At 63.1% G+C, this 57528-nt stretch carries 49 protein-coding genes and 1 riboswitch (2 of these 50 running past the window's edge); of the genes, 23 read left to right on the plus strand and 26 right to left on the minus strand.

Annotated elements, in window-relative coordinates; genetic code table 11:
• Together mfd and X756_RS151885 are read right to left on the minus strand one after the other, a co-directional pair.
• Positions 1-3308 carry the 5' portion of a transcription-repair coupling factor gene (mfd, locus tag X756_RS151890; protein WP_023729846.1) on the minus strand. 190 nt of this gene lie to the left of the window's left edge, so only the first 3308 of its 3498 coding nucleotides appear in the window; it begins with the start codon at positions 3306-3308; its stop codon lies off the left edge, out of view.
• Between the two features lie 10 nt (positions 3309-3318).
• Complete coding sequence (locus X756_RS151885) at positions 3319-3606, minus strand: succinate dehydrogenase assembly factor 2 (RefSeq protein ID WP_023681561.1); 288 nt, start codon at positions 3604-3606, stop codon at positions 3319-3321.
• A gap of 314 nt (positions 3607-3920) precedes the next feature.
• On the opposite strand from X756_RS151885, the gene recG reads away from it, so the two are divergent.
• Positions 3921-6029 (plus strand): ATP-dependent DNA helicase RecG, encoded by a 2109-nt coding sequence (gene recG, locus X756_RS151880; protein WP_023688323.1) that lies wholly within the window; start codon positions 3921-3923, stop codon positions 6027-6029.
• Here recG and X756_RS151875 read toward each other — a convergent pair.
• From X756_RS151875 to X756_RS151860, 4 genes are all read right to left on the minus strand, one after another.
• Positions 5981-6751, minus strand: coding sequence for a DUF502 domain-containing protein (locus X756_RS151875; protein WP_031193123.1), 771 nt, complete (start codon positions 6749-6751; stop codon positions 5981-5983). The genes recG and X756_RS151875 overlap by 49 nt on opposite strands.
• A 92-nt stretch (positions 6752-6843) precedes the next feature.
• Entirely contained in the window at positions 6844-8667 is a 1824-nt protein-coding gene (glmS, locus tag X756_RS151870; RefSeq protein WP_023729847.1) for a glutamine--fructose-6-phosphate transaminase (isomerizing), read from the minus strand.
• A gap of 195 nt (positions 8668-8862) precedes the next feature.
• Positions 8863-10236, minus strand: a complete 1374-nt coding sequence (gene glmU / locus X756_RS151865; RefSeq protein ID WP_023729848.1) for a bifunctional UDP-N-acetylglucosamine diphosphorylase/glucosamine-1-phosphate N-acetyltransferase GlmU — start codon at positions 10234-10236, stop codon at positions 8863-8865.
• A gap of 791 nt (positions 10237-11027) precedes the next feature.
• Positions 11028-11777: a cytochrome c biogenesis CcdA family protein gene (locus X756_RS151860; RefSeq protein ID WP_023688319.1), complete on the minus strand. Its 750-nt coding sequence runs from the start codon at positions 11775-11777 to the stop codon at positions 11028-11030.
• Positions 11778-11995: 218 nt separating this feature from the next.
• On the opposite strand from X756_RS151860, the gene X756_RS151855 reads away from it, so the two are divergent.
• From X756_RS151855 to rpmG, 8 genes are all read left to right on the plus strand, one after another.
• Positions 11996-12373: a hypothetical protein gene (locus X756_RS151855; RefSeq protein WP_023688318.1), complete on the plus strand. Its 378-nt coding sequence runs from the start codon at positions 11996-11998 to the stop codon at positions 12371-12373.
• A 316-nt stretch (positions 12374-12689) separates the two neighbouring features.
• Positions 12690-15398, plus strand: coding sequence for a type I DNA topoisomerase (gene topA / locus X756_RS151850; protein WP_023729849.1), 2709 nt, complete (start codon positions 12690-12692; stop codon positions 15396-15398).
• 4 nt (positions 15399-15402) lie between these two features.
• Positions 15403-17709 carry a ribonuclease R gene (rnr, locus tag X756_RS151845; RefSeq protein ID WP_023729850.1) on the plus strand — a complete coding sequence of 769 codons (2307 nt, stop codon included), beginning with the start codon at positions 15403-15405 and terminating at the stop codon, positions 17707-17709.
• Positions 17709-18161 (plus strand): DUF983 domain-containing protein, encoded by a 453-nt coding sequence (locus X756_RS151840; RefSeq protein WP_027050375.1) that lies wholly within the window; start codon positions 17709-17711, stop codon positions 18159-18161. Before rnr ends, X756_RS151840 begins: the two co-directional genes overlap by 1 nt.
• 87 nt (positions 18162-18248) lie before the next feature.
• The gene (locus X756_RS151835) at positions 18249-18989 is read left to right on the plus strand and encodes an NUDIX hydrolase (RefSeq protein WP_023729851.1); all 741 of its coding nucleotides are present in this window, start codon (positions 18249-18251) and stop codon (positions 18987-18989) included.
• 79 nt (positions 18990-19068) lie between these two features.
• Positions 19069-20244, plus strand: a complete 1176-nt coding sequence (locus tag X756_RS151830; RefSeq protein ID WP_023681570.1) for an MFS transporter — start codon at positions 19069-19071, stop codon at positions 20242-20244.
• A 116-nt stretch (positions 20245-20360) separates the two neighbouring features.
• Positions 20361-20816, plus strand: coding sequence for a hypothetical protein (locus X756_RS151825; protein ID WP_023710625.1), 456 nt, complete (start codon positions 20361-20363; stop codon positions 20814-20816).
• A gap of 323 nt (positions 20817-21139) precedes the next feature.
• Positions 21140-21307 carry a 50S ribosomal protein L33 gene (gene rpmG, locus X756_RS151820; protein WP_006201775.1) on the plus strand — a complete coding sequence of 56 codons (168 nt, stop codon included), beginning with the start codon at positions 21140-21142 and terminating at the stop codon, positions 21305-21307.
• A gap of 408 nt (positions 21308-21715) precedes the next feature.
• Here rpmG and X756_RS151815 read toward each other — a convergent pair whose 3' ends face one another.
• Both X756_RS151815 and X756_RS151810 read right to left on the minus strand, forming a co-directional pair.
• Positions 21716-23089 carry a PleD family two-component system response regulator gene (locus X756_RS151815; RefSeq protein WP_023710626.1) on the minus strand — a complete coding sequence of 458 codons (1374 nt, stop codon included), beginning with the start codon at positions 23087-23089 and terminating at the stop codon, positions 21716-21718.
• 24 nt (positions 23090-23113) lie between these two features.
• Positions 23114-23485 (minus strand): response regulator, encoded by a 372-nt coding sequence (locus X756_RS151810; RefSeq protein WP_023667574.1) that lies wholly within the window; start codon positions 23483-23485, stop codon positions 23114-23116.
• 239 nt (positions 23486-23724) lie between these two features.
• On the opposite strand from X756_RS151810, the gene X756_RS151805 reads away from it, so the two are divergent.
• Both X756_RS151805 and X756_RS151800 read left to right on the plus strand, forming a co-directional pair.
• On the plus strand, positions 23725-24024 hold the full coding sequence (locus X756_RS151805; protein ID WP_023729852.1) for a DUF3572 domain-containing protein: 300 nt from the start codon (positions 23725-23727) through the stop codon (positions 24022-24024).
• Entirely contained in the window at positions 24021-24674 is a 654-nt protein-coding gene (locus tag X756_RS151800; protein WP_023710628.1) for a hypothetical protein, read from the plus strand. Before X756_RS151805 ends, X756_RS151800 begins: the two co-directional genes overlap by 4 nt.
• A 24-nt stretch (positions 24675-24698) precedes the next feature.
• On the opposite strand, the gene X756_RS151795 is transcribed toward X756_RS151800, so the two are convergent.
• Positions 24699-26186 (minus strand): hypothetical protein, encoded by a 1488-nt coding sequence (locus X756_RS151795; protein ID WP_023729853.1) that lies wholly within the window; start codon positions 26184-26186, stop codon positions 24699-24701.
• A gap of 100 nt (positions 26187-26286) precedes the next feature.
• Positions 26287-26862, minus strand: coding sequence for a GNAT family N-acetyltransferase (locus X756_RS151790; RefSeq protein ID WP_023729854.1), 576 nt, complete (start codon positions 26860-26862; stop codon positions 26287-26289).
• A gap of 67 nt (positions 26863-26929) precedes the next feature.
• Here X756_RS151790 and X756_RS151785 point away from each other — a divergent pair, with 67 nt between their 5' ends.
• Positions 26930-28258 carry a DNA polymerase IV gene (locus X756_RS151785; protein WP_023729855.1) on the plus strand — a complete coding sequence of 443 codons (1329 nt, stop codon included), beginning with the start codon at positions 26930-26932 and terminating at the stop codon, positions 28256-28258.
• 6 nt (positions 28259-28264) lie between these two features.
• Here X756_RS151785 and X756_RS151780 read toward each other — a convergent pair whose 3' ends face one another.
• Positions 28265-28771, minus strand: a complete 507-nt coding sequence (locus X756_RS151780; protein WP_023729856.1) for a hypothetical protein — start codon at positions 28769-28771, stop codon at positions 28265-28267.
• 183 nt (positions 28772-28954) lie between these two features.
• On the opposite strand from X756_RS151780, the gene X756_RS151775 reads away from it, so the two are divergent.
• A complete protein-coding gene (locus X756_RS151775) occupies positions 28955-29836 on the plus strand; it encodes a DMT family transporter (protein ID WP_023729857.1) in 882 nt (293 codons plus the stop codon).
• Positions 29837-29843: 7 nt separating this feature from the next.
• Here X756_RS151775 and X756_RS151770 read toward each other — a convergent pair whose 3' ends face one another.
• The 4 genes from X756_RS151770 to X756_RS151755 all read right to left on the minus strand — a co-directional run bounded on the left by X756_RS151770 (position 29844) and on the right by X756_RS151755 (position 37169).
• Positions 29844-30647, minus strand: a complete 804-nt coding sequence (locus X756_RS151770; RefSeq protein WP_023688306.1) for a potassium channel family protein — start codon at positions 30645-30647, stop codon at positions 29844-29846.
• Positions 30648-30800: 153 nt separating this feature from the next.
• Entirely contained in the window at positions 30801-31199 is a 399-nt protein-coding gene (locus X756_RS151765) for a nuclear transport factor 2 family protein (protein WP_023667583.1), read from the minus strand.
• Positions 31200-31368: 169 nt separating this feature from the next.
• Positions 31369-34896 carry a DNA polymerase III subunit alpha gene (gene dnaE / locus X756_RS151760; protein ID WP_023729858.1) on the minus strand — a complete coding sequence of 1176 codons (3528 nt, stop codon included), beginning with the start codon at positions 34894-34896 and terminating at the stop codon, positions 31369-31371.
• Between the two features lie 260 nt (positions 34897-35156).
• Complete coding sequence (locus tag X756_RS151755; protein ID WP_023729859.1) at positions 35157-37169, minus strand: acetyl/propionyl/methylcrotonyl-CoA carboxylase subunit alpha; 2013 nt, start codon at positions 37167-37169, stop codon at positions 35157-35159.
• A gap of 237 nt (positions 37170-37406) precedes the next feature.
• Here X756_RS151755 and X756_RS151750 point away from each other — a divergent pair, with 237 nt between their 5' ends.
• From X756_RS151750 to X756_RS151725, 6 genes are all read left to right on the plus strand, one after another.
• Positions 37407-38534 carry an S-(hydroxymethyl)glutathione dehydrogenase/class III alcohol dehydrogenase gene (locus X756_RS151750; RefSeq protein ID WP_023681583.1) on the plus strand — a complete coding sequence of 376 codons (1128 nt, stop codon included), beginning with the start codon at positions 37407-37409 and terminating at the stop codon, positions 38532-38534.
• 67 nt (positions 38535-38601) lie between these two features.
• Positions 38602-39171 carry an S-(hydroxymethyl)glutathione synthase gene (gfa, locus tag X756_RS151745; protein ID WP_023729860.1) on the plus strand — a complete coding sequence of 190 codons (570 nt, stop codon included), beginning with the start codon at positions 38602-38604 and terminating at the stop codon, positions 39169-39171.
• 64 nt (positions 39172-39235) lie between these two features.
• Entirely contained in the window at positions 39236-39709 is a 474-nt protein-coding gene (locus tag X756_RS151740; protein WP_023695438.1) for a YaiI/YqxD family protein, read from the plus strand.
• A 21-nt stretch (positions 39710-39730) separates the two neighbouring features.
• The gene (locus X756_RS151735) at positions 39731-40423 is read left to right on the plus strand and encodes a DUF1345 domain-containing protein (RefSeq protein WP_023729861.1); all 693 of its coding nucleotides are present in this window, start codon (positions 39731-39733) and stop codon (positions 40421-40423) included.
• Between the two features lie 152 nt (positions 40424-40575).
• Positions 40576-41436: a cytochrome b/b6 domain-containing protein gene (locus tag X756_RS151730; protein WP_198020019.1), complete on the plus strand. Its 861-nt coding sequence runs from the start codon at positions 40576-40578 to the stop codon at positions 41434-41436.
• Between the two features lies 1 nt (position 41437).
• Entirely contained in the window at positions 41438-42229 is a 792-nt protein-coding gene (locus X756_RS151725; protein ID WP_023729863.1) for a molybdopterin-binding protein, read from the plus strand.
• Positions 42230-42380: 151 nt separating this feature from the next.
• On the opposite strand, the gene X756_RS151720 is transcribed toward X756_RS151725, so the two are convergent.
• Positions 42381-43382, minus strand: coding sequence for a hypothetical protein (locus X756_RS151720; RefSeq protein WP_023729864.1), 1002 nt, complete (start codon positions 43380-43382; stop codon positions 42381-42383).
• 199 nt (positions 43383-43581) lie between these two features.
• Positions 43582-43668: riboswitch (glycine riboswitch) on the plus strand.
• 149 nt (positions 43669-43817) lie between these two features.
• Here X756_RS151720 and gcvT point away from each other — a divergent pair.
• Genes gcvT through gcvP form a run of 3 tightly spaced genes read left to right on the plus strand, consistent with a single transcriptional unit; the run spans position 43818 to position 48120 of the window.
• The gene (gene gcvT, locus X756_RS151715) at positions 43818-44918 is read left to right on the plus strand and encodes a glycine cleavage system aminomethyltransferase GcvT (RefSeq protein ID WP_023729865.1); all 1101 of its coding nucleotides are present in this window, start codon (positions 43818-43820) and stop codon (positions 44916-44918) included.
• A 5-nt stretch (positions 44919-44923) separates the two neighbouring features.
• Positions 44924-45292: a glycine cleavage system protein GcvH gene (gene gcvH / locus X756_RS151710; protein WP_023729866.1), complete on the plus strand. Its 369-nt coding sequence runs from the start codon at positions 44924-44926 to the stop codon at positions 45290-45292.
• A 17-nt stretch (positions 45293-45309) separates the two neighbouring features.
• Positions 45310-48120 carry an aminomethyl-transferring glycine dehydrogenase gene (gcvP, locus tag X756_RS151705; protein ID WP_023729867.1) on the plus strand — a complete coding sequence of 937 codons (2811 nt, stop codon included), beginning with the start codon at positions 45310-45312 and terminating at the stop codon, positions 48118-48120.
• A gap of 12 nt (positions 48121-48132) precedes the next feature.
• Here the strand turns inward: gcvP and X756_RS1000000169845 are convergent, their stop codons facing one another.
• Positions 48133-48615: a GGDEF domain-containing protein gene (locus X756_RS1000000169845; protein WP_245264508.1), complete on the minus strand. Its 483-nt coding sequence runs from the start codon at positions 48613-48615 to the stop codon at positions 48133-48135.
• Between the two features lie 557 nt (positions 48616-49172).
• Between X756_RS1000000169845 and X756_RS1000000169850 the strand changes: the two genes are divergently transcribed.
• A complete protein-coding gene (locus X756_RS1000000169850) occupies positions 49173-49343 on the plus strand; it encodes a hypothetical protein (RefSeq protein WP_245264503.1) in 171 nt (56 codons plus the stop codon).
• Between the two features lie 115 nt (positions 49344-49458).
• Here X756_RS1000000169850 and X756_RS151700 read toward each other — a convergent pair whose 3' ends face one another.
• The 9 genes from X756_RS151700 to cpaB all read right to left on the minus strand — a co-directional run.
• On the minus strand, positions 49459-49905 hold the full coding sequence (locus tag X756_RS151700; protein WP_245264504.1) for a hypothetical protein: 447 nt from the start codon (positions 49903-49905) through the stop codon (positions 49459-49461).
• A gap of 157 nt (positions 49906-50062) precedes the next feature.
• Complete coding sequence (locus tag X756_RS151695) at positions 50063-50899, minus strand: hypothetical protein (protein WP_023710645.1); 837 nt, start codon at positions 50897-50899, stop codon at positions 50063-50065.
• A gap of 146 nt (positions 50900-51045) precedes the next feature.
• A complete protein-coding gene (locus X756_RS151690) occupies positions 51046-52011 on the minus strand; it encodes a type II secretion system F family protein (RefSeq protein WP_023667598.1) in 966 nt (321 codons plus the stop codon).
• Between the two features lies 1 nt (position 52012).
• A complete protein-coding gene (locus tag X756_RS151685) occupies positions 52013-52978 on the minus strand; it encodes a type II secretion system F family protein (protein WP_023688292.1) in 966 nt (321 codons plus the stop codon).
• Between the two features lie 4 nt (positions 52979-52982).
• Complete coding sequence (locus tag X756_RS151680) at positions 52983-54404, minus strand: CpaF family protein (protein ID WP_023667600.1); 1422 nt, start codon at positions 54402-54404, stop codon at positions 52983-52985.
• Entirely contained in the window at positions 54401-55615 is a 1215-nt protein-coding gene (locus tag X756_RS151675) for a response regulator (RefSeq protein WP_023729869.1), read from the minus strand. The genes X756_RS151680 and X756_RS151675 overlap by 4 nt, the downstream gene beginning before the upstream one ends.
• 44 nt (positions 55616-55659) lie before the next feature.
• Entirely contained in the window at positions 55660-55926 is a 267-nt protein-coding gene (locus X756_RS151670; RefSeq protein ID WP_023667602.1) for a hypothetical protein, read from the minus strand.
• Between the two features lie 4 nt (positions 55927-55930).
• Positions 55931-57331, minus strand: coding sequence for a type II and III secretion system protein family protein (locus X756_RS151665; RefSeq protein WP_031238560.1), 1401 nt, complete (start codon positions 57329-57331; stop codon positions 55931-55933).
• 78 nt (positions 57332-57409) lie between these two features.
• On the minus strand, positions 57410-57528 hold the 3' portion of the coding sequence (gene cpaB, locus X756_RS151660) for a Flp pilus assembly protein CpaB (protein ID WP_023681601.1). It continues 787 nt past the right edge of the window; the window shows 119 of its 906 coding nt (coding positions 788-906); its start codon lies beyond the right edge, outside the window; its stop codon occupies positions 57410-57412.

A 57528-nucleotide genomic window follows, 5' to 3' on the forward strand; every position in this document is an offset into this window, starting at 1 on the left:
TGGATGACGACGCCCTTGGGGCCGGCATCCAGCTTTTCGACATTGGCCCTGCGGCATAGCGCCTTGATGAAGACAATCTTCAAGAGATGCTTCACCTCTTCCGGCAGCGGGCCGAAGCGGTCGATCAGTTCGGTGCCGAAAGCGTCGATTTCCTCGGTGTTTTCGAGGTCACCGAGGCGGCGGTAGAGCGCCAGCCTGAGCTGCAGGTCCGGCACATAGCTCTCCGGGATCATGACAGCCGTGCCGACGGCGATCTGCGGCGACCAGCCGCCATCCTGAACCTCGCCGGAATCCTTCACCTCGGCCACCGCCTCTTCCAGCATCTGCTGGTAAAGCTCGAAGCCGACCTCCTTGATGTGTCCGGATTGTTCTTCGCCGAGTAGATTGCCGGCGCCCCTGATGTCGAGGTCGTGGCTGGCGAGCTGGAACCCGGCGCCAAGCGTGTCCAGCGACTGCAGCACCTTCAGCCGGCGCTCGGCCGTGTCGGTGAGCTTGCGGTTGGCCGGCAGCGTGAACAACGCATATGCCCGCACCTTGGAACGGCCGACGCGGCCGCGCAGCTGGTAGAGCTGCGACAGGCCGAACATATCGGCGCGATGGATGATCAGCGTGTTGGCGGTCGGAATGTCGAGCCCGGATTCGACGATGGTGGTCGACAACAGCACGTCGTACTGGCCGTCATAGAAGGCGTTCATGATGTCGTCGAGTTCGCCCGGCGGCATCTGGCCATGGGCCACCGCCACCTTCAGCTCGGGGACGGATTCGCGCAGGAAATCATGGATTTCGGCGAGATCGCTGATGCGCGGAACGACATAGAAGGAATGGCCGCCGCGGTAGCGTTCGCGCAGCAGCGTCTCGCGGATGACCAGCGGGTCGAAAGGCGAGATGAAGGTGCGCACCGCCATGCGGTCGACCGGCGGCGTGGCGATCAGCGACAGTTCGCGCACGCCGGTCAAGGCAAGCTGCAGCGTGCGCGGGATCGGCGTCGCCGACAGCGTCAGCACGTGGACGTCGGTCTTGAGGTCCTTCAGCCGCTCCTTGTGCTTGACTCCAAAATGCTGCTCCTCGTCGATGATCAGCAGGCCGAGATTCTTGAACGAGATCGCCGACCCGAGCAGTGCATGGGTGCCGATGACGATGTCGACCTGCCCCTCGGCGATGGCTTTCTTGGTTTCCGCCAGTTCCTTGGCGCCGACCAGCCGCGAGGCCTGGCCGACGCGGATCGGCAGGCCGGAGAAGCGCTGCGAAAAAGTCTTGAAATGCTGGCGCGACAACAGCGTCGTCGGCACCACGACCGCGACCTGGAACCCTTCCATCGCCGCGATGAAGGCGGCGCGCAACGCCACTTCGGTCTTGCCGAAGCCGACATCGCCGCAGATCAGCCGGTCCATCGGCTTGCCGGCGCCGAGATCGTCCACGACGGCATCGATCGCGCCCTGCTGGTCGTCGGTCTCCTCGTAGGGAAAGCGCGCCGAGAATTCGCCGTAAAGCCCTTCCGCCGGCATCATGGGCGGCGCGGTACGCATCTGGCGCTCGGCGGCAATGCGGATCAACTGTCCGGCCATGTCGAGCAGGCGCTTCTTCAGCCGCGCCTTGCGCGACTGCCAGGCGCCGCCGCCGAGCTTGTCCAGCGTCGCCTCGGCTGTGTCAGAGCCGTAGCGCGACAGAAGCTCGATGTTTTCCACCGGCAGGAACAGCCGGTCGTCGCCGGCATAGTGGATTTCCAGGCAATCATGCGGCGCGCCGACCGCCTCGATGGTGCGCAGGCCGATGAAACGGCCAATGCCGTGATCAGCATGGACGACGATGTCGCCCGCCGACAACGACGACGCCTCGGCAATGAAATCCGACGCGCGCTTCTTGCGCTTCGAGCGCCGGATCAGCCGGTCGCCCAGAATATCCTGTTCGGCGACGACGACCAGTTGTTCGGTCTCGAAGCCGGATTCCAGCGGCAGCACCGCAAGCGCCGCCTGGCCCGGCTCGAGTTTTTCCGCCTCGGCCAACGTCGCCACCGGCACCAGATTGCCGAGATGATGCTCGGCCAGGATCTGGCCGAGCCGATCGAGCGATCCTTCGGTCCAACCGGCGACGATGACCCGCCGGCGTGCCGCGCGCTCGTCGGCAATATGCTTCACCACGACGTCGAAGACGTTGGCGTTGGGGTCGGCACGTTCCTCGGCGAAGCTGCGGCCGTGGCGCGAACCGCCATGGAACACCTTTTTGGCCCCGACATCGGGCGCGTCGAAGGCGGTGAAGTCGATGGCTTCGCGCGGTCCGAGGGACGCTACGAGGTTTTCCGGTGAGAGATAGAGCAGGTCCGGCGCCACCGGCTTGTAGGGCACGGCGTCCTTCAAGGCGGCGTCGGCCTGTTTGCGGCGCGCTTCGTAGTGGTCGAGGATCAGCGTGTGACGCTCAGCCAGCGCTTCGTGCGCCAGATGGTCGAAGATGACAGGCGCATCCGGCAGATAATCAAACACTGTCTCCAGCCGCTCGTAGAACAGCGGCAGCCAGTGCTCCATGCCGGCAAAGCGCCGCCCTTCGCTCACCGCCGCATAAAGGCCGTCGTCGCGCTGCGGCGCGCCAAAGGCTTCGATATAGAAGCGGCGGAAGCGGCTGATGGTTTCGGGGGTCAGCGCCACTTCACTCATCGCCTGCAGCGCCATCGACTTGCGCTGGCCGGTGGTGCGCTGCGTGGCGGCGTCGAAGACGCGGATCGATTCCAGCGTGTCGCCGAAGAAATCGAGCCGCAGTGCTTCCGTCCAGCCGGGTGCGTAGAGGTCGAGGATGCCGCCGCGCACGGCGAATTCGCCGATACCGCGCACCGTCGGCACCCGCTCGAAGCCGGAAATCTCCAGCCGGGACACCAGCGCGTTCATGTCGATCTGGTTGCCGGGCTTTGCGTGGAAAGTCTGCGCTTCGACCAGATCGGCCGGCGGAATGCGCTGCAGCAGCGCATTGGCAGTGGTCAGGATGACCGCGCGATGCGGCTTTTTTGCCAGCGCGATCATCGCCGTCAGGGCGTCGAGCCGCTTGGCAGCGGCATCGGAGCCTGGCGAAACGCGGTCATAGGGCAGGCAATCCCAGGCCGGCAACTCCAGCACCGGCAGGCCGGGGGCGGCAAAGGTCAGCGCCTCGATGATCGACGGCAGGCGCTGGCCGTCGCGCGCCACGAACAGCACCGGTTTGTCAGGCGCAATCTCATGGATCGCCTGCACCAGCGCAAAGGCTTCGTAGCCATCGGCAACGCCGTCGACGATGAACTGGCCGGCACGGCCTTTCGGCAGACCGATTTTGGGAATGAGGCTCATGGTTGCACGTTTAAAATGTCATGGTCCGGCGCGATGCCAGGATCTTTTGCAGGACGGCACAGTCGATATTCCTGGGAACCGGGCGTTCGCCGGTGACCATGGGCAGGAATTCGGTGTCGGGAATGTCGAGCAGCCTTTCATATTGGTCGATTTCATCGCCGGTCAAGGCGCCGATCTCGTTGTCGGCAAACGTACCGAGGATAAGGTCCATCTCGCGCATCCCGCGATGCCAGGAGCGGAACAACAGCTTGCGGCGCCTGATATCCAGCCCCTCGCTTGATCGTTTCGTCCCGGTCATCGTGCCGCATCCTTGCTTGGTGCGGCGCATATAGCGTGGATAGAGGGCGGTGTCAGCCTTGCAACGCACGGGTGGGCGGCTAAACATCCCGGGTGTGAAGAACACTCCTGACAACGCTGGTGCCGGACACCGCCCGCACTTCACCCTCCCCCTTGTGGGGAGGGTCGGCGAGCACGCTTCGCAAAGCGAAGCGGGTGAGACGGGGTGGGGGTGCGGCGCTGACCTACCGACTTCCTCGAAAGTTAGACGCGCACCTACCCCCACCCCGCTCCGCTTCGCGGATCGACCCTCCCCACAGGGGGGAGGGTAAAGGCATGCGCCCCTCCCTCCTCGACCCTCTCTTCGTCCCCATCACTTCGCTTGCCGGCGTCGGCCCCAAGGTTGGCGCTCTGATCGAGAAGGTGGTGGCGGCCGATCTCGGCGAACGGCCGGCGCGCGCGGGCGACCTGTTGTTCGTGCTGCCGCACACCGTCATCGACCGTCGCAATCGTCCCGGCATCGCGCTTGCGCCGGCCGGCGCCATCGTCACGCTCGACGTGCGCATCGACCGCCACCAGCCGCCGCCGCGCGGCAACCGGTCGGTGCCTTACCGCGTCTATGCCCATGACGACACCGGCGAGATCGGCCTGATCTTCTTCCACGCCCATGCCGCCTATCTCGAAAAGGCGATGCCGGTGGGCGAGCATGTCGTCGTCTCCGGCCGCATGGAGTGGTTCAACGGCCGCCCGACCATGGTCCATCCCGACCATATCGCCCTGGTGAGCGAGGCGGAAACACTGCCGCTGGTCGAACCGGTCTATCCGCTGACCGCCGGCCTGTCGGGCAAGGTGCTGCGCCGCGCCATCGGCCAGGCGCTCGGCCGGCTGCCGGAATTGCCGGAATGGCAGGACGGCGCCTTCATGCGCAAGCAGACTTTCCCCGCCTTCGCCGACGCGCTCGCCCGCATCCACTATCCCGCGGACCCGATCGATGTCGCCATCGAGGGGGTGGCATGGCGCCGCCTTGCCTATGACGAGCTTCTCGCCGGCCAGGTCTCGCTGGCATTGGTGCGGGCAAAAGTGCGCCGGCTGTCGGGCCGGCCGCTCATCGGCGACGGTCGCATCGTCGAGAAACTGCGCGCAGCCCTGCCGTATTCATTGACCGGCAGCCAGGAATTCGCGCTTGCCGAAATCAATGCCGATCTGGCCGACCCCGAGCGCATGCTGCGCCTGCTGCAAGGCGATGTCGGCTCCGGCAAGACGGTAGTGGCGCTGCTGGCCATGGGGCGCGCAGTCGAGGCCGGCGGCCAGGCGGCCTTGATGGCGCCGACCGAAATCCTGGCGCGCCAGCATCTGGCTACAATCACGCCGCTGGCCGAACAGGCCGGCCTGCGCGTCGCTATCCTGACCGGCCGCGAAAAGGGCCGCGAACGCACTGAAACGCTATCAGGTCTCGCCAGCGGCGAGATCGACATCGTCGTCGGCACCCATGCGCTGTTCCAGGAAACGGTGACCTATCACGACCTCGTCTTTGCCGTGGTCGACGAGCAACACCGCTTCGGCGTCCACCAGCGGCTTGCCATCACCGCCAAGGGCGACGCCCCCGACATGCTGGTGATGACGGCGACGCCGATCCCGCGCACTCTGGTGCTGACCGCCTTCGGCGACATGGACGTCTCCAAGCTGACGGAAAAACCGATCGGCCGCCAGCCGATCCGCACCGTCACGCTGCCACTGGAACGGCTGGACGAGTTGGTCGGTCGCATGCTGGACGCGGTTGCCGACGGCCAGAAGATCTACTGGATCTGCCCGCTGGTCGAGGAATCCGAAGAGATCAAGCTGATGTCGGCCGAGGACCGTTTTGCCTCGCTGCAGCCCTTGTTCGGCGATCGCATCGGCCTCGTCCATGGCCGCATGAAGGGCGCCGAAAAGGACGAGGCGATGCGCGCCTTCAAGGCCGGCGAAACCCGCATCCTGATCGCCACCACCGTTATCGAGGTCGGCGTCGACGTGCCGGACGCCACGATCATGGTCATCGAGCATGCCGAGCGTTTTGGCCTGGCGCAACTGCACCAGTTGCGCGGCCGCGTCGGGCGCGGCGACAAGCCTTCTTCCTGCGTGCTGCTTTACAAGGACCCGCTCGGCGAGACGGCAAAGCGCCGGCTGTCGGTGATGCGCGAGACCGAGGACGGTTTCCTGATCGCCGAAGAGGATCTGAAGCTGCGCGGCGAAGGCGAATTGCTCGGCACCCGCCAGTCCGGCACGCCGGGCTTCCAGGTGGCGCGCATCGAGGTGCACGCCGACTTGCTCGAAGCAGCCCGCGACGATGCAAGGCTGATCCTGTCGCGCGACCCGGAACTACAGTCTGAGCGCGGCGAGGCGCTGCGCCTGCTGCTCTATTTGTTCGGCCGCGACGAGGCCGTACGGCTCTTGCGCGCCGGCTGAGCGCCCTCGGCGATCAGCCCGCCAAGCGGCGGGTTGGCGAGATCTCCGTCGATCGGCTGGCCGTTCATAGTCACCATTTTCGGCTTGACTTCGGGCGCCACCAGCCCGGCCGAGACGATCAGCCTGGCGCCGTCCTCGATCGTCATGTCGAGCAGCACGATGTCGGATTTCGGCACGTACATCAGGAAACCGGTGGTAGGGTTCGGCGTGCACGGCATGAACACGGCGATCATCGGGTCGCCTGCATGGTCGAGCTTCTGGTTGATCTCGGTTTCCTTCTCGCTGGCGACGAAGACCAGCGACCAGACGCCTTTTCGCGGATATTCGACCAGCCCGACCTGGCGGAACATATCGCCCTTGTTCGACAGCACCGTCTGGAATATCTGCTTCAGCGAACCGTAGATGCCGCGCACCAGCGGCATACGGCCAAGCAGCCGTTCGCCGAAATTGACGATCGCGCGGCCGACGATGTTGGCGGTCATGAAGCCGATCAGCGTGATCAGCACGAGCGCCACGATCAGGCCGAAGCCGGGCACCGGAAACGGCAAATAGGTGTCGGGGCTGTAGCGCGCCGGAATGTACGGCTTCACCCAGGAATCGACCCAGCCGACGAACGACCAGGCGATATAGGCGGTGATCGCCAGCGGCGCGCAGACGATAAAGCCTGTGAGGAAATAGTTCCTCAGCCGGGTCATGCCGGAAGTTCTGGGAGCATCAGACATGGTTCACCGGGGACGCGGGTTGCAGGGCCACACTAGTGAAGCGAACGGCGCTTTGGAACCGCGAAGTTTTTAAGACCGCCGATGAGCGCCGACTACTCCACGGTCACCGATTTCGCTAGATTGCGCGGCTGGTCGACGTCTGTCCCCATAAAGACGGCGGCGTAGTAGGCCAGCATCTGGATCGGCAGCGCATAGATAATCGGCGAGATGATTTCCGGCACGTCGGGCAGGATGATCGTCTCCATCGTCTTGACGCTGACCTGCGCCGCGCCCTTGGCGTCGGTGATCAGGATGATCTTGCCGCCGCGCGCCGCCACTTCCTGCATGTTCGACACGGTCTTTTCGAAGATACGGTCATGCGGCGCGATGACGATGACCGGCATGTTCTCGTCGATCAGCGCGATAGGCCCATGCTTCAGCTCGCCCGCGGCGTAGCCCTCGGCGTGGATGTAGGAGATTTCCTTGAGTTTCAGTGCGCCTTCCATGGCCAGCGGGAAATTGGTGTCGCGGCCGAGATAGAGCACGTCCTTGTAGCGCGAGATTTCGCGCGCGATGCGCTCGATCTGCTCCTCGAGCTTGAGCACCTGGTTGGCGTAGCGAGGCGCCTCCGAAAGAGCGCGTACCAGCGTCTTTTCCTCGTCCTTCGAGATCGTGCCGCGGGCCACGCCGGCGCGCACCGCCAGCGAGGCCAGCACCGAAAGCTGGCAGGTGAAAGCCTTGGTCGAGGCTACACCGATCTCCGGGCCGGCCAAGGTCGGCAGCACGACATCGGATTCGCGCGCCATGGTCGATTCGCGCACATTGACGATGGCGCCGATCTTCATGCCCGCCTTGCGGCAATAGCGCAGCGAGGCCAGCGTGTCGGCGGTTTCGCCGGACTGCGAAATGAAGAAGGCCGCGTCATCAGCCGACAGCGGCATTTCGCGGTAGCGGAACTCCGAGGCGACATCGATGTCGACCGGCAGCCGCGCATAGCGCTCGAACCAGTATTTGCTGATCAACCCCGCGAGATAGGCGGTGCCGCAGGCCGAGATCGCCAGCCGGCCGATCTTGGCGAAGTCGAACGGCAGCTCCAGCGGCTTCGACACGCCGGAGACGAAATCGACATAATGCGCCAGCGTGTGCGAGATCACTTCCGGCTGTTCATGGATTTCCTTTTCCATGAAATGGCGGCGGTTGCCCTTGTCGACCATGAAGCTGGTCGACAGCGATTGCTGGCGCTTGCGGGCAACCTCTTTGCCGTCGATGTCGAAGATGGTGACGCCATCGCGGCGCACCACCGCCCAGTCGCCGTCTTCGAGATAGGTGATGGAATTGGTGAACGGCGCCAGCGCGATGGCGTCGGAGCCCAGAAACATCTCGCCATCGCCATGGCCGACGGCCAGCGGCGGGCCATTGCGGGCGCCGACGATGAGGTCCTCGTCGCCGGTGAACATGATGGCCAGAGCAAAGGCGCCTTCCAGCCGCTTCAGCGCCTGATGCGCCGCCTCGATCGGCTTCAACCCCTTGGCGAGTTCGCGCGCCACCAGGTGCGCCACGACCTCGGTGTCGGTCTGTGACGAGAAGGAATAGCCGTCGCGGATCAGTTCGTCGCGCAGTTCGGCGAAATTCTCGATGATGCCGTTGTGGACGATGGCGACGCCGTCGGAAAAATGTGGATGGGCGTTGGTCTCGTTGGGCACGCCATGCGTGGCCCAGCGCGTGTGGCCGATGCCGATCGTGCCATTGAGCGGCTCGTCCTTCAGCCGGCGTTCGAGGTTGATCAGCTTGCCTTCGGCGCGGCGGCGGCCAAGCCGGCCATGCTCGACCGTGGCGACACCGGCCGAGTCATAGCCGCGATATTCCAGCCGCTTCAGCGCATCGACGATCAGCGGCGCGACCTGGCTCTGGCCGACAATTCCGACGATACCGCACATATGCCTGCCCCCAATTCCCGCTGGAAAACCAGTCCCGATGGAAAACCAGCGCTATCTAGGGATTGCCGGCCCGCCGCGAAAGTCACTTTGCGTTTCGTCTGCTGTAACGGAACGCTTCTCAACCCGATGCACTATGACACACCGCTCTTGCAATCCGGTTACCGCAATTCCTCGGTTGTTCAATTGCTTCGGCGGTTAATGGTCGGTGCCGGCCTTTTTATTCGCCGCTGCGGCAGACGCGAAGCGCTCGCGCAATTCCTTGCCCTTGCCGGGAATGGTCTTCTGGCGGGCGCGGCCGAAGGCCAGCGCATCGTCCGGCACGCTTTCGGTTATGACGCTACCCGAGGCGATGTAGCCGCCCTTGCCGATCGTAACCGGCGCCACCAGCGACGAGTTCGAACCGATGAAGGCGCCCTCGCCGATGTCGGTGAAAAACTTCGAGTAGCCGTCATAGTTGCAGGTAATGGTGCCGGCGCCGATATTGGCCCCAGCGCCCACACGGGCATCGCCGATATAGGTCAGATGATTGACCTTGGCGCCCTCCTCGATGACCGCCTGCTTGACCTCGCAGAAATTGCCGACCTTGGCCTTGTTGCGAAGATCGGCACCCGGCCGCAGCCGCGCGAACGGCCCGACATCGCAGTTGGAGGCAATGGTGGCGCCTTCGATGTGGCTGAAAGCGTGGATCTTGGCGCCGGTTGCAATTTTCACGCCCGGTCCGAACCAGACATTGGGCTCGACGATCGTATCGGCGCCGATTTCGGTGTCATGCGAGAAATACACGGTTTCCGGCGCGATCAGCGTTACGCCTGACAGCATGGCCTCGTAGCGCCGGCGCACCTGCCAGATGCCTTCGGCCTGCGCCAGTTCGGCTCGGTTGTTGATGCCGAGCGCACTCTCGAAGCTGGTTTCGGTGGCAACGACATCGAGCCCTTTCGCACTGGCGATCTCGACGATGTCGGTGAGATAGAACTCGCCCTTGGCGTTCTTGTTGCCAACCTGGTCGAGCAGGTCGAGCGCATGCTTGCCCGCCACCGCCATCATGCCGGCATTACAGAAGCCGATCTTCTTTTCCTCGGCGGAGCAGTCCTTCTCCTCGCGGATGGCGGTGAGCTTGCCGCCCTTTTCGATCAGCCGGCCATAGCCGGTCGGGCTGGGCGGGCGGAAGCCGATCACCACAACAGCCGCGCCATCGGCAAGCTTTCGCCGCGCGGTCACCAGGGCTTCAGCATCGATCAGCGGCGTATCGCCGAACATCACGAGAATATCATCATAACCCTTTGATATCGCATCGCGCGCAGCCCGCACGGCATGCGCAGTGCCGAGCCGCTTCTCCTGCACGAAGGTCTCGGCCTTGGGCGCGAATTTCGCCGCCGCCTTGCGCATATCATCGGCGCCATGGCCGATCACCAGCGCCTGGCTGCGGGCGCCGGCGGCCTCGGCCGCTTTCACCACATGGGCGACCATCGGCAGTCCGGCGATCTGGTGCAGCACCTTCGGCATCGCGCTCTTCATGCGCGTGCCTTCACCGGCGGCGAGGATAACGGACAGGCAGGATCTGGTTTGCATGTTGGGAGTTTCCGAGGACCGAGATTCGTTGCAGTCTTAGCACCGGAGGCATCGCGGTCCAATGCGGCTGAATTTCGGTAGAAACCTAACAAAGACCCTTGGCGGTCGTCAGGTAAGTATGGTCATCCGCAGGAGACAGAAAGTGCTTTGGGGATGAATACCCAGATTTCGTTCCCGCGAGCTGTCAGTTGGGCCTTTCGGTCCGATTTCGACAAACGGCGGCGATTTGAGTTGGAGAATTCGCCTGCTTTGACGAGATTGTAGAGCGAATATGCAAGGAAGCCGCTTCAAGAAAGATAGATGCGTCTGTAAGGCCCGGGAACCGAGCCGAATTATTCGGGTGTCATCGCGCTGGGTTTTGTTTGCGGGTTAAGCCAACGACCTTTGACATTTTCTTTAATAGCCCCACGGGTTTGCGAGCTCAGTATCTAGTTCATCCTGATCTTGGACAGGCGGCAAACTGCGTGTTGATCGCGGCTCTCAGATTGCAGTTGCTTGATGCCTATAAGAAGGAATCGCTACCGATTGCGCATAAAAATTGGTCAATCGACAACTCCATCGACGCAACATCGGCAAGGATATGGCGATACGAGTTGGTCTCTACCGCACCCAAACACGATCTTAACATCCCAGGGTGGGACGGACATGGATCGTCCGCCCCAATGGGAGAATGCTTAGTTGTAAATGGTGCGTGGATCGACTCGGATGGCCAGGAGGTAGTCATTCCGGAGAAGATCGGACGGCGATTTGAAGTGCACAGAAGCGGATATTCCTAGGGTCAAGCCCAGCACCTACCCCAGCCGGCCCAGCACCGGAAAATTCTCCAACAGCCAGTAGGACACCGTCTGCACGCCGCCGGTGAGAAAGAACACCCCGGCGACGACCAGCAGCGCGCCGATCGCCTTTTCGACGCGACCGAGATGGACGCGGAACCTGCCGAGGAAGCGCATGAAGGCGCCGGAGAACAGGGCAGCGATCAGGAACGGAATGCCGAGGCCAAGCGAATAGGCGGCGAGCAGCAGCGCCCCCTCGCCCACCGTCTCGCGGCCGCCGGCCAAGGTCAGGATCGGCCCCAGCACCGGGCCGATGCACGGCGTCCAGCCAAAGGCGAAGGCCAGCCCCATGACATAGGCGGCGACCATGCTGGCGGGCTTGCCCTGCGACTGGAAGCGCGCCTCGCGCGACAAAAGTGGTATGCGCAGGATGCCGAGGAAATTCAGCCCCATCAGGATGATCAGCACCCCGGCAGCCATCGCCAGCGGCTCCTGCCACACGCGCAGCCAATGGCCGATGGTCGAGGCGCCGGCGCCGAGCGCCACGAATACCGTGGAGAAACCGAGTACGAAGGCGAGCGAGGAATAGATGAGCGCGCCGCGGGCGCCGGCCTTGGCCGCGACGCCGGCACCGCCACCGCGAAAGTCGTCGACCGACACGCCGGCCATGTAGCAGAGATAGGGCGGCACCAGCGGCAGCACGCAAGGCGACAGGAACGAGATCGCCCCCGCTCCGACCGCGCTGACATAGCCGATGTCCAATGGCATTCCAGAACTCCAGATTCCTTGGCGCCGATATAGCGACGCAAAATCGTGTTCGCCAATCACCATCGTGTGGAATTTGGCTACAGATACGATCCGGCCGGACGAATTGTTGTCGGCCAATCCCAAGTTGACCAAGCCGGGGAAGAAATGTCCCTCGCCGAACGTTCACAGAGCGAAGCCGCGATTTCTGCGCGCTTCGTCGGATCACCAGGGAGATTTCCATGAAAACGATCACCGTCGGCCTGGCCGCCCTTCTGCTCAGCACCGCCGCATCCTTCGCCGCCGAAGCGTGGAAGGAAGCGGAAGTCGCTGGCACCAAGATCTACACCGATGCCAACGGCATGACGCTCTATACCTATGACAAGGACGAGAAGGGCAAGACCAACTGCTATGACAAATGCGCCACCAACTGGCCGCCGCTGAAGGCCGAGGATGGCGCCAAGGCGGACGACGAATGGACCATCGTCGAACGCACCGACGGCACCAAGATGTGGGCCTATGACGGCAAGCCGGTATACACCTTCATCAAGGACAAGAAGGCCGGTGATGTCACCGGCGACGGCGTTGGCGAGGTCTGGCACATCGTCAAGGCCGACTGATCGTCCGAACCTCTATCCCGCGCGCCATCGGCGGGACTCGGCTGGCCGCCGGCTCCAAGCGACCCGGCGGCCAGTTCGGCATTTACGGGCAGCGCGACGCGGTCGCGGCGCCTTTCCCGGTGGCTCGAAACACGAACCCTCCCAGAAAAAAATTTTGTGATCTTCTCCATACACTCTAAGAGTGTATTGCGGCACACGCCTCCGCATTTTGGCCGCTTGCCCTTGACCGATCGCAAAAGCGCGGCCATGTGAGCGACCAATTGAATGCGTCACGCAGCGGAATTCTTCTGCCGCCCCACAGCTGATATGAGACCTCATGGACGTCGTCGTCGTCGAATCGCCGGCCAAGGCAAAGACAATCAACAAGTATCTCGGCAAGAACTTCAAGGTTCTGGCCTCGTTCGGCCATGTCCGCGATCTGCCGGCCAAGGATGGTTCGGTGCGTCCCGACGAGGATTTCGCCATGTCCTGGGCGGTCGACACCGCGTCCGGAAAGCGTCTCACCGACATCGCCAACGCGGTCAAGGATGCCGATGGCCTGATCCTCGCCACGGATCCGGATCGCGAGGGCGAAGCCATTTCCTGGCACGTGCTGGAGGTGCTCAAGCAGAAGCGCGTGTTGAAGGACAAGCCGGTCAGCCGCGTCGTCTTCAATGCCATAACCAAGTCGTCGGTGCTGGAAGCGATGGCCAATCCGCGCCAGATCGATGCGCCATTGGTCGATGCCTATCTGGCTCGCCGCGCACTCGATTATCTCGTCGGCTTCACGCTGTCGCCGGTGCTGTGGCGCAAATTGCCGGGCGCCCGTTCGGCCGGCCGCGTCCAGTCGGTGGCGCTGCGCCTGGTCTGCGACCGCGAATCCGAGATCGAGCACTTCATCCGCGAGGAATACTGGCAGATCGCTGCCCTCCTCGGCACGCCACGTAACGACAGCTTCGAGGCGCGGCTGACCGCGTTCGAGCGCAAGAAGCTGCAGAAGCTCGACATCGCCAGCAAGGCGCAGGCCGACGATATCAAGGGCATGCTCGAAGGCGCGACCTTCAAGGCTCTGTCGGTGGAAGCCAAGCCGACGCGGCGCAATCCTGGCCCGCCCTTCACCACTTCGACGCTGCAGCAGGCGGCATCGTCGGGCCTCGGCTTTTCGGCGACGCGCACCATGCAAGTGGCGCAGCGCCTCTATGAAGGCATGGAGATCGGCGGCGAGACCACCGGCCTGATCACCTATATGCGAACCGACGGCGTGCAGATGGCGCCGGAGGCGATCGACGCCGCCCGCGACACCATCGCCAAGGAATTCGGCCCAAGATACCTCCCGGAAAAGCCGCGCCAGTACACAGCCAAGGCTAAGAATGCCCAGGAAGCGCACGAGGCGGTCCGCCCGACCGATTTCATGCGCACGCCGGCTTCGGTCAGGCAGTATCTCGATTCCGACCAGCTGCGGCTTTACGAATTGATCTGGAAGCGCGCCATCGCCAGCCAGATGCAGTCGGCCGAGATCGAGCGTACCACGGTCGAAATCGAGGCGGTCAATGGCGCTCGCACCGCGGAGCTTCGCGCCGTCGGTTCCGTCGTTCGCTTCGACGGCTTCATCGCCGCCTACACCGACCAGAAGGACGACGACGCCGAAGACGAGGAAAACCGTCGTCTGCCCGAGATCCGTGCCGGCGAGCAGCTGGCCCGTCAGGCGATCAATGCCACCCAGCACACCACCGAGCCGCCGCCGCGCTACTCCGAGGCGTCGCTGATCAAGAAGCTGGAAGAGCTCGGCATCGGCCGTCCGTCGACCTACACCGCGATCCTGAAGACGTTGGAAGACCGTGACTACGTCACCATCGACAAGCGCCGGCTGGTGCCGCAGGCCAAGGGCCGGCTGCTGTCGGCTTTCCTCGAAAGCTTCTTCGAGCGCTATGTCGAATATGACTTCACGGCCTCACTCGAGGAAAAGCTTGACGAGATTTCCGACGGCAAGCTCGCCTGGAAGGACGTGCTGCGCGACTTCTGGAAAGATTTTTCCGGCGCCGTCGCCGACATCAAGGAACTGCGCGTCACCGACGTGCTCGACGCGCTGAACGAGGAACTGGCGCCGCTGGTGTTCCCCGCGCGGGAGGATGGCTCGAACCCCCGCATCTGCCCAAAATGCGGCTCCGGCAATCTGTCGCTGAAACTCGGCAAGTTCGGCGCCTTCGTCGGCTGCTCCAACTATCCGGAATGTTCCTTTACCCGCCAACTCGGCGATGCCGCCAACCCGAATGGCGAGAATGGCGGCGGCGAGGACGGCACCAAGGTGCTCGGCAAGGACCCCTACACGGCAGAGGAAATCACGCTGCGCTCAGGCCGCTTCGGTCCTTATATCCAGCGCGGCGACGGCAAGGAAGCCAAGCGCTCCAGCCTGCCCAAGGGCTGGACGCCTGATTCCATCGACCATGAGAAGGCCTTGGCGCTGCTGTCGCTGCCGCGCGACATCGGCAAGCATCCCGAGTCCGGCAAGATGATCTCCGCCGGGCTTGGCCGCTATGGTCCGTTCGTTTTGCACGATGGCACCTACGCCAATGTCGACAGCATCGAGGATGTGTTCTCGATCGGCCTCAACCGCGCTGTCACCGTGATCGCCGAGAAGCAGCTGAAGGGTAAGGGCGGCCGCAATGGCGGCACCGCGGCGGCGCTGAAGGAACTCGGCGACCATCCCGATGGCGGCGGCAAGATCGTCGTGCGCGATGGCAAATACGGGCCCTATGTCAACTACGGCAAGGTCAACGCGACGCTGCCCAAGGGCAAGGATCCGCAGTCGGTGACGGTCGAAGACGCGCTGGCGCTGATCGCCGAGAAGGAAGCCAAGGGCGGCGGCAAGAAGCCGTTCCGCAAGGCGGCAGCCGCCAAGGTCCCCGCAGCCAAGACAACCACTGGCAAGACAACCACTGGCAAGACAACCACTGGCAAGACAACCACTGGCAAGACAACCACCGGCAAGAAAACCACAGCCAAGAAGTCGGCGACCAAGAAGCCGGCGGCGAAGAAAAAGGGATAGCAGCGTGGCGCGCAGGATCACCGGTAGAAGCCACGGCGATCCGCGCACCGCCGACACGAGGGCCAAGGTCAAGGACGACTACAGGCCCTCGCGTGACGAAATCCTGCGCTACATCGCCGAGAACCCCGACCGCGCGGGAAAACGCGACATCGCCAAGGCGTTTGCCTTGCGCGGCGACGACCGCATCTGGCTGAAGGACATTCTTCGCGACCTGCAGGACGAAGGCATCCTGACCAAGGAGCGCAAGCGGCTGGCCCGTGTCGGCGCCCTGCCCCATGTCGCCGTGCTCGACATTTTCGGCCGCGACGGCGACGGTATTCTGCTGGCGCATCCGGCGGAGGCCGTCGGCACCGGCGAACCGCCGGTGATCTCGATCCGCGTCTCCCGCGGCGGCAATGGCCCGCAGCCGGGCATTGGCGACCGTGTGCTGGCCAGGACCTTCCCGACCGACGAGGCGACCGGGCCTGCCTATACGGGCCGCGTAATGAAGATTTTCGAGAAGCGGACAGATGCCGTGCTGGGCGTCTTCCGTATCCTGAGGGACGGCACCTTCCGAATCGAGCCGGTCGAACGTCGCCAGCCCGAACTGATCGTCGACAAGGAATTCCAGAACGGCGCCAGGAACGGCGACCTTGTCGAGGTCGAGCCGGCGCGGGCCTCCCGGTATGGTTTGCCGCGCGCAAAAGTGCTGGCTGTGCTGGGCTCGCTGACCAGCGAAAAGGCGGTCTCGATGATCGCCATCCACGCGCACGACATTCCGCATATCTTCCCGGCCGACGTCATCGCCGAATCCGAGGCGGTAAAACCGGCGACGCTTGCTCACCGCGAGGACTGGCGCGACCTGCCGCTGGTGACCATCGACCCGGCCGACGCCAAGGACCATGACGACGCCGTCTTCGCCACGCCCGACCTCGACGAGAAGAACCCCGGCGGCGTGATCGCCACGGTGGCGATCGCCGATGTTGCAGCCTATGTCCGCTATGGCACCGCACTCGATCGCGAGGCGCTGAAACGCGGCAATTCTGTCTATTTCCCCGACCGCGTCGTGCCGATGCTGCCAGAGCGCATCTCCAACGACCTGTGCTCGCTGCGCGAAGGCCAGGACCGTCCCGCGCTTGCCGTGCGCATGATTTTTGCCGCCGATGGCCGCAAGCTGCGTCACACCTTCCACCGCGTCATGATGAAATCGGCGGCAAAGCTCGCCTATCCGCAGGCCCAGGCCGCGATAGACGGCCTTCCTGACGACAAGACCGGCCCGATCCTCGATACGGTGCTGAAGCCGCTGTGGGACGCCTACGCCATCCTCAAGCGCGGCCGCGATGGCCGCCAGCCGCTCGAGCTTGATCTGCCCGAGCGCAAGATCCTGCTCAAGCCGGACGGCACCGTCGACCGCGTCGTCGTCCCGGAGCGGCTCGACGCCCACAAGCTGATCGAAGAATTCATGATCCAGGCCAATGTCGCCGCCGCCGAAACGCTGGAAGCGAAGAAGCAGGCGCTGGTCTACCGCGTCCACGATGCGCCGTCGCTGGCCAAGCAGGAATCGCTGCGCGAGTTCCTGCAGACGCTCGGCCTGTCGCTGGCGCGTGGCGCGCAGATGCGGCCCGCCCAGTTCAACGGCATTCTCGAGCGCGTGCGTGGCGCCGACAATGAGGGGCTAGTCAACGAAGTGGTGCTGCGCTCGCAGAGTCAGGCCGAATATTCGCCCAAGAACATCGGCCATTTCGGCCTCAACCTGAAGCGCTACGCGCATTTCACCTCCCCGATCCGTCGCTATGCCGATCTGATCGTGCATCGCGGGCTGATTGCCGCACTTGAGCTCGGCCCCGGCGGGCTGACGCAGGACGAAGAGACGCGGCTGGAAGACGTCGCGGTGCTGATCTCGGGCACCGAGCGCCGCGCCATGGCGGCCGAGCGCGACACCGTCGACCGGCTGATCGCCGCCTACCTCGCCGAGCGCATCGACGACCGCTTCGACGCCCGCATTTCGGGCGTCACCAAATCGGGACTATTTGTCCAATTGCCGCAGTTTGGCGCAGATGGCTTCATCCCGGTGTCAAGTCTGGATGGCGATTACTATATATATGACGAAACCGCGCGATCGCTGTTCGGAGAACGCACCGGCAAGGGCTATCAGCTTGCCGACCGCGTCGAGGTTCGCCTGATCGAGGTGGCGCCTATGGCCGGCGCGATGCGTTTCGAGATGCTGACCGACCCGAAGCCCCTGCCCGGCTCCAAACGGTCGTTTCACAAGGCAAAAGGCCGCGCCCGCGCGTCGCAATCGCGCCCGGGGTCGCGCGGCAGGAGACGATAATGGCAAGCGAAATGGGAATCCAGAAGCAGGTTTTCGGCGGCGAACATCATTCGGGCCGAGTCGCCCGCCCGCTGTGGACGGCGATGAAGCGCGGCGCCCTTGGCCGCTGCCCGCATTGCGGCGAAGGCAGGTTGTTCGCCGGGTTCACCAAAAGCGTCGACAAATGCGCCGCGTGCGGTGAGGAGTTCCACCACCACCGCGCCGACGACCTGCCCGCTTATCTCGTCATCGTCATCGTCGGCCACATCGTTCTCGGCGCCTTCATGGGCGTCGAGGCGACGTCGACGCTCTCCATGTGGCAGCACATCGCCATTTGGGTGCCGTTGACCATCGTGCTGTCGGTCGCTCTGCTGCAACCGGTCAAGGGCGCCGTCATCGGACTGCAATGGGCGCTCTATATGCACGGCTTCGGCGGCGAAAAAGACGGCACCGAGCCGCATCCCGGAACCTAGTTTGCGTCAGGGCAATGTCGCCTGGCGCAACATGCCGACCGTGAAAGGCCACTTTCGTTTGCCAGAAGTTTCCGCTAGGTCCTGCGCATGGAAGGTATGACCAAGGCGGAAGTCAGCAGGATGGACCGTGGCGCAGCCGCCCATAGCGGCCTGCCCATACGCCCGCGCGATGCCGCCACCCTGATCCTGCTCGACCGCGAGGGCGACGAGATTCTGGTGCTGATGGGCCGGCGCCATGCAGGCCACGCCTTCATGCCCGGCAAGTTCGTCTTTCCCGGCGGCCGCACCGATTCGGCCGACAGCCGCATTGCCGTTGCCACCCCATTGCTTCCGGAGGAAGAAGCCAGGCTGACCGCCGGCGTCGGCCGCATCAGCCCGTCGCGGGCCCGTGCCATCGCGCTCTCGGCCATCCGCGAGACTTATGAGGAAGCCGGCCTGCTCATCGGCCGCAAAGGCTCGTTCGCAACCGACAAACGCGACTGGCAGGGCTTTGTCGAGCACGGCGTCCAGCCTTCGCTGGCGCCGCTGCGCTTCATTGCCCGCGCCATCACCCCGCCCAATCGCGTGCGTCGTTTCGACACCCGCTTCTTCAACGCCTGGCGCAGCGATGTCGCCGTGGAACTGCCGGGTGGCGGCCCGACCAATGAGCTGGAAGAACTGGTCTGGCTGCCGCTCGCCAAGGCCAGAGAGGCCGATATCCCCGACATCACCCGAACGATCTTGCAGGAGCTGGAGACGCGGCTTGCCGGCGATCCGCGCCTGCGACCCGGTGGGTCCGTGCCGTTCTACCGGCTTGTCCGCAACCGCTTCGTTCGCGAAATTCTTTAGAGCAATTCCAGGAAAAGTGTGACGCGGTTTTCCGTCCGGAATTACGCAATATCAAACAGACAGAGTATTCAGGCATCACATGACGGTCGATACCCAGCAAGAGGGCGACGAGCGCGTACATTGGCTACCGATGATCGCCGCGATCTCGTCGATCAGCGTCGTCGGCATCGCCATAGGCCTCGGCATGCCGCTGCTCAGCGTTATTCTCGAGAGCCGCGGCCACTCGGCATCGATGATCGGCCTCAACACCGCGGTCGCCGGCCTTGCCTCGATCGCCGGCGCCCCGCTGGCCACGCCGCTGGCGATGCGCTTCGGCGTCGCCTGGACGATGATCGCCATGATCGCCGCCGGCGCGCTCGCCTTTGTCGGCTTCCACTTCGCGCCGGACTTCTGGATGTGGTTCCCACTACGCGTCGTGCTGCACATCGCGCTGACGGTGCTGTTCATCCTGTCGGAATTCTGGATCAGCACCTCGGCGCCGCCGCGCCGGCGCGGCCTGGTGCTCGGCATCTACGCCACAGTGCTGTCGCTCGGCTTCGCCGCCGGGCCATGGATCTTCGCCCATATCGGCAGCACCGGCTTCTTGCCGTTTGGCGTCATCATCGTCCTGGTCGCGCTGGCCGCAATCCCGGTGCTGGCCGCACGGAATGAAAGTCCCACAATCGTGGTTGACGGCGAAACCAGCAACTTCCTGCGCTACATCTGGCTGGTGCCGACAGCGACCGCCGCCGTGCTGGTGTTCGGCGCCGTCGAGACCGGCGGCTTTGCGCTGTTCCCCGTCTATGGCAACCGCATCGGCTATTCCGAGGCGGATGCAGCCCTCCTGCTCACCATGATCGGCCTCGGCAACGTGCTGTTGCAGATCCCTATCGGCATGATCAGCGACCGCGTCTCAGACCGCCGCTATCTGCTTTTGGCCTGTGCCACGGTCGGACTTGCCGGCACCATCTTCATGCCGTTCTTCGCCGGCAATTGGCACCTTATGGCGGCGCTTCTGTTTGTCTGGGGCGGCGTGGTGGCCGCCATGTACACGATCGGCCTTGCCCATCTGGGCTCGCAGCTCTCCGGCCATGAACTGGCCTCGGCCAATGCCGCCTTCGTGCTCTGCTACGGCGTCGGCATGGTGCTTGGCCCGCAGGCGATCGGCATCGGCATGGATGCCTTCGGGCCCTCCGGCTTCGGCTGGTCGCTCGGCCTGTTCTTTGCCGCCTATATCGCCTTGGTCAGCGCCAGGCTGGTCCGCAAGATCTGGTAGCCTGTCCGTCGCCAGCCTGCGCAATCCTGACGGGATGTCGCCGCTGCTGACAGAACCGTGTCAGGAGACCTCAGCTAAAAGGGTGTCCCAAAAAACCCGAGTTTGAGGATACGGTGATGATCGACAGCGGCTTTGAAACCACATCTCTGCGCATGACGCTTCTGCTGCTTGTCAGCTTCCAGGCCCCGGCAACCGATGTCGACCGCATCATGGACGCCGTGGTCGCGATCGCGCCGCTGGCAATGGGCAAATACGACCGCAACGCCTATCAAACGGCGCACGGCATCGAACGCTACCGACCGCTGGAAGGTGCAGCCGCCGGCGTCGAAACCGAACTGCGCCGCCGCCCCGGCACCGTCGAGGTCTCGTTCGAGTTGCCCGACGACCAGGTGCTCGCCGCACGCGTCGTCGAGGCGATTTTCCAGGCGCATTCCTACCAGGAGCCGGTGATCCGCATCCAGCCGATCCTCGCCAGCCGCTCCAAGGGCCTGGACGACCGCGCCAATCCGAATCGCTGGTGGAACACCACCGGGGACTGGAAAAAAGCGCTTCCAGTTAAGGAAGAAGCCTAGAAATCCGGCCCCGCTGAGGGCGAGCAACAGCGACCTTACCTTCTCTCCTTGTGGGGTGAGAAGCGGCCTCGTAGCGGACGAAAAGCCAATTGCTTGGTTTTCGAGATTCGAACGCCCTGAGCCTCAGCCTCCATCGAGCCGGTGATAAAACCGGACAACTCATGTGCTACCTAATCCGGACAACTCATGTGCTTACGACACGGCGGCCGCGCCGGGCTTGACTTTCCGGGCACGTTCTTTATGTGTCGCGCCAAGTTTCCCGCGTCCGGGTGTTTTCCCCCGCTCCAGCGGCCAAAACCCCACGAACATAACGGACTGATACAATGGCCAAAGCCGCAAACATCAAGATCAAGCTTCTGTCGACCGCCGACACCGGTTTCTTCTACGTGACCAGCAAGAACAGCCGTACCAAGACCGACAAGCTGTCGTTCCGCAAATACGACCCGGTCGCCAAGAAGCATGTCGAGTTCAAGGAAACCAAGATCAAGTAATCTGGTTTTCATACGCTCTGTCAAAAACGCCGCCCCTTCGGGCGGCGTTTTTGATTCAAGGCCCCGAAAGCCAGAACCCTCCGCTGTTTGGCGCGAAGTGCTCATCTCATTTTTTGGCAAAAAAGGGGGCCGGTCGGCGTATGGCAGCGGTACGAGGAGGCCACTATGTGCCAGCGCCGGCCGGCCGACCCCACGGACCCAGGAGATGCGGCGGACCTGAGCATCATGGGGTATTCGGCGAAGCGATGCGGCTGTCTACCCTCGTGCCCGCATCGCCCTTGTTCTTGCACCGCACATTTGCGCAACAATGTTTGAAAATCAATAGTTTCTTAACCAAGCCTGCCGAATCGCTTGGATTAAGGTAAATTCCTAACCCTGTCCGATTGACTGCATAATCGGTGGTCTAGCCTACGCTGCCTTGGCGACGACCCGGTTGCGGCCGCCACTTTTGGCTTCGTAGAGCGCCACGTCGGCACGTTTCATCAACGCCGCGACCGTGTCCGCGCCCTTCAGAACCGATGACACGCCGACGCTGACCGTGACTTCGATCGCCTTGCCTTCAGGGCCGATGGCAAACGGCAGCTGGGCGATTTCAGCGCGAATGCGCTCGGCAACTTTCTCCGCCACCGCGCCGTCCGTGTCCGGCATCACAACGACGAATTCCTCGCCGCCGAAGCGGCAGGCAAGGTCGATACCCCTGACGTTCTTGCGCAGCCGCCTTGCGAACTCGCGCAGCACATCGTCGCCGCCATCATGGCCATGCGAGTCATTGACGGTCTTGAAGCGGTCCAGATCGGTGATCATCACCGACAGAGGCCGCCGCCGCGCCACGGCGCGGTCGAACAGCGTCTGCAAATGGCTGTCGAGGTAGCGGCGGTTGTGCAGGCCGGTCAATGCGTCGGTCACCGCCATCTCGATGGTCTGGGTGACGCTGGCGCGCAGCTGGTCGTTGTAGCGCTTGCGGCGCACCTGCGTGCGCAGCCGCGCCGTCAGCTCCTGCTGGTCGATCGGCCGCATCAGATAGTCGTTGATGCCGAGCTCGAGCCCGCGAATGATGCGCCCCTCCTCGCCTCCATCGGCAATCAGGATGATCGGCAGGAAGCGGGTGCGGTCGAGCGAACGAAATTGCGAACACAACCGCAGCGGATCGAAATCGGCAAAACCGGTCGAGATCAGCACGCACTCATAGGGCGCCTCGGCGGCTTGGAAGAAGCCGGCATGCGGATCGGTCGCAATGTCGAGCTCGGCGCTGCCGCGCAGCATTTTCTGGATGCGCTCGAACGACGATTTGCGCTCGTCGATCAACAGCACCTTCGGCGTGGCGTCCTCCGACGCGAAGCTGCGGCTCAACAGCGCCTCGATGCCGATGTTGCGGGTGGTCGATGCGCGCAGCCGCAGCTCGTCGGTCAGCGACTTCAGCCTGACCAGGCTCTTCACCCGCGTCATCAGCTGCAGATCGTTGACCGGCTTGGTGAGAAAGTCGTCGGCGCCTGCCTCGAGGCCGCGCACCCGGTCGGCAACGTGGCCCAGCGCGGTCACCATGACCACCGGTATATGCGCGGTCGCCGGATCGCTTTTCAGCCGCTTGCAGACCTCGAACCCGTCCATGCCGGGCATCATCACGTCGAGCAGCACGACATCGACCTTGCCGTTTTCGCAGGTCTCGATCGCGTCCGGCCCGTTGAAGGCCGTCAACACCTCGAAATATTCGGCCAGCAGCCGAACCTCGAGAAGTTTGACATTGGCAGGGATGTCGTCGACGACGAGGATCCGCGCGGTCATGTCACAAGGCTCCGGCTGAAGGCATCAGGCATCACCGAGATAGGATTTGATGGTCTCGATGAAACGCGGCACCGAGATCGGCTTGGAGATGTAGGCCTCGCAACCGCCCTGGCGAATGCGTTCCTCGTCGCCCTTCATGGCGAAGGCGGTGACGGCGATGACCGGAATGGAATGGAGGTCGTCGTCCTCCTTCAGCCATTTCGTCACTTCCAGCCCCGACACTTCGGGCAGCTGGATGTCCATCAGGATCAGGTCGGGCCTGTGCTGGCGCGCCAGATCGAGCGCCTCGAGCCCGTTGCGCGTGCGCACCGTTTCATAACCGCTGGCTTCGATGAGGTCGCGAAAGAGCTTCATATTGAGCTCGTTGTCCTCGACGATCATGACCTTCTTAGGCATCGATTTCCCGTCCCGGCCAGGCTTCTGCCCGAAGCCCTGCCGCTATGCGCCCTTGTCGAAGCACACCAAACCCTCGCTCACTCTTAAGGCAATATGATTGACGAAATGGAAACCCGAAGCGGCAAAAGCCATTCGGATTCCACCTCGAAAACCACATTGGATCGGGGCTGTGGCTTGCCGCAGGCGACGCTTGCGATTACTGCGGAAAAGAGACTCATTTCCGCAACGAGAAAGTAGTGATGGCAAACGCAGCGTCAATGCGCGAGGAAGCGGAAACCATTGCCGTGAAGGCACTGGGCTTCGTCGCCGCCGACCCCGAACTCCTGCCGCGCTTCCTGGCCATCACCGGCATCGAGGCGTCCGCCATCCGCCGCGCCGCGGCCGAACCGGGATTCCTTGCCGGCGTGCTGCAGTTCATCCTCGCCCACGAGCCGACCTTGCTGCGCTTTGCCGAGGAAACCGGCACCCCGCCTGCCTCAGTCGGCAAGGCGTTGCGCGCGCTGCCTCTTGGCGGCGAGGACCATGAGCATTCGATATGAGCGACGATCCCGAGACGGCACGCCAGATCGCCGAACTTGCAGCCGACGACCGGCCTCTGCTGATCCTCGATGTCGACGATGTCGTGCTCGAATTCATCCGGCCGTTTCCGCATTTCCTGAAATCGCGCGGCTTCGGCCTGACGCTGGCCTCGTTCCGTCTCACCGGCAACATTGCCGAAACGGCGAGCGGCCGGCTGATCGAACAGCCGGAGGTGACGGCACTTCTCGGAGATTTCTTCGATACGCAGGCCGACTGGCAGAGCGTCACCGACGGTGCCGAACAAGCGCTTGCCAGCCTCGGCGACCGCGCCGAGATCGTCCTTTTGACCGCCATGCCGCATCGGCATCGCGCGGCGCGCCGCGCTCATCTCGATGCGCTCGGGCTGCCCTATCCGCTGTTGACCACCGAGATGGCCAAGGGACCGGCGGTGGCCAAGTTGCGTGGTAGCAAGGGCCGGCCGGTGGTCTTTGTCGACGACCAGCCCGCCAACCTCATCTCGGCACGCAACTCGGTTGCCGACGCCCATCTCTTCCACCTGATGGCCGACAATTCGCTGCGCGCCTTCCTGCCGCCGGTGCCGGACGACGTCATCTCCGTCGAGGACTGGCACGAGGCCGCGCCGAAGATCGCAAGCGCGCTCGGGCTCTGAGTTAGTCGCCTCTGAGTCCAGCGCTCAGGGCTTCGTTGCTGTCCCAGGGCTCGCATCCTGATCGGTGTTGTCTTCCACGACCGGATCAGGCCCCTTCAGCATGGCGCCGTTGACCGTCACCGACCCGTCGTGCCTGGCGTTGATCACCCATTCGATACGACCGCCCGGCAGCGTCTTGGCGAATCCCTTGATGGCCAGCGCGCCGGTAAAAGCCTGCGAGGCCTGCGGGTCCGTCTTCGCCGCCTCCTGCAGGCTTGCCACGATCTTGTCGTAGCCGGTCACGTCGATCGTCACGTTGGCATCGGGCTTCTTGTCGGGGAAGGTCATTTCGCCTTCCATGGCGACCTCAATGTCACCATTCTTGACCGTGCTGTGTCCAAGCACGAACTTTGGTGTCTTGGCCAAGAAATCGGCGGAAATCTCATCGCCGAAATCTGCCGGAAGCGGTGGATCCTTACTGAAATCGAGGGTTTCTATGGTTTTCCGAGCCATACTGTCGAGATCGATGTTGGCGCCGCCGAAATTCAGGTCGAGATCCGTCGGCAGCAACGCAACGGTCCAACTGGGCAGCATCTGCTGCGGTATTGTCAGGCCGGAAACCTTGAATGCGTAGCTGATCTTGCCGTCCTTGGTGATGCCGGCCATGCCGACAACGGTGTTCAGCTGCGCCGCGCCGAAATTGCCGGCATATGTTTCAATGGCAAGGTTTTTGAATGCGTAGGTCCCATCGATCCGTTCCCATAGCGGCAGCGCACCGAGCAGAAGCGTTTTGAACTCTGCTTGATCGGCCTTCAGCCGGGCCTCGTCCTCATGGGCGACGGCGAACGCCAAAAGATCCAGAAGCGGCTTGGTCTGAATGGCCTTAGCGGTCACGTTCACAGCGAGCTCCGGTGCCCGGAGCGCTGCGATTGACCGGTCATCGATTTTGACCGTTTCGACGAAGTCCGCCATCGCCTGTGTGAAATTAAGATCGACGCCGCCGTTAGCCGACTTGCTGGCGTCAAATTTGGAAGAGCCCAGCCCCACGCTCAAATTGGTCAATTGACTGACTTGGCGCGACGTCATCGTCATGCCCGCAATCGAACTGGTGCCACTGGTAAATGCCGCCAGTTTCGGGTCATAGACGCCCGTGAACTTGCCATCCTTGACAACGATTTGCCCGGTGTTCAGGCCATTTGGGCCATTTACCTCGATGGACCCAGTCGTAGAGAAATCCGAGGCGACATCCCAGCCTCCGTCGCTGCGCGGTTTGACCCGCAGCGTGACGGGCGGGAAATCGAACCGCTTCAGATCCTGCTTCGGCATCTTCGCCACAAGCGCCTTCACATCGAAGGTGATCTTGTAGGCACCCTCCTCGGCTGAGATCTTCAAAATGCCTTCATTGAGCGCCTGTTTGCCGACATAGCGAGAGAGCTCATCGGAAAGTTGCTTGGCACCTTGGGCATCGACAGCCTGGCCAAAGGCAGGAGCGCTGAGGGCGAGAAGGAAAGCAAGCGGCAAGACACGGTTCACAAAATTCTCCATTTGACCAAAAAGGAACGCTTCGTTCGTCTGCTATGAAACCAACCTACAGTTTCCACAGGACATCAACAAACGCCGACGGGTAATTAGACTACAGCACAAGCCGCATCAGCGGCCGGCCGGCCTTGCGTTCGAGGAGCCGCTCGAAGCCGGCCTTTTCGAACACACGCGACGAGCCGACGAATAGCCCGATCGAACGCGAATCGCGCGACACGTCGATCGGACACGCCTCGACCAGCCGCGCCTTGTTCTGGCGGGCAAAAGCGATGCCGCCCTCGACTAGGCGGTGGCTGACGCCCCGGCCGCGCGCGCTGGCGCGGATGAAGAAGCAGGAGATGGCCCAGACGCCGGGATCTACGGCGTCGGTTGGATCGACCGGCGCCGAGCCCCTGCCCCGATTGTTCCATTCGGGCACGTCGGCGCGCGGGCCGATCTGCATCCAGCCGACCGCTATGCCGTCCTCGAAAGCCAAAAGCCCCGGCGGCGGCCCTGCCTCGATGCGCGCCTTGATATGATCCTTGTTGCGCTGTTTGTCGCTGGCCCGCCGGACCGCCGGCGCCATCCGGAAATGCGTGCACCAGCACCCGTAACAGGCGCCCTGCTTGCCGAAAAGATCCTCGAAATCCGCCCACAGGTCGGGCGCCAGCGGCGCTATGGTCGTGCTCATGAGTTATCTCCCGGCTAACCGCTTGTGGCGGCTTCCGTCCTGACGTACCATTGCATCTGTTCTCTTTATGTTCGCAGCGATGGCGGCCCCTGTCAACAATCCCGAGCACGGTTTTTGCCGCGACTGCCTGACCTTTCAGCGCAGCGATACCAGGCGCTGTGAGCGTTGCGGCAGCCCTCGACTCACCCGCCATCCCGAGCTCTACCAGCTGCATCTGGCGCATATCGATTGCGACGCCTTCTATGCGGCGATCGAAAAGCGCGACAATCCGGCGCTGAAGGACAAGCCGCTGATCATCGGCGGCGGCAAGCGCGGCGTCGTCTCCACCGCCTGCTACATCGCCCGCATCAAGGGGGTGCGCTCGGCAATGCCGATGTTCAAGGCGCTCGAAGCCTGTCCGGAAGCGGTTGTCATCCCGCCCAATATGGAGAAATACGTCCGCGTCGGCCGCGAGGTCCGCGCGCTGATGCAGGCGCTGACGCCGCTGGTCGAACCGCTCTCCATCGACGAGGCGTTTCTCGACCTCGCCGGCACCGAGCGCCTGCACGGCATGCCGCCGGCAGTGGTGCTGGCACGCTTTGCGCAGACCGTCGAAAAGGAAATCGGCATCACCGTTTCGGCCGGCCTTTCCTACTGCAAGTTCCTGGCCAAGGTTGCCTCCGATTTCCGCAAGCCGCGCGGCTTTTCGGTGATCGGCGAAGCCGAGGCGCTGGGTTTCCTGGCCGAACAGCCGGTGACGTTGATCTGGGGCGTCGGCAAGGCTTTTGCCGCAACGCTCGAACGCGACGGCATCCGCAGCATCGCCCAGTTGCAGCGCATGGAGCGCGCCGATCTTATGCGCCGCTATGGCGTGATGGGCACCCGGCTCTACCATCTCTCGCGCGGCCAGGACGACCGCCGTGTCGATCCCGACCAGGATGCGAAAAGTGTGTCGGCCGAAACCACTTTCGACACCGACATAGCTGAAATGGGCGAACTGGTTCCAGTGCTGAGGGGATTGTCGGAAAAGGTCTCGGCGCGGCTGAAGAAGTCAGGCATTGCCGGGCGCACCGTGGTGCTGAAGCTGAAGACGCAGGATTTCAAGCTGCGCACCCGCAACCGCCAGCTCGGCGACCCGACAAGGCTGGCCGACCGTATTTTCCAGACCGGGCTCGAGCTTTTGCGCAAGGAGGCGGACGGGACAAAGTACCGGCTGCTCGGCATCGGTGTCAGCGATCTATCGGATGACGAGAAAGCCGATCCGCCCGATCTCGTCGACGTCGGCTCGCGCAAGCGCGCCATGGCCGAAAGCGCCATCGATACGCTGCGCGACAAGTTCGGCAAGAAGGCGGTGGAAACCGGCTACACCTTCGGCAAAGGCCGCAACGCCAACCCGCCGGAGCCGATCGAGGGGTGAGACGGCTTAGATACGCTTGAGATCGATGCGGCTCGTCACCACGTTGTTGCCGGTTTTCGGATCGACGTCGGTAACGGTCAACCGCATTCCGTCGCCGCTGGTTTTCTCGACCGTCAACCGCGCCTTGCGATCGCCATTGACCTCCGCCGCCCAGCGAATGCCGAGACTGATCGCGTTGCCGGAGCGGCTGCCGGCGAGCTGTGCCGGCCCGGTGCGCGACCCGACATAGACGCCAGTATACTTCGCCCCGCGGGCCTTCAGATTGGCGCTGATGGCGCGCGTCACCACGACAAGACCACGGCAATTGCCGTCAAGCGACAATGAACTCGAGGTCGCGTCGGAATTGAAGGTGCAGGACACATTCACCGTCGGTGCGTCGGTGGTGACCTTGACTGTCCCATTGCCGGAGAAATTCCCTTGCAAGGAGCTGAGAAAATTCGCCTCGTCGGCATCGGCCGTGGCGCTTGCAGTTAGCAGGCAGCCGGCTAGCAGAAACCGCGCGAATGATTTCATCGGAATCTCTCCCCCGTTGATGTTGAAGAAACGATGCGTCCAGCAATTGGCCAATACCGGGAACCAACGCCTGCCGTTGCGTCAGGTTCCACTTCCAGCATGGCTGTTTTGCAACGGGTCTGGCCCAGTCGAATGCGTCGCCTAACGGTTGCGATAGAAGTCCCGGCTTGCGACATAGCGCCTATGGCACCTTCCCCATCGATCCCCAAAGCCGCGTTCTGGATGGCGCTGTCGATCGCCTCGTTCCTGGCGATGTCGGTCGCCGGCCGCGCCACGACCGCGGAGCTCAACGTGTTCCAGGTGCTGGAACTGCGCTCGGTGATCGGCTTTTTCATCCTGCTGCCGCTGGTGATTGTGAGCGGCGGCTTTGCGGCGATGCGCACGCAGCGCCCCGTCGCCCATCTCGCCCGCAATGTCATCCACTATACCGGCCAGGCGGCATGGCTTTACGCATTGACACTGATCCCGCTGGCCGTGCTGATTTCGATCGAATTCACGACGCCGATCTGGACGGCCCTGCTGGCGGTGGCCTTCCTCGGCGAAAGGCTCTCCCGACCCAAGCTGGCGGCGATCGCGCTGGGGCTGATCGGCGTGGTGATCATCGTGCGGCCCGGCGTTGGCGCCGTCGATCCGGGGCACCTGATCGTGCTCGGCGCCGCTGTCTGCTTCGGCATTTCGGTGGTCATGGTCAAGTCGCTGACACGCACCGACAGCGTCGTGCGCATCATCTTCTGGATGCTGATCATCCAGTCGGTGGTCGGCCTGATCCCGGCGCTTTATGAATGGCGCAACCCACCGCTCGAACTCTGGCCATGGATCCTGCTGATTGCCTTCACCGGCATGTCGTCGCATTTCTGCATGGCGCGTGCCCTCACCTATGCCGACGCTACGGTGGTTTCACCGATGGATTTCCTGCGCGTGCCACTGTCGGCGCTGATCGGCTGGCTGCTCTACAGCGAACAGATCGACATCTTTACAGCCGGCGGCGCCCTGCTGATCCTGATGGGCAACCTGCTCAACCTGCAGCGCAAGGCGCCAAAGCCGGCCGAGGTCGCGGCCTCGTAGCGGTCGGTCAATTCCCCTCATCCGGTATGTTGAGGAGATGCCCGCAGGCCTTGCAGTGCACGGCGTCCGGCTCATGCCGTTGCAGTCCGCACTGCGGACAGGGAAAGAACACCTTGGCGGGTCGAAAAATCGCGGTCGCCAGTCTGACGAACAGCGAGATGCCGATGATCATGGTGGCGATCGCGGTCAGCTTGCCGGCGATCCCCGGCAGCACGATGTCGCCGAAACCGGTCGTCGTCACCGTGGCGACGGTGAAATAAAGCGCATCAATGTAGTTTTCGAGGCCGGCGCCGGTGCGGAAGAAGAAGGTGTAGACGAAGCCGGTGATGACGAACAGGAACGTCAACAGGTTGATGACCGCGTGGCTCGCCTCGCGCCAAGGCCTTAAGCCACGCATCTCGAAATGCCGCCACAGCGACCCGCTGCGCGACAGCGACCACAGCCGCAGGATGCGCAGGAACGCCAGATTTGCCAGCGCCGTCGGCATCAGCAGCGTCAAAAGGATGAAGACATCGACCCAGGATGTCGGCTGTTTCATCAGCCGCAACATGTCGTTGGAGGCTAACAGTCGGGCAATCAGGTCGGCGGCGACCAGCGCCGCGACGGTATAGTCGAGCCACAGGAATGACGGCTTGTCCTGGAGCACCGGCGTGGCAACGAAGAAGGCGATGATGGCGAGGTCGATGATGACCGCCACCAGTTGAAACCGGAACGCCGCCGGCGTGCGTCCGTGATAGAGCTTGCGCAGCCTGTCACGCAGCCGCGCGATGGCAGAGCTTTGCTGCGATCCGTCCTTCTCGGCTGCTTTCATCACCAAGTGCGTAACGGTCCCAGGCGGGGCCGTCTAGAGCATGATCCCAAAAAGTGGGTGCCGGTTTTTGGAAAAGATCCCGTTCCAACAAAGGGTTAGATCATGATGAGATTTCAACCGAATCTCATCATGATCTAGTGGGCCCGGTGATCGTCAGCCCTCCACCACCTTGCCGTCCGGCCCGACGAGGCGCCAGGCCGAGGCGGTGTCGTAGACGAACCGCTCCTCCGCAATCCGGTCACCACGCCAGCGCTGCAGGGCCACCTCTTCCAGCCGGCGCACGGTGCCGGCCTTGTCGACACGGTCGAAGGTCCAGCGGATGGCGACATTGTCGCCATCGACCAGGAATGTCTGGACAGGATGGGTGTGCATCTTCTCGATCCGGTCGAGTGCTGCCTGCTCATGCGCCATCAGTGTTTCCTTGCCGCGCCGCGGGACGCCGAGATTTTCCTGCATGGTGGCATCGTCATGGTAGAAGTCGGCGATCGCCTTGACGTGGCTGCCTTCGACCACCTCCTTGAGGAAGGCTTCGACGCGTTCGCGGCTGGGCATGATTGTGCGTTCCTGTGAAGTTTCTGCTCAACGCATGTGGTTCAAAGGAAGGTCAGTTCAACCACGCCCCGCACGCTGGCCCTATCGGCTGCAATGTCAGGCCCAGAGCATTCTTAGGCCGTCATGCACTGGCCGACGTCGATGCGACTGCCGTGTATATCAGGGCAGCCTAGACGAGCTCGACTTCGACCACCCCCGGCACCGCGCGCATGGCCGACGCGATCTGCGGCGAGATGCGGTAGCGGTTGGGCAATTCGATCTCGATCTCGCCCTGCGCCTCTTCTTTGATGACGATAATGCTTACCTGACTTTCCCCACGCTGGGTAAGCTGCGATTGAATCGCCGACGCAGGCCCGTCATTTCGAACGAAGATGCGCAGCGCCTTCTGGATACGGCTGGCCTCATCCTCCAGCGACTGCACCGTCTGGATGCGCAGATTGACCCCTTCGGGCCTATCCTCGGCCGAAACGGTGATCACCACCGAACGTCCGGGCTCGAGCAGATCGCGATACTGCGCCAACCCTTCCGAAAACAGCACGGCTTCATATTGGCCAGATGTGTCGGAAAAGGCGATGACGCCCATCTTGTTGCCGGTTCGGGTCTTGCGCTCCTGCTTGGTGGTGACGGTGCCGGCGAGCCGGCCCGCGGCGGCACCGCGTTTGACCGCAGCCGAGAACTCGCCCCAGTTCTGCACGCGCATCTTCTGCAGGGCCGCCTTGTACTCGTCGAGCGGATGCGCCGAAAGATAGAAGCCGACGACCTGGAATTCACGGTGCAGCCGGTCGGCGGCAAGCCACGGATCGGTCTGCGGCAAATTGAGCGCCTGCTGCTGCGCGCCGAGCGACGCGCCGAAAATGTCGTGCTGGCCCGAAATGGCATTCTGCTGCGCCAGCGAAGCCAGCCCCATCATCCGTTCGACGCCGGCCATCATCTGGGCGCGGTCGTGGCCGAAGCAGTCGAGCGCGCCGGCCATGATCAGGCTTTCGAAGACGCGCTTGCCGACGATCTTGGGATCGACCCTTTCACAGAAATCGGCGAGATTCTTGAACGGCTTTTCGCCGCGCATGGCGACGATGTGCTCGACCGCAGCGTCGCCGACGCCCTTGAGGGCCGCCAGCGAATAGTAAATGCGGTTCTCGCCGACCTCGAAATTGCGGAAGCTGGTCATCACCGACGGCGCCACCACCTCGATGCCGAGACGCAGCGCATCCTGGCGGAAATCGGCGAGTTTGTCGGTATTGCCCATGTCGAGCGTCATCGACGCCGCCAGGAACTCGACGGGGTAATGCGCCTTGAGATAGGCGGTCTGGTAGGACACGACGGCGTAGGCGGCCGCGTGCGATTTGTTGAAGCCGTAGTCGGCGAACTTGGCCAGAAGGTCGAAGATGAAGTCGGCCTGCGGCTTGCCGACGCCGCGTTCGACCGCACCGGTGACGAAACGCTCGCGCTGCTTGTCCATTTCGGCGCGGATCTTCTTGCCCATCGCGCGACGCAGCAGATCGGCTTCGCCGAGCGAATAGCCCGACAGTTCCTGCGCGATCTGCATCACCTGTTCCTGGTAGACGATGACGCCTTGCGTCTCCTTCACCAGATGGTCGATCTTGGGATGGATCGAGGCCATCTCCTCCTCGCCATGTTTTCTGGCATTGTAGGTCGGGATGTTCTCCATCGGGCCGGGACGGTAGAGCGCAACCAGCGCGATGATGTCCTCGATGCAGTCGGGCCGCATGCCGATCAGCGCCTTGCGCATGCCGGCACTTTCCACCTGGAACACACCGACCACTTCGCCGCGCGACAGCATGGCGTAGGTTTCAGGATCGTCGAGCGGGATCGTCGCCAGGTCGATCTCGATGCCGCGCCGGCGGATCAGCTTCACCGCCGTCTCCAGCACCGTCAGCGTCTTCAGGCCGAGGAAGTCGAATTTTACCAGCCCGGCCTGCTCGACATATTTCATGTTGAACTGGGTGACCGGCATGTCGGAGCGCGGATCGCGGTACATCGGCACCAGTTCCGACAAGGGCCGGTCGCCGATGACGATGCCGGCGGCGTGCGTCGAAGCGTGGCGGTAGAGCCCTTCCAGCTTTTGCGCCATATCGAGCAGCGTCTGCACGATCGGCTCCTTCTCGGCCTCCTCGGCAAAGCGCGGCTCGTTGGCGATGGCATCCGCCAGCTTGACCGGATTGGCGGGGTTCTGCGGCACCATTTTGGAGAGCTTGTCGACTTGGCCGTAAGGCATTTGCAGCACGCGGCCGACGTCGCGCAGCACCGCGCGCGCCTGCAGCGTACCGAAGGTGATGATCTGCCCAACCTGGTCGCGGCCATATTTCTGCTGGACGTAGCGGATGACCTCTTCGCGCCGGTCCTGGCAGAAGTCGATGTCGAAGTCGGGCATCGACACGCGGTCGGGGTTGAGGAAGCGCTCGAACAGCAGCGAGAAGCGCAGCGGATCGATGTCGGTGATGGTCGTGGAATAAGCGACCAGCGATCCGGCGCCCGAACCACGGCCCGGCCCGACCGGAATGCCTTGCGCCTTGGCCCATTTGATGAAGTCGGCGACGATCAGGAAATAGCCGGGAAACTTCATCTTCTCGATGATGGAGAGTTCGAAATCGAGCCGCTCGCGGTATTGTTCGACCGTGTAGCCGGAAGTGGGCCCATGCGCAGCCAGCCGCGCCTCCAGCCCCTCATGCGCCTGCCGGCGTAGCTCATCGGCCTCCGCTTTCAGCGCCACCTCATTGTCGGCGACATCGCCGCCGGTAAAGCGTGGCAGGATCGGATTGCGGGTCTTGGGATAATAGGAACAGCGCAGCGCGATCTCGACGGTGTTGTCGATCGCTTCCGGCAGGTCGGCGAACAGCCGCGCCATATCCGCCTGGCTGCGCAGGAAATTGTCCGAAGTCAGCCGGCGACGGTTGTCGGCGGCAACCACCGAACCCTCGGCAATGGCGATCAGAGCATCATGCGCGTCATAGTCGTCGCGGGCGGCGAAGAACGCCTCATTCGTGGCGACCAGCGGCAGATCATGGATATAGGCAAGGTCGACCGATGATTTCTCGATAGCGCGGTCATAACCGGAAACACGGTCCAGCTCGACATAGAGCCGGTCGCCGAACAGCGCCTTGAGTGCCAGAAGCCGCGTCTCGGCAAGATCTCGGCGATCCTCCTTCAGCGCCCGGCCGATCGGGCCGCGCGGCCCGCCGCTGAGGCAGATCAGGCCATCGCTATGGCCTTCCAGCATTGCTGACGTCAGATGCACGGGCTCGCCCGGCGGCGTCTCCAGATAGACCTGGCTGACCAGCCTGACGAGGTTGCTGTAGCCGGCCTCGGTGGCGGCGAGCAGCACCACGGCGTGCATCTCCGGACCATGGCGGCGGCGGTCGCGCTGCGCGTCGCTGGTCTCGCCGGAAAAGGCGAGATCGATCTGGCAACCGATAATCGGCTGGATGCCTTCCTTCACCGCCTTCTGGGCAAATTCCAGCGCGCCGAACAGATTGTTTGTGTCGGTGACTGCGATTGCCGGGCACTCGTCCTTGACTGCATGACCGACAACGGCGGCGACCTGCAAGGCGCCCTCGAGCAGCGAATACGCCGAATGCACGCGCAGATGGATGAACGGCCGCGCCGGCGCCTCCGGGCGCGCAGCAGCGAGCGCTGCTTCGCGCCTCAGGGGATCGCGTGGAAGTTTGTCATCCGCCATGATGTTTCAAATTGCTCGAAGGGCTTTGAGTCGATGGAGATGTATTGTCCCGGACCGGGCGATGCCAGTCCAGCACAAATGACCACCGACCACAGGCTTCCGTACCCAGCCGCACGGCTCAGAGATTGTTCGAAATTCGCTCTGGCGAGTCATATGATGGTGGTTTCGAGAACCGGAGCGCAGCGGCCATTGGTCCGTGAGCACGGGAAGCGCAGAAACCACCTTCAGATGGCCGCCGGAGTAGAATTTCCAAACAATCTCTAGGCGAACTCCATGATCACCGCATCGACAGCCAGGCTGTCACCCGGCTTGGCGTTGAGCTTCGACACGACAAGATCGCGGTCGGCGCGCAGCACGTTTTCCATCTTCATCGCCTCGACCACGGCCAGCGTCTCGCCGGCCTTGACCTCCTGCCCCTCGGCAACCGCGATCGACACGACCAGGCCCGGCATCGGGCAAAGCAGCATCTTGGACGTGTCCGGCGCCACCTTCTCCGGCATCAGCCTTTCCAGCTCCGCCGTGCGCGGCAGCATGGCGCGCGCCGTCACCGACATGCCTTTCCAGGCAATGCGCAGGCCGTTCGGCGCCGGCCTGATCTGCGCCGTGACCTTGCGGGCACCGACAGTGCCGCGCCAGATGAGGTCGCCCGGCCGCCAGTCGGACGCCACGGTCAGCGCTTTGCCGCCATCGACCGACAGATCGATTTCCATCGGAATGGAGATCATGCCCTCGATGATCGAAGCCTGGAGATAGTCGTCGCCGAGCTTCACCACCCAATCGCGCTTGAGTGCGCCCGAATGCGGCGCCAGCCGCCCGCCCAGCCGGTCAAGCCGATCGCGGCGCAGAAGCTCGACCGCGGTGGCGATCGCCGCCAGCACTGCCTTTTCATCGCCATTGGGCACGATCGGCGCGAAGCCGTCAGGATATTCCTCGGCGATGAAGCCCGTCGATATCCGCCCCTCGCGCCAGCGCGGATGCTGCATCAGCGCCGCCAGGAACGGGATGTTGTGCTCGATGCCGTCGACGACGAAACTGTCCAGCGCTTCCGACATGGCATCGATGGCCTCGATACGCGTGGGCGCCCAGGTGCAGAGTTTTGCCACCATCGGATCATAGAACATCGAAATCTCGGAGCCTTCGGTGACGCCGGTGTCGTTGCGGATGAAGACATCGCCGAACTTGCCCTCCTCCGGCGGCCGGTAGCGCGTCAACCGGCCGATCGAGGGCAGGAAATTGCGATAGGGATCCTCGGCATAGAGCCGGCTTTCCACCGCCCAGCCGTTCAGCTTGACGTCGCTCTGCTCGATCGCCAGCTTCTCGCCGGCGGCGACACGGATCATCTGCTCGACCAGGTCGATGCCGGTAACAAGCTCCGTCACCGGATGCTCGACCTGCAATCGTGTATTCATTTCAAGGAAATAGAAGTTCTTTTCAGCATCGACGATGAACTCGACGGTGCCGGCGCTCTGGTAGTCGACCGCCTTGGCCAGCGCCACGGCCTGCTCGCCCATGGCCTTGCGCGTCCTGGCATCGAGGAATGGCGACGGCGCCTCTTCCGCAACCTTCTGGTTCCGGCGCTGGATCGAGCATTCGCGCTCGCCGAGATAGAGGGCGGTGCCATGCGCGTCGGCCAGCACCTGGATTTCGATATGACGCGGATCGACGACGAACTTTTCGATGAAGACTCGGTCGTCGCCGAACGAGCTTTTCGCCTCCGAGCGCGCCCGGTCGAAGCCGTCGCGCACTTCCGACTGGCTCCAGGCAATGCGCATGCCTTTACCGCCGCCGCCGGCCGAGGCCTTGATCATCACGGGATAACCGATCTCGCCGGCGATCTTTTCGGCATGGTCGGCATTTTCGATGACACCAAGCCAGCCGGGAACCGTCGACACCTCAGCGGCCTTGGCGAACTTCTTCGATTCGATCTTGTCGCCCATCGCCTTGATAGCCTTGGGTTTCGGACCGATGAAGACAATGCCCTCAGCCTCAAGCGCTTCGCAGAAGGCGGCCCGCTCCGACAGAAAACCGTAGCCGGGATGCACGGCCTGCGCGCCCGTCTCCTTGCAGGCAGCGATGATCTTTTCAGGCAGAAGATAGCTTTGCGCGGCAGGCGATGGCCCGATATGCACGGCTTCGTCGGCCATTTCGACGTGCACGGCGTCGCGATCGGCGTCGGAATACACCGCTACGGTGGCAATCCCCATCCTGCGCGCCGTCTTGATGACGCGGCAAGCAATCTCGCCGCGATTGGCGATCAGGATTTTCGTGAACATCGAAGGCGTTTCCTCGGTCTTTCGTCCTTCTTATGGGCTTCGGCAGCCGGGCTCAAGCACCGCCGGCAGCGCACCCATCAAGACACTCCCTGCCCGCCAGGGCCGTGCCGAGGGGCGAAGGTTGGGCTCGCCGACGACTGGGCCAAGATTTGCGCCATATTTGGTCGCCAAATCGGGTTGAAACAGTATAAAAACCCTGAAAGCCTGAAGACCAATCGCCTTGGGAGGAATTGCCTAATGAAAACCCGCGCCGCTGTCGCTGTCGCCGCCGGAAAGCCGTTGGAAATCATGGAGGTCGACCTCGACGGACCGCGCGAAGGCGAGGTGCTGGTCGAGATCAAGGCGACCGGCATCTGCCACACCGACGAGTTCACCCTGTCGGGCGCCGATCCCGAAGGCCTGTTTCCGGCAATCCTCGGCCATGAAGGCGCTGGCGTTGTCGTCGATGTCGGCAAGGGCGTCACCTCGGTCAAGAAGGGCGACCACGTCATCCCGCTCTACACGCCGGAATGCCGGCAGTGCCCATCCTGCCTGTCGCGCAAGACCAATTTGTGCACCGCCATCCGCGCCACGCAGGGCCAAGGCTTGATGCCCGATGGCTCCTCGCGCTTCTCGATCGGCAAGGACAAGATCTTCCACTATATGGGCTGCTCGACCTTCTCCAATTTCACCGTTTTGCCCGAGATCGCCGTCGCCAAGGTCAACCCGGACGCGCCCTTCGACAAAATCTGCTACATTGGTTGCGGCGTCACCACCGGCATCGGCGCGGTCATCAACACCGCGAAGGTCGAGCAAGGCGCGACTGCTGTCGTCTTTGGTCTCGGTGGCATCGGCCTCAACGTCATCCAGGGCCTGAAGCTCGCCGGCGCTGACATGATCATCGGTGTCGACCTCAACAACGACAAGAAGGCATGGGGCGAGCGCTTCGGCATGACGCATTTCGTCAATCCGAAGGAGATCGACGGCGACATCGTTCCTCACCTCGTCAACTTGACCAAGCGCGGCGCCGACCAGATCGGCGGCGCCGACTACACATTCGACTGCACTGGCAACACCAAGGTGATGCGCCAGGCGCTGGAAGCCTCGCATCGCGGCTGGGGCAAGTCGGTCGTCATCGGCGTGGCCGGCGCCGGCCAGGAGATTTCGACCCGGCCGTTCCAGCTGGTCACCGGCCGCACCTGGATGGGCACCGCCTTCGGCGGCGCACGCGGCCGCACCGACGTGCCAAAAATCGTCGACTGGTACATGGACGGCAAGATCCAGATCGACCCGATGATCACCCATTTGCTGAAGCTGGAAGACATCAACAAGGGCTTCGACCTTATGCATGAGGGCAAGTCGATCAGGAGCGTCGTCGTTTATTGAGGAGAAGAAGCCGCCGACCGAAGGGCCAGCGACTGTAGTTGCATGGGTTCAACAAGGGAGGAAGATAATGCCTGAGAAACTGCATCCGAAAATCGACAATGGCCTGCCGAAGGAAAGCGCAAGCTTTGCCGGCGGCACGCTGGTCTGTGCCTGCACCAGCAAGCCGGTGAAGGTGAAGGTCAAGGGCCAGATCGCCCACAACCATGCCTGTGGCTGCACCAAATGCTGGAAGCCAGACGGCGCGGTGTTCTCGGTCGTGGCCGTAGCCGGCACCGGCGATGTCACAGTCACCGAAAACGGCGACAAGCTGAAAGTGGTCGACCCCTCGGCACTTATCCAGCGTCACGCCTGCACCGGCTGCGGTGTCCATATGCACGGACCGGTCGAGCGCGACCATCCGTTCAAGGGTCTGTCCTTCATCCATCCCGAGCGCTTCCAGGAAGACGGCTGGTCACCGCCGGGCTTCACCGCTTTCGTTTCGTCGATCATCGAATCCGGTGTCGACCCCAAGCGCATGGACGGCATCCGCGGCCAGTTGAAGTCGATGGGCCTCGAGCCCTATGACTGTCTCAATCCCGGCCTGATGGATTACATAGCCACCTGGACGGCGAAGAAGTCGGGCGCGCTGCCGGCCTGACGGTACGAGATTTCTGGCATGGGGCCGGGTAACATGCCGGCCCCATGTCCGTTTTGGAGAGATAATGCCGGCACCCGCCATCTACGTCGACGCCGACGCCTGCCCGGTGAAAGCCGAGGTCGAGAAGGTCGCCGAGCGCCATGGCGTGGTCGTCACCTACGTCTCCAATGGCGGGCTGCGTCCGTCGCGCGATCCGATGATTCGCAACGTCGTCGTCTCTAAAAGCGCCGATGCCGCTGACGATTGGATCGTCGAGAACGCAAAACCCAACGACATCGTGATCACCGCCGACATCCCGCTTGCCGCTCGCACCGTGGCGCTCGGCGCGCATGTGCTTGGGCCAACCGGCCGGCCGTTCACGCCGGAGACCATCGGCATGGCGGTTGCAATGCGCGATTTGAAGCAGCATCTGCGCGAAACCGGCGAGAGCAAGGGCTACAATGCCAGCTTTGCGCCACAGGATCGCTCGCGTTTCCTGGGTGAGCTCGACCGTATCTTGCGGCGGGCTCTGAAATCCGTCACACCCGACCAGACGTGAAGCATCATCCGAGGTCGGGCTATGGCCGACACATCGCCGAATAACCCCTTGCAGCGGCACAAGCAGTTCTTTGTGTCGCTAGCCGTCGGTCTGGTCGTATTTGCCGCGGTATTCCCTTTGATTGGATCGCTCCCCGTCTCCACGCGGCTTGCCTATTCGATCTCGATTGCCGCCGATTCCTTCTTCGTCGTCTTCATCGCGCTCGTCATCGCCAAGATGCCGCTGCTGTCCGGCCGCTATCTCAGCAAGAACGCGCGCGAACTGGACCTCCCAGTGCTGGGCATCTTTGCCATCACGCTCGGCATCGTCGCCATGGCCATTGTCCTGCTGTTCCTTTTGATCAATCACAAGGATCGCGACCCCATCGAACTCGGCTTCGCCATGCTGTCGATCCCGCTTGGCTGGTTCACCATCCATGCCATGGCCGCCCTCCACTATGCGCATGTCTACTGGATGGACGGCGACGCGATCGATACCGAAACCAAGAAGAAGATGCCAATCGGCGGCCTCGATTTTCCCGGCAGCAAACGGCCGGACGGTTGGGACTTTCTCTATTTCGCGACGGTGATCGGCATGACCGCGCAGACCGCCGACACCGCGATCACGACCTCGCATATGCGCCGCGTGGTGCTTGTCCATTCGATCCTGTCGTTCTTCTTCAACGCCGTCATCGTCGCCGCCGTCGTCAATCTCGCGGTGAGCCTCGGCAATTGAGTATCCGTGCCCGCGATAAACCCGTGCCCGTAATAAAAACGTGATCGCATGAAACATCGCTTTCGATAGCGACGTATTGGGAGGACAAGGACGAGCGTGGCCATCCCAGGATCGCGCAGCCGGAAGGCGAGGAAAAGATGGAAACCATTGCCATGAGTCAGCCCGGCGCAGGCGCCAATGCCGCCGGACCGAAGGATACGACGCTGATCTACCGGCAATCGCGCTGGACCCGCCTGACGCACTGGCTGTGGGCGATCTCGCTGTTCTTCATGCTTTTGTCCGGCCTGCAGATCTTCAATGCCCGGCCGCAGCTCTACGTCGGCAAACAGTCCGGCTTCGAATACAACAACACCGTCTTTGCCATCGGCGCCGAAAACACCGCCACCGGCCCGCGCGGCTATACCGAAATCTTCGGCCATCGCTTCGACACCACAGGCGTGCTCGGCTGGTCGGGCCCGGCCGGGCAGCAGACGTCGCGTGCCTTCCCGTCCTGGGCGACCATCCCGTCCTACTACGATCTCGGCACCGCCCGCGTCGTGCATTTCTTCTTCGCCTGGATACTGACAACCACCTTGGTCGTCTGGCTGGTCGCCAGCCTGGTCAACGGCCATCTGCGCCGCGATCTGGCGCCGCGCCTTGACGATCTCAAGCGGCTGCCGCAGGACATCATCGAGCACGCCAAGCTCAGGTTCCACCACACACGCGAATACAACACGCTGCAGAAAATGGCCTATGGCGGCGTACTGTTCGTGCTGTTGCCTCTCATGATCATCACCGGCCTTGCCATGTCGCCGAGCATGAACTCGGTGCTGCCCTGGCTCAACGAACTGCTCGGCGGAAGGCAGACGGCGCGCACCATCCATTTCACGGTGATGGTGCTGCTGGTCGGCTTTTTCATCGTCCATATGATGATGATCCTCGCCGCCGGCCCGATCAACGAACTGCGCTCGATCATCACCGGCTGGTACCGCACCGATCCGCCAAGGCATGGCGACACCGAGAGGAGTGCGTGAGATGGCCAAATTCCAGATCAGCCGCCGAAAGTTCCTGACGGGCGCCGGCCTCGGCGTTTCCGGCATCATGTTGTCGGGCTGCGATGCCTTCGACAGCCAGCTCGGCATGGGTGACGGCCTGCGCAGTTTCCTCGAAAACGCCAATGGCCTGACCTACCGCGCGCAACGCTGGCTTGCCGGCCGCGATGCTCTGGCGCCGGAATTCACCGAGGCCGACATCCGCCAGCCGCAGCGGCCGAACGGCGTCACCGCGCCCGAGGATGACACCTACAAGGGCCTGCTCGCCAACAATTTCGCCGACTGGCGGCTGGAGGTAACGGGCCTGGTCGAAAAGCCGCTGTCGCTCAGCCGCGAGCAGTTGGAGAACATGCCGAGCCGCACGCAGATCACCCGCCACGACTGTGTCGAAGGCTGGAGCTGCATCGCCAAATGGACCGGCACCCCGCTGTCGCTGGTGCTCGACCAGGCTGTGGTCAAGCCGCAGGCCCGCTATGTCATGTTCCACTGCCTCGATACGATCGATCGCAGCCTCTCCGGGGAAATCAAATATTACGGCACCATCGACCTGATCGATGCCCGCCACCCGCAGACGATCCTCGCCTACGGCCTCAACGGCAAGCCGCTGCCGGTCGAAAACGGCGCGCCGCTGCGCGTGCGCGTCGAACGACAGCTCGGCTACAAGATGCCGAAGTATCTCTACAAGATCGAGATCGTCGACAGTTTTGCCAATATCGGCGGCGGCCGCGGCGGCTATTGGGAAGACAATGGCTATGACTGGTATGGCGGGATTTGATGGCCTCGCATTCTGACCGAGCACGATCTGACTCCGACCGAACCGAGCTTGCCTGAGGAAGCCGGTTTCGAGCGCGTGGCCGAACTTGGCGATTGGCCTGAAGACACTCCAATATCGTCCTCTGCAAAACGGTCGCAGAAAACGGCGCGGCTTAAGCAACCTTGTCGAGCAGTGGCTTGAGCGCCGGATGTATCTCCGGCGAGGCGAGCTTGATCAGCGTCAGCAGCGCGCGTTCATTGTCACGCAGCGGGCGGTCGGTGCCGATGCGATCGGCCAGCCATTTCGCCTCGCTGGCGTCGATCGTCTCGGCGCGGCGCGCGAGTGCCTCGGCGGCACGGTTCTTCGACTCCCATTCGGCCTCGATATCGCCGGGCGAACGATAGGCTTCCATGATGCCGGCCAGTCCGCCCGACACCATGCGGCTGAAGAAGCCACCAATTTCGGGCTCGACCTGGTCCAAGAAACTGTCACGACGCAGCGCCACATCGCGCGTCGGCGCTTCGTAGCCGGCCGAACACATGACGAAATTGGCGAGCGCCTTGACGAACAGGTCGTTCCAGGACGGGTCGTTGTGGGCCGCTGCGGTCTGCTCGTTGATCTGGAACAGCACCTCGGCCTCAACCCGTGTGATGGCGATGTTACCGTCGCCGCCATAGGCATGGAGAATGCGGCGCAACAGATCGACCTCTGCCTTGGCGACCAGCCCGGGAACCAGCGCGCCGCCGAGCATCAGTGGTCCCTTGCCGTCGACCACCGCGTTGGCGACCTGCTCGAGCGCATAGGCGGAGAGCCGGCCGGGCGATGATTTCGCCCTTTCCAGCACATGCACCAGCAGCTCCAGTTCGGTCACACTGTCGACCATTCCGTCGCGCGAGATGGTCTGGATCAGCCAACCGGCATTGTCTTCAGAGATATAGCCTGCCGGCTTTTCCTGGTAGACGATGTAGTCGGTAACGGCCTCGACGAAGAATTCAGGCCATTGCGGGCATTTGTCCGTCGCTGTCGCATCGAGCGCGAACAGTGCTTCAGCCTCGCCGCGCGTCACCACGCCGTCAGCGAACACTTCGCGACGCAGCATGACGACATCTTCCGCCGTGATGCGGTCCTTCGAGGCCAGCCCCGCCACCGGCGCGCTCCCGATCCGTTCGCCCATCTGTCAATCCCCATCCGCCGTGCCCAACGCAATTGCCGGCCAAACCGTCAGCCCAGAATATCGCCATTGTCTTGAAAAACCGGCAAACGGCGTGGTTAGCGAAGACTGTAAAGACGACGCGCTTTACGTGTCGCTGGCAGGTGACAAGGTGTCGCCGACAAGCTATGGATGGCGCGTCGAGGGCTTAAGTTTTGAGTCCTACCTGTTTGCGGGAGAGAGCAGCGCGAGCTGCCGCCGAAGGGGAAATCGCCCGAAATCTCTCAGGCAAAAGAACCGTAGACGGGAAAGACACTCTGGAAAGTCGGGGCTTGCCCCCGCGCCGAAGGTGTAAGCGTCGCCGACAGAGTTCCGGTTGCGCGAGTCTCTCAGGCTTCAGACAGAGGGGCACGGACTGGTCGCCAGCAGCGGCCGATTGCGTGCGACTCTGGAGATGACATGACGGGCGACGACACCAAACACCTTCCTCTCGAAGATCTGCACACCGCCGCCGGCGCACGCTTTGGCGCCTTTGCGGGCTGGTCGATGCCGCTGACCTATCCGGCCGGCGTGATGAAGGAGCACCTTCACACCCGCGAACATGCCGGCCTGTTCGACATTTCGCATATGAAGCTGTTCGCTGTCAGCGGACCGGGCGCTGCGGCACTGCTCAACCGCGCCAGTCCGCTCAATGCCGGCGCGCTTGAGATTTCACAGTCCAAATATAGTTTCTTCCTCAACGAGGCCGCCGGGATCATCGACGATCTGATCGTCACCCGGATCGGCGCCGAGCGCTTCATGGTGGTCGCCAACGCCGGGAATGCGGTCGAGGACGAGAAGCATTTGCGTGCGCTGGCCGCGGACTTCGACGTCAAAGTCGATGCGCTCGACCGCGTCTTCCTGGCGATCCAGGGGCCGGAAGCCTGGGCTGCCTTGTCCCGCGCCGGCATCGAGACCGGCTCACTCTTGTTCATGCATGGCATCGAGCCGAAGCAAAACTGGTTCATGAGCCGCTCCGGCTACACCGGCGAGGACGGCTTCGAGATCGGCCTGCCGGAGGCGGATGCGCGCGCTCTGGTCACGAAACTGCTCGAGGACGAGCGTGTGTTGTGGATCGGCCTTGCTGCCCGCGACTCGCTGCGGTTGGAGGCCGGCCTGTGCCTGCACGGCCAGGACATCACGCCGGAGATCGATCCGGCGAGTGCCGGCCTGATGTGGGCGATCCCCAAAGATCTCCGCGCCGGCGGGTCCTTCATCGGCGCCGATGCGCTGCGGTCCATCCTGGAGCGCGGGCCGTCGCAAAAGCGCGTCGGCCTGAAGCCGGACGGCCGCCAGCCGGTGCGCGCCGGCGCTGCTTTGTTCGATGCCGACGGCGATCCGGCCGGCTACGTGACATCAGGCGGCTTCGGCCCGTCGGCCGGCCATCCCGTCGCCATGGGCTATGTGTCAACGGCCTTGGCCAAGCCGGGCACGAAACTGTTCGCCGACGTTCGCGGGACGAAAATCCCGGTCGATATCAGTTCCTTGCCCTTCACTCCTCATCGCTACCGCAAAGGATAATTCCGATGGCAAAAACCTATTTCACACAAGATCACGAATGGCTGAGCGTCGAGGGAGGCATCGCCACCGTCGGGATAACCGACTATGCGCAGGAACAGCTTGGCGATCTCGTCTTCGTCGAACTGCCTCAAATCGGCACCAAACTCAGTAAGGGCGACACCGCCGTGGTCGTCGAATCCGTCAAGGCGGCATCCGATGTTTATGCGCCGGTTGATGGCGAGATCACCGACGCCAACGGCGCGCTGTCCTCGGACCCGTCGCTGGTCAACTCCGCTGCGACCGGCGACGGCTGGCTGTGGAAGATGAAGCTCGCCGACGAAGGCCAACTCGCAGGCCTCATGAATGAGGCCGCCTACAACGCCCATATCGGTTGACATCAGGACCTATTGCCATGAGCGCAGCACTTACCCCCTTCTCGGCCCGCCACATCGGTCCTGATGTAAACGACGTCAGAGCCATGCTTGCCGTGATCGGCGTTCCCTCCGTCGAGACGCTGATCAGCCAGGCCGTGCCGCAGTCGATCCGCCTCGATCTGCCGCTAGCCCTTCCCGCGCCGGCGAGCGAAGCCGAAGCGCTGGCCGAATTGGCTGCGACCATGGCAAAAAACAGGGTGCTGAAGAGCTTCATCGGCGCCGGCTATCACGGCGTCCATGTGCCGCCGGTCATCCAGCGCAACCTGTTCGAGAACCCGGCCTGGTACACCGCCTATACGCCCTACCAGGCCGAGATCAGCCAGGGCCGCCTGGAAATGCTGTTCAACTTCCAGACCTTGGTCACCGAATTGACCGGCCTGCCGGTGGCTTCGGCCTCCCTGCTCGACGAAGCGACGGCGGTGGCCGAAGCGGTCGGCATCGCGCTGCGCCATCACCGCGACAAGCGCACCAAGGTGGCGCTGGCCGGCACGCCGCATCCGCAGACGCTGGACGTCGTGCGCACCCGCGCCGAGCCGCTCGGCATCGAGATCGATGGCGAGACCATCGACGACAACACCGCCGCCCTGCTGGTCTCCTGGCCGGACACGTTTGGCGTCTATGGCGACCACAAGGCGGCGATCGAGAAGGCTCGCGCCACCGGCGCCGTGGTCGTCTTCATCGCCGATCCGCTTGCGCTCACGCTGACCGAAGCGCCGGCCAGGCTTGGCGCCGACATCGCCGTCGGCCCGATGCAGCGCTTTGGCGTGCCGATGGGCTTTGGCGGCCCGCACGCCGCCTATTGCGCCGTCTCCGACAAGCTGACCCGGCTGATGCCCGGCCGCCTCGTCGGCCAGTCGATCGACAGCAAGGGCCGTCCCGGCTATCGCCTCGCCCTGCAGACGCGCGAACAGCATATCCGCCGCGACAAGGCGACCTCCAACATCTGCACCGCGCAGGCGCTGCTTGCCAACATGGCGACCGCATACGCGATCTGGCACGGGCCTACTGGTTTGCAGGCGATCGCAGCCCGAATTCATGAGCTCGCCAACGGCCTCGCAGCAGGCCTGAAAACCGCTGGTGTTTCCGTGCTCGGCTCAAGCCGTTTCGACACGGTGACGGCCGAAGTGAAGGGCAAGGCAGCTTCGATCGCCGCTGCCGCTGAAAAAGGTGGCCGGCTGCTGCGCGTCATCGATGCCGACCGCATCAGCATCGCCTTCGACGAAACCTCGACCGAGGCGGATCTCGAGGCTATCGCCGCCCTGTTCGGCGCCAAGTCCGGCGCTACTGAGGCCGGCGCGATGCCCGGCAAGCCGCGCGGCAAGGAGTTTCTGACCCAGCCGGTTTTCCGCGAAAACCACTCCGAGACCGACATGATGCGCCTGCTGCGCAGGCTAGCCGACAAGGATTTGGCGCTCGACCGCACCATGATCCCGTTGGGCTCCTGCACCATGAAGCTCAACGCGGCGGCCGAAATGATGCCGGTCAGCTGGCCTGTTGTCGCCAACCTCCATCCCTTCGCGCCGGCCAGCCATTCGGCCGGCTATCGCGCCATGGTCGGCGAGCTGGAAGGCTGGCTGGCGGAGATCACCGGCTTCGACGCCGTCAGCCTGCAGCCCAATGCCGGCAGCCAAGGCGAATATGCCGGCCTGCTCGCCATCCGCGCCTATCACCGTTCGCGTGGCGAAGGCCATCGCACCATCTGCCTGATCCCCCAGTCCGCGCATGGCACCAATCCGGCGAGTGCGGCGATGGCCGGCATGAGCGTCGTCGTCGTGCGTTGCCTGGAGGACGGCAATATCGACATGGACGATATGCGGGCCAAGGCCAACGAGCATTCGAAGAATCTCGCAGCCCTGATGTTCACCTATCCCTCGACGCACGGCGTCTACGAGGAAGGCGCGCGCCACCTGTGCGCTCTCATTCACGAGCATGGCGGCCAGGTCTATTTCGACGGCGCCAACCTTAACGCCCTGGTTGCTTTGGCGCGGCCCGCCGATATCGGCGCCGATGTCTGCCACATGAACCTGCACAAGACCTTCTGCATCCCGCATGGCGGCGGCGGTCCGGGCGTCGGTCCGATCGGCGTCAGGGCGCATCTGAAACCCTATCTGCCGGGTCATGTCACCGAAGGTTCGGCGCATGCCGTGTCCGCTGCCCCGTTCGGCAGCGCTTCCATCCTGCCGATCACCTGGATGTACATCCGCATGATGGGCGCCGCCGGCCTGAAGCAGGCGACGGAGACGGCGATCATCTCGGCCAATTATGTGGCGACGCGGCTCGCGCCGCACTTCCCGCTTCTCTACAAGGGCAGGCACGATCGCATCGCGCATGAATGCATCCTCGACACGCGCGTCCTCAAGGAGAGCGCCGGCATCAGCGTCGATGATATCGCCAAGCGGCTGATCGACTACGGCTTTCACGCGCCGACCATGTCGTTCCCTGTCGCCGGCACGCTGATGGTCGAGCCCACAGAGTCCGAGCCCAAGCGCGAACTCGACCGGTTCTGCGAGGCGATGATTGCCATCGCCGGCGAGGCAGCGAAAGTGGCGAAGGGCGAATGGCCGCTCGAGGACAACCCGCTGGTCAATGCCCCGCACACGGCGGCCGAAACCCTTGCCGGCCAGTGGACTCACCCCTATTCGCGGCTGGAAGCGGCCTACCCCGCTGGCGATGTCGATACAGCGGCCAAATACTGGCCGCCGGTCTCGCGCATCGACAATGTCGCCGGCGACCGCAACCTCGTCTGCTCCTGCCCGCCGTTGTCGGAATATCTCGGCGCCGCCGAATAACACTCTGGCCTGTCAGGCTGAACGCAAGGCCGGCCCATCGGCCTTGCCGTCGAGGACAAGCACGCGATTTCGCCCGGCGTTCTTGGCCGCGTAGAGCGCCCGGTCGGCCTCGGCCAGTACTTCATCCAGGCTGCTGCCGTCTTCCTTGCCAAAGCCAATGCCGCCGCTGACGCTGCTGCGCAACGGCCCGCGCGGCGTCGGCACCACTTCCGTGCCGAAGGCGACGCCGATCCTGCTGGCGAGATCGTAGGCCTTGTCTTCGGTCATCCGAGACATGACCAACGCGAACTCCTCGCCGCCCAGCCGGAAGGCGTCGACGCCAACCCTGTCATACTTCTTGATGACTGCGGCGAAACGGCAAAGCACCCGGTCGCCGACGGGATGGCCATAGATGTCGTTGGTCCGCTTGAAGTGGTCGAGGTCGAACATGGCGACCGACATGAACGGGCCGAAGACGCGCTCGCCATAAAGCGAGTTCAAAGCCCGCCGGTTCATGAGACCGGTCAACGGGTCGGTCAAGGTCTCGGCCTTCAGTTCGATCTGTGCCTGCAGATGATGCAGCGACAGCGTCAGCGCGCCCGAGCGCCGTCATGCAGGCGACTGCCACGACCGAATTCAACCGCTCGGCCCAATTGTCGGGTGCGACGCCGAGCACCCACTGGCCCTTGACCAGAAGCACGGCGCCGCAGAGCCCGAAGGATACGCCGCAGACGCCGCTTAGCGCCGAAACGACCAGCAGAATGCCGCGATCCTGACTGCCCTTGATCCAGAACATCACCCCGATCGAGGCGAGCAGCACTGTTACCGTCGTATAGGTGAGGATGAAGCCGACACCATCGAAACCGAGATAGGTCACGCCGGCGCAGACAGCCATCGCAAGCATGGCCGGCAGGACAGCGCGGCTGTAATTTCGCACACCAAGATATTGCATGGCCGAAAGTGAAAGCGCCAGGAAACCGAGGCTGAGCAGCGCCAGCGCCGCCTGGCAAAGCAAGGGACTGGGCTCCCTCGTGTAGCGCCAGAAGACGATGACGTGGGCGACAAGGACGAGAATGCCGCACGCCACCGTCAGCACGAAGCGTGCACGCGGCGCCGTGAACCAGATCACAAACATGGTGACGCTCAGGCATGTGCCCGACAGCGCAGCCGCCAGCAATAGCGAACTGAAATCCAGCATGGATGAGCGGCAACCTTTGGGATCTTCGATTTGTGGCGCATCATAGGCATGCAACCGGCCGGAGATACCGTTTTCGGCCGGTTTTCAAAGCAACCTGCCGACAGGGTTTACAAAGCGTCGACTGCCGTCCCGCGAAGCTCGGCACGCGAGTGTCCCTAGTCTCAGCCCTTGTTGAGCAGCGCCAGATTGGCGTTGATCACGCTCGGGTCGGCCATGCCGGCCCTTGCTTCCATGAGCAGCGCTCTCGCCTTCTTCTTGTTGCCGCGCAGCAGCTGCGAATAGCCCATATTGTTGACAATCTGCGGCTTGCGCCCGGCAACCTTCAAAAGCTGGTCGTAGGCGCGGTCGGCGAAGTCGAAGCGGCCGAGTTCGTCATAGGAGGCGGCAAGCCCCATCCATCCCTCGGCACTGTCGGCCTTCAGTTCCACGGCCTTGCGGAAATGCTGTTCGGCAAGGCCGTAATTGGCCTCGCGGAACTGCGCCTTGCCTTGCGCAAGGTCGGAGGTGCTGACGTCTTTTGCCACCGGTTGGATCGATGTGGTCTTGGTTTTGTCGACGTTGTCGGTCGTGCAGCCGCCGACCATCAAGACGGCCGCTAGCGCGGCCATTACCGTGAAACTTCTGTGACGCATGCCCCTGGCCCCAATCGCCCGATTTACCGGGTCGTTCTCTGAGGAAGCAGACTACAACAGGGCGATTAAACTTCAGTGCGGAAACGCGCCTAAAATTTGGTTTCGGGCACAGAAGCCATTAACCAACCGAAGCCTATTCCGGCTCCAGCGCCTTGAGCCCCGCCGGAAACTGATAGCGCCTGCCGTCGTAGCGCAGCCGGTAGGTTCGTTTCATGGACCTGCCGGGATGGGACTGGCACTCGCCATTCTTGTCGACAGACGGATTGTCGGTGTCCAACCGCTCGAACACTGTGATGTCGTGATAGCCGTGATGTCTCGCCGGGCTCATCGCCAGGCTGACCCGGTTGGATTGAAAGGATCCTGCGCAATTGGTGTCGCCTTCGCCGCCAAAGCCGGCCACGATGATGCCGTCGAGCACCAGGCGCAGAGCACCGCCGTCAAGGGCATAGAGCCGCAGGTCGGTTTCACTGAAAGGATTCGGCTGCGAATGGTTTGCCATGTCGATGCGCAGGCCGAAGGCGCCGACATCGGGCGCCAATCTGTAGCGCCCGGTATCGAAGTCGATCTCGCGGATGCCGACGGCATCATCGGTCATCAGCCCGGGCTGGAGCAGGCGCTGGCGCACCTGCCGGGTCTTCCTGTCGACGACCAGAAGCTCGACATCGCCGAAATGCCCGTCGTCGCTGGATTGGGAGCTGTCGATCAGCGGCACGGCGACCAACAACAGGTCGTCATGGGCGGGCCAGATCTTGCAGACCACGCCGAATGGCGCATCGCCATCCCAAAGCGTCTGGGCGATGCTGGTATGAGGTTCGAGCGTGAAGGAGGCGCCATCGGCACTCTTTTGGGCCTTGGGATATGCCTGCTGCACCAGAGCGGCAGCGTCGCCGCAATCGTCGGCCGCGGCCGAGGCCGGCGACAGACTGGCCGCGGCGAGGCCGAGGAAGGCGGTGCACAAGACTATTCGCATGGACGGCTCACTCATTTTGCTTTTTGCGGATTTTGCCGAAGGAGAGCGGCCAAACCGGCCGGATATGACATCCAGGCGAAGCGTAGTTGAAGTGAGTAACCGCAGAAAGCCGCCGGGCGGCCACTTGGTATCTACTGCCTTGGTATCTACTGAACCGCCGTCATTTTGACGATGATCGGGATGACGGCGATCATCAACACCACCGGCAGGATGCACACCACCACCGGCACCGACATCTTGGCCGGCAAGGCATGTGCCTTCTCCTCGGCCAACGACATGCGCTTGTGGCGCATTTCGTCGGAGAACACGCGCAGCGCCCCGGCGAGGCTGGTGCCGAGTTCCTTCGACTGCTGCAAGAGCGTGGCGAAGGAGCGCACCTCGTCCAGGCTGAGGCGGTCGGCGAGCGCCTTCAATGCATCGTCGAGGCTGCGGCCGGCCCTGAGTTCCAGCGACACCAGCTGCAGATTCTGGCTCAGCGACGGATAGGTCTTGGCCAGTTCCCTCGAGACGCGCTCGATGCCGGCCTCCATGCTCATGCCGGCATCGGAGCAGACGATCATCAAATCCATGAAGTCGGGAAAGCCGTTGCGGTATTCGCGCATCTTTTCCCGCACCTTCTGGCTGAGCACCAGGCCGGGCACGAAATAGCCGGCGGCTCCCGACAGGATGATGAAGGTCCAGCGGCTGGTCGCGGTGGAATCGGCGCTGCCCATCCAATGGTTGACCAGGAACGCGCCGATCGCTGCGCCCACGAGGCAGGCGAAGCGGATCAGGAAGAATGTGCCGACCGCGCGCGGCTCCATATAGCCCGCCTGGATCAGCTTCATACGCAACCGGGCGACATTTTCCGGATCGCTCTTGGCGTAGAATTCCTGCGCCCGCTTCACCGCCTTCTCGCGCACGACGCTCTGGTTCTTCTTCGGCGCCACCTCGGCCTGTTGGGGAGTCTTGCTGTCGTCGATCTTGAGCCGGCGCTTGAGATCGTTGCGGTCGCCTTTGGCCACCACCAGCGGCCATGCCACCGCGCTGCCGCCCAATGCCAGCAGCATCGCGGCTACCGGCATCAGCGACGTCGGCGCCAGCGAGGCAAGAAACTGGATCACCTGCTCCATCTCAGAACCGGAAGTTCGACATCTTGAACATGATGATGTTGCCCAGCATCAGCCATGTCACCGAACCGCCCAGCAGATACCAAGTCTTCGGCACATCCCAGACGCTTTGATAAAATTGCGGCATCATCACCATGATGGCGGCGAACAGCAGCGCCGGCACCGCCGTCAGGATATAGGCCGACATACGACCCTCGGTCGAAATGGCGCGCACCTTGCGGCGCAGCTTGCCGCGTTCGCGGATCGTCGTCGACAGCCCGTCGAGGATCTCGCGCAGATTGCCGCCCGAACTCGTCTGGATGGAAACCGCGGTGACGAACAGCGGCAGATCCTCCTGGCCGACGCGATCAAACAGTGAATTCAACGCCGAAACCAGGTCGGAACCATAAGTCACCTCGTCGGAGATAACGCCGAATTCGGTGCCGATCGGATCGGGCATCTCGCGCGACACCATGGAGATCGCCACCGGAACCGGATGCCCGGCCTTCAAGCCGCGCGTGATCAATTCCAGCGCCTCCGGCAACTGCACGCCGAAACGCTTCACCCGCCGGGCACGCTTGGAACGCAGCACAATTACCGGCAGCAGCGCTGTCAGCACCACAAACAGCAAAATGGCGAGCAACAGCGGCAGGCCGTACCAGAGCGCGACGAGCATCATCGCCAGCGCCACGCCCGTCGTCATCGTCAGGAATTTCGGCAAGGGCATCACCATGCCAGACTGCGTGCGCAGCGCGCGAAAACGGTCGGGCGAGAAGAATGACGTGCCGGAATCGAGGCCGCGTTCCTTGCGCAGCTGGATCAGCACCTGTTCCTGGCTGATCTTGTTTTCCTGCAGCTTCATGCGCCGGTTGATAGCCAGGCGCTTGTCGCTGCGGCCGGCATAGAGCAGATAGCAGCCTTCGGCGATCATGATGCCGGTCAGCGCTGCCGCGGCATAGACGACATAGATCGGGCTGAAATTCTCGAACACCCGGCTACTCCTGCGGCCGGCCGGGTTCGAAATATTTGCCGGGGAATTCAATGCCCATATTGCGCAGGTCCTCGAGGAAACGCGGGCGAATGCCGGTCGCCTCGTAGTGACCGAGGATCTTGCCGTCGGCTTCCATGCCGGTGCGCACGAAGCGGAATATCTCCTGCATCTGGATGACGTCGCCTTCCATGCCGGTCACCTCGGCGACGCTGGTCACCTTGCGCTTGCCGTCCGACAGTCGCGTCAGCTGGACGATAAGGTCGAGCGCGCTGGCGATCTGGCTGCGGATCGACTGCACCGTCATCGGCATGCCGGTCATGCCCAGCATCTGCTCGAGGCGCGAAATGGCGTCGCGCGGCGTGTTGGCGTGGATGGTCGCCATCGAGCCTTCATGGCCGGTGTTCATCGCCTGCAGCATGTCGAAGGCCTCCTCGCCGCGGCACTCGCCGAGGATGACGCGGTCAGGGCGCATGCGCAGCGCGTTCTTGACCAGGTCGCGCTGCTTCAGCTCGCCATGACCTTCGATGTTGGCGGGGCGCGTTTCCATGCGCGCGACATGCGGCTGCTGCAGCTGCAGTTCGGCCGCGTCCTCGATGGTGATCAACCGTTCGTCTTCCGGAATAAAGGCTGACAATGCGTTGAGCATCGTCGTCTTGCCGGTGCCGGTACCGCCCGAGATGATGGTCGTTTTGCGGGCGTGGACTGCAGCCGCCAGCACCTCGGCCATGTTCTGGGTGATGGCGCCGAACTCGACCAGCTTGTGCAGGCCGAGCTTGTTCTTTGAAAACTTGCGGATCGACACCAGCGGCCCGTCGACGGCGACCGGGCGAATGGCGGCGTTGAAGCGCGAGCCGTCGAGCATGCGGGCATCGACCATCGGCTGCGATTCGTCGACCCGGCGGCCGACGGCGGCGACGATCTTGTTGACGATGCGCAACAGGTGCGCCTCGTCCTTGAACGGGATATGGACCTGCTGCAGCTTGCCCCGTTTTTCGACGAAGCAGTTCTGGTGGCCGTTGATCAGGATGTCGTTGATGTCGGGGTCCTTGAGCAGCGGTTCCAGCGGGCCGAGGCCGACCATCTCATCGACGATGTCATCGACCAGCGCTTCAAGTTCGACGGTGTTGATCGCCATACGCTCCTGGCGGGTCTTTTCCGACACGAACTCCTGCACCTGCCGGCGCATCTCATCCTTGGGCAGGCGCTCCAGCGCGACCAGGTTGATTTCCTCGAGCAGCAGCCGGTGGATGCGCACGCGGGCATCGAGCACCTTGTTGGCGCTTTTTCCCGGTGTTGTCTCCGGCTTCGGCGGCAAGGCCTTGCGGTTCGTCGGGATGACCACGGCGTGATGCGCGACCGGCGCCGCCTCGGCCGGCTTCAGAGCGCGGACGTCACGGTTCTGCAGGGTCGAGAAGCGGCTGGTCATCCGGCTTTCCTCTTCAGGAGGCCCCTGCCGATGCCGAACAGCGAGCGCGATTTCTCCGGCGTCACCACGGCTTCTTCCGGCAGGATGATCCTCTTCAGATCGTTGACGACATTGGCGTTCGGGTCGATCTCATGCAGCGGCACGCCGCGGTCGACCGCTTCACGCACAAGCCGGTAATTGTTGGAGATGCCGCCGACGAAATGCTCGCCCAGGATTTCCTGGACATCCGCCTGCTTGATGCCGTTGTCGAACATCTTCTGCTCGAAACGATTGACGATGACGTTCGGCTTCACTTCCTTGCCGGCCGTCTCGTAGACCGCCTGGATCAGCCGCTGCGTGTGGCGCAGGCATGGCACCGTCATTTCGGCGACGATGTAGAGCTTGTTGGAGCCGAGCAGCACCGTCTCCGTCCACGGAAACCAGGTGCGCGGCATGTCGATGACGACGTTATCGAAATAGGCCGAGACGAGATCGAGCATGCGCACCACGACATCGGTCTTGAACGAGCGCATTTCCGACGGATGCGTTGGCGCCGCCAGCACGCAGAGCCCGCTCGCATGCTTGGACAGCATCACATCCAGCAGCTGACGGTCGAGGCGCTCGGGCTGGTTCTCGATTTCGGTGATGTCGAAGCGCGGCTCGAGGTCGAGATATTCGGCGCAGGCGCCTTGCTGGAAATTGAGGTCGACCACGCAGGTCGACGCGCCGCGCGTCGCCGAATGATGCAGCTGGAAGGCGGTCTGCAGCGCCAGCGTCGTGGTGCCGACGCCGCCGGCGGCCGGCATGAAGGTATAGATCTGCGACTCGGTGTTTTCCTCGCGCCCCGGCCCTTGCAGCGCGCGCACGACCGACCGCACCAGATCGGCGGTGGTGATCGGCTTGACCAGGAAATCGGCGACCTGGAGCTGCACCAGGATACGCACTGCGGCTGCGTTGAATTCCTGGGTGACGACGACCACCGGAACGCGGCCTTCAAGCCGGCGCATGATGCGCTGCAGCGACTCGATCTCTTCCAGCTTTGCCGCATCCATGTCGACGATGAGCGCGCCGAAATCGGCTTCCTGGACCTCGCCGCGCAGTTCGGTAATGTTCTTCTCGACGGTCGAAAGCTGGATCACCTCCGAGGCCGCGAACGCGGTGCGCGTATCCTGCGCAAAGGTCCGGTCGCTGGACACCAGCAGGATCTTCTTGGTCTTGATGCCGCTTGCCATTTTGTCAGCCTGTCAGGTCATTCCCGGTCAAATCACCGGGCAAATCAATCGGTTGTCGCTGTCGGTTGCACGGCCTTGGCAGCAGCAGCCTGGTCGGCGGCGTTGACTGCCGCCTCACTGCGCTGCGCCGGCACCAGCAGCCTGGTGTTCTGGACGCCGTATTTCCAGGGATCGACCATCTGCATGGCCGTATTGGCGGCCTGTGCGTTGCCGGCGGCAATCGTCGGTCCCTCGGAGCGGACATAGTCGTCGCTGGTGCAGCCGCCGGCGAGGCCGGCGATCAGCAGGGCGATGCATGATTCCACGCGCATGGCTTCAATCCTTCGGCAGGTCGAGGAAATGCCCGACGGTGGTGACCGCGGCCGGCTGTGCCGTACTGCCGCTGGCCATTGCCACTGCACGATTGGCTTCGGACGATTTCACTTCCTCGGTGTTGTTGAGGAAATAGTCGACATTGCTGGCCGGCTGCGTGCCGTCGGTCGGCTCGAGCAGCTTCTTCGACGGATCGACCGGCTTGACCAGATAGGGGGTGACGATGATCACCAGATCGGTCTCGCGCCGCTGATAGGATTTGGAGGAGAACAGCGAGCCGAGCACCGGCAGCTTGCCGAGTCCGGGAAGACGCGATGTGGTAATGTCGTTCTGTGACTGCAGCAGGCCGGCGATCATGAAGCTCTGGCCATTCTTCAGGTCGACGGATGTTTTGGCGCGGCGCACGATAAAGCCCGGGACCGAGATATTGCCGATATTGTAGGAGGCCGAAGCGTCGATCGAGGACACTTCCGGCGCGATGTCGAGGCTCACCAGCCCGTCCTTGAGAACCGTCGGCGTGAAGTCGAGGCTGACGCCGTATTTCTTGTAGCTGACGGAAATCTTGCCATTGTCCTCGGAGACCGGGATCGGGAACTCGCCGCCGGCGAGGAAGCTTGCCGTCTGGCCCGAGCGGGCGATCAGGTTCGGCTCGGCCAGCCGCCTGGCGAGACCACGTTCCTCCAGCGCCTTGATGGCGACGTCGATCGACAGGCCGTTGGACAGCAGCCGGCCGATGATCTCGCCATTGCCGGCTCCCGGCACCGTGCCAGGATCGAGGGTGACGTCGCGCCCGCCAATGCCGTAAGCGAAATTGGCGCTGTATTTGGCGCCGAGATCCTGTCCGGCCTGGCGATTGATCTCGACGAAGCGGACGTTGAGCTGAACCTGCTGCGAGGACGAGATGTTGACCGAATTGATCACTTCCTCATTGCCGGAGAAGCGGCTGGCGATCTTGCTTGCCTTCTCGGCGGCGACCGCGTCATCGGCCTCGCCCGACAGCACGACGCGGCCATTGGCCGAGCCGACCTTGATCTTGGCGTCCGGCACGCTGGCGCGAATGGTGCTGGCCAGCTGGTCGGTGTCCAGCGTCACCTCGATGTCGACGGTGCCGACCAACTGCTTGTTCTCGTCGAACAGCGCGATGCCGGTGGTGCCGAGATTGTTGCCCAGCACATAGAAGGATTTGTCGGTCAGCGGATTGACGTTGGCGATCTCCGGATCGCCGATGACGATCTGATAGAAGGCGGCATTGGTCATGACCGTCTTCGGCTTGCCCTTGGCCACCTTGATCGACGCATTCGTTGTCGACGAGACATGGACGATATCGTTGTCGGCCTTGGCTGGCGCGCTGAGGCCGAGCATTGCGGCCGCGGCGAGGCAAGCCGCTATCGCGAGCGCCCGCATTGGGCGCAGTCCTTTCGTCGTCTGAAATGCATGAAGTCCCGACATCTGTCCCGTCCCTCGCCCGGTCCCCACCGGCAGTTATTGCTGGTCCCGCGCAGGAACCTGGTATTCTTCGACCTGCGTGCCGCGCGTCACGATGATCGTCTTGAATTTCGGCTTCTCAGGCTCCTTGGTCGCGGCAGTGAACAGCGCGCCGG

Origin of the sequence: Mesorhizobium sp. LNJC405B00, assembly GCF_000502615.1 — a bacterium.
In the GTDB taxonomy this organism is placed as follows: Bacteria; Pseudomonadota; Alphaproteobacteria; order Rhizobiales; family Rhizobiaceae; genus Mesorhizobium.

Excerpts from the sequence above, each read along its gene's own strand:
- X756_RS151885 (WP_023681561.1), bottom strand. The coding sequence starts at position 3,606 with ATGACCGGGACGAAACGATCAAGCGAGGGGCTGGATATCAGGCGCCGC.
- recG (WP_023688323.1), top strand. The coding sequence starts at position 3,921 with ATGCGCCCCTCCCTCCTCGACCCTCTCTTCGTCCCCATCACTTCGCTT.
- X756_RS151875 (WP_031193123.1), bottom strand. The coding sequence starts at position 6,751 with ATGTCTGATGCTCCCAGAACTTCCGGCATGACCCGGCTGAGGAACTAT.
- glmS (WP_023729847.1), bottom strand. The coding sequence starts at position 8,667 with ATGTGCGGTATCGTCGGAATTGTCGGCCAGAGCCAGGTCGCGCCGCTG.
- glmU (WP_023729848.1), bottom strand. The coding sequence starts at position 10,236 with ATGCAAACCAGATCCTGCCTGTCCGTTATCCTCGCCGCCGGTGAAGGC.
- X756_RS151860 (WP_023688319.1), bottom strand. The coding sequence starts at position 11,777 with ATGCCATTGGACATCGGCTATGTCAGCGCGGTCGGAGCGGGGGCGATC.
- X756_RS151855 (WP_023688318.1), top strand. The coding sequence starts at position 11,996 with ATGAAAACGATCACCGTCGGCCTGGCCGCCCTTCTGCTCAGCACCGCC.
- topA (WP_023729849.1), top strand. The coding sequence starts at position 12,690 with ATGGACGTCGTCGTCGTCGAATCGCCGGCCAAGGCAAAGACAATCAAC.
- X756_RS151840 (WP_027050375.1), top strand. The coding sequence starts at position 17,709 with ATGGCAAGCGAAATGGGAATCCAGAAGCAGGTTTTCGGCGGCGAACAT.
- X756_RS151835 (WP_023729851.1), top strand. The coding sequence starts at position 18,249 with ATGGAAGGTATGACCAAGGCGGAAGTCAGCAGGATGGACCGTGGCGCA.
- X756_RS151830 (WP_023681570.1), top strand. The coding sequence starts at position 19,069 with ATGACGGTCGATACCCAGCAAGAGGGCGACGAGCGCGTACATTGGCTA.
- X756_RS151825 (WP_023710625.1), top strand. The coding sequence starts at position 20,361 with ATGATCGACAGCGGCTTTGAAACCACATCTCTGCGCATGACGCTTCTG.
- rpmG (WP_006201775.1), top strand. The coding sequence starts at position 21,140 with ATGGCCAAAGCCGCAAACATCAAGATCAAGCTTCTGTCGACCGCCGAC.
- X756_RS151815 (WP_023710626.1), bottom strand. The coding sequence starts at position 23,089 with ATGACCGCGCGGATCCTCGTCGTCGACGACATCCCTGCCAATGTCAAA.
- X756_RS151810 (WP_023667574.1), bottom strand. The coding sequence starts at position 23,485 with ATGCCTAAGAAGGTCATGATCGTCGAGGACAACGAGCTCAATATGAAG.
- X756_RS151805 (WP_023729852.1), top strand. The coding sequence starts at position 23,725 with ATGGCAAACGCAGCGTCAATGCGCGAGGAAGCGGAAACCATTGCCGTG.
- X756_RS151800 (WP_023710628.1), top strand. The coding sequence starts at position 24,021 with ATGAGCGACGATCCCGAGACGGCACGCCAGATCGCCGAACTTGCAGCC.
- X756_RS151790 (WP_023729854.1), bottom strand. The coding sequence starts at position 26,862 with ATGAGCACGACCATAGCGCCGCTGGCGCCCGACCTGTGGGCGGATTTC.
- X756_RS151785 (WP_023729855.1), top strand. The coding sequence starts at position 26,930 with ATGTTCGCAGCGATGGCGGCCCCTGTCAACAATCCCGAGCACGGTTTT.
- X756_RS151780 (WP_023729856.1), bottom strand. The coding sequence starts at position 28,771 with ATGAAATCATTCGCGCGGTTTCTGCTAGCCGGCTGCCTGCTAACTGCA.
- X756_RS151775 (WP_023729857.1), top strand. The coding sequence starts at position 28,955 with ATGGCACCTTCCCCATCGATCCCCAAAGCCGCGTTCTGGATGGCGCTG.
- X756_RS151770 (WP_023688306.1), bottom strand. The coding sequence starts at position 30,647 with ATGAAAGCAGCCGAGAAGGACGGATCGCAGCAAAGCTCTGCCATCGCG.
- X756_RS151765 (WP_023667583.1), bottom strand. The coding sequence starts at position 31,199 with ATGCCCAGCCGCGAACGCGTCGAAGCCTTCCTCAAGGAGGTGGTCGAA.
- dnaE (WP_023729858.1), bottom strand. The coding sequence starts at position 34,896 with ATGGCGGATGACAAACTTCCACGCGATCCCCTGAGGCGCGAAGCAGCG.
- X756_RS151755 (WP_023729859.1), bottom strand. The coding sequence starts at position 37,169 with ATGTTCACGAAAATCCTGATCGCCAATCGCGGCGAGATTGCTTGCCGC.
- X756_RS151750 (WP_023681583.1), top strand. The coding sequence starts at position 37,407 with ATGAAAACCCGCGCCGCTGTCGCTGTCGCCGCCGGAAAGCCGTTGGAA.
- gfa (WP_023729860.1), top strand. The coding sequence starts at position 38,602 with ATGCCTGAGAAACTGCATCCGAAAATCGACAATGGCCTGCCGAAGGAA.
- X756_RS151740 (WP_023695438.1), top strand. The coding sequence starts at position 39,236 with ATGCCGGCACCCGCCATCTACGTCGACGCCGACGCCTGCCCGGTGAAA.
- X756_RS151735 (WP_023729861.1), top strand. The coding sequence starts at position 39,731 with ATGGCCGACACATCGCCGAATAACCCCTTGCAGCGGCACAAGCAGTTC.
- X756_RS151730 (WP_198020019.1), top strand. The coding sequence starts at position 40,576 with ATGAGTCAGCCCGGCGCAGGCGCCAATGCCGCCGGACCGAAGGATACG.
- X756_RS151725 (WP_023729863.1), top strand. The coding sequence starts at position 41,438 with ATGGCCAAATTCCAGATCAGCCGCCGAAAGTTCCTGACGGGCGCCGGC.
- X756_RS151720 (WP_023729864.1), bottom strand. The coding sequence starts at position 43,382 with ATGGGCGAACGGATCGGGAGCGCGCCGGTGGCGGGGCTGGCCTCGAAG.
- gcvT (WP_023729865.1), top strand. The coding sequence starts at position 43,818 with ATGACGGGCGACGACACCAAACACCTTCCTCTCGAAGATCTGCACACC.
- gcvH (WP_023729866.1), top strand. The coding sequence starts at position 44,924 with ATGGCAAAAACCTATTTCACACAAGATCACGAATGGCTGAGCGTCGAG.
- gcvP (WP_023729867.1), top strand. The coding sequence starts at position 45,310 with ATGAGCGCAGCACTTACCCCCTTCTCGGCCCGCCACATCGGTCCTGAT.
- X756_RS1000000169845 (WP_245264508.1), bottom strand. The coding sequence starts at position 48,615 with ATGAACCGGCGGGCTTTGAACTCGCTTTATGGCGAGCGCGTCTTCGGC.
- X756_RS1000000169850 (WP_245264503.1), top strand. The coding sequence starts at position 49,173 with ATGCCGCACGCCACCGTCAGCACGAAGCGTGCACGCGGCGCCGTGAAC.
- X756_RS151700 (WP_245264504.1), bottom strand. The coding sequence starts at position 49,905 with ATGGCCGCGCTAGCGGCCGTCTTGATGGTCGGCGGCTGCACGACCGAC.
- X756_RS151695 (WP_023710645.1), bottom strand. The coding sequence starts at position 50,899 with ATGCGAATAGTCTTGTGCACCGCCTTCCTCGGCCTCGCCGCGGCCAGT.
- X756_RS151690 (WP_023667598.1), bottom strand. The coding sequence starts at position 52,011 with ATGGAGCAGGTGATCCAGTTTCTTGCCTCGCTGGCGCCGACGTCGCTG.
- X756_RS151680 (WP_023667600.1), bottom strand. The coding sequence starts at position 54,404 with ATGACCAGCCGCTTCTCGACCCTGCAGAACCGTGACGTCCGCGCTCTG.
- X756_RS151675 (WP_023729869.1), bottom strand. The coding sequence starts at position 55,615 with ATGGCAAGCGGCATCAAGACCAAGAAGATCCTGCTGGTGTCCAGCGAC.
- X756_RS151670 (WP_023667602.1), bottom strand. The coding sequence starts at position 55,926 with ATGCGCGTGGAATCATGCATCGCCCTGCTGATCGCCGGCCTCGCCGGC.
- X756_RS151665 (WP_031238560.1), bottom strand. The coding sequence starts at position 57,331 with ATGCGGGCGCTCGCGATAGCGGCTTGCCTCGCCGCGGCCGCAATGCTC.